Origin of the sequence: Methylobacterium oryzihabitans (genome assembly GCF_004004555.2) — a bacterium.
GTDB classification, from domain to species: Bacteria; Pseudomonadota; Alphaproteobacteria; order Rhizobiales; family Beijerinckiaceae; genus Methylobacterium; species Methylobacterium oryzihabitans.
This window is the reverse complement of the sequence record NZ_SACP01000017.1, coordinates 55,285-112,464: the sequence shown is the minus strand read 5'-3', so window position 1 is coordinate 112,464 and position 57,180 is coordinate 55,285. Positions and strand designations below refer to the sequence as shown.

The 57,180-nt window shown below is 72.2% G+C and carries 49 protein-coding genes and 2 pseudogenes (2 of these 51 cut by a window edge); 33 read left to right on the top strand and 18 right to left on the bottom strand.

Annotated features, from left to right (window positions below):
* A protein-coding gene (locus tag EOE48_RS17815; RefSeq protein WP_127731577.1) for an amidase crosses the window boundary here: on the top strand, positions 1-954 show its 3' portion. 330 nt of this gene lie to the left of the window's left edge; 954 of the gene's 1,284 nt are visible here — the last part of the coding sequence; the start codon falls outside the window, past its left edge; the stop codon is at positions 952-954.
* 41 nt (positions 955-995) lie between these two features.
* Here the strand turns inward: EOE48_RS17815 and EOE48_RS17810 are convergent, their stop codons facing one another.
* Positions 996-2,429 carry an FAD-linked oxidase C-terminal domain-containing protein gene (locus tag EOE48_RS17810; RefSeq protein WP_127731575.1) on the bottom strand — a complete coding sequence of 478 codons (1,434 nt, stop codon included), beginning with the start codon at positions 2,427-2,429 and terminating at the stop codon, positions 996-998.
* A 428-nt stretch (positions 2,430-2,857) separates the two neighbouring features.
* Positions 2,858-3,838: a methylmalonyl Co-A mutase-associated GTPase MeaB gene (meaB, locus tag EOE48_RS17805; RefSeq protein ID WP_127731573.1), complete on the bottom strand. Its 981-nt coding sequence runs from the start codon at positions 3,836-3,838 to the stop codon at positions 2,858-2,860.
* A 227-nt stretch (positions 3,839-4,065) separates the two neighbouring features.
* Here meaB and EOE48_RS17800 point away from each other — a divergent pair, with 227 nt between their 5' ends.
* Positions 4,066-5,094, top strand: a complete 1,029-nt coding sequence (locus EOE48_RS17800; RefSeq protein ID WP_127731571.1) for an alpha/beta hydrolase — start codon at positions 4,066-4,068, stop codon at positions 5,092-5,094.
* Positions 5,095-5,276: 182 nt separating this feature from the next.
* On the opposite strand, the gene EOE48_RS17795 is transcribed toward EOE48_RS17800, so the two are convergent.
* The 6 genes from EOE48_RS17795 to EOE48_RS17770 all read right to left on the bottom strand — a co-directional run bounded on the left by EOE48_RS17795 (position 5,277) and on the right by EOE48_RS17770 (position 12,814).
* Positions 5,277-6,359, bottom strand: coding sequence for an SMP-30/gluconolactonase/LRE family protein (locus tag EOE48_RS17795; RefSeq protein WP_127731569.1), 1,083 nt, complete (start codon positions 6,357-6,359; stop codon positions 5,277-5,279).
* 123 nt (positions 6,360-6,482) lie between these two features.
* Positions 6,483-8,453: an SDR family NAD(P)-dependent oxidoreductase gene (locus tag EOE48_RS17790; protein ID WP_127731567.1), complete on the bottom strand. Its 1,971-nt coding sequence runs from the start codon at positions 8,451-8,453 to the stop codon at positions 6,483-6,485.
* Between the two features lie 389 nt (positions 8,454-8,842).
* Positions 8,843-10,234, bottom strand: a complete 1,392-nt coding sequence (locus EOE48_RS17785; protein ID WP_127731565.1) for an amidase — start codon at positions 10,232-10,234, stop codon at positions 8,843-8,845.
* A 118-nt stretch (positions 10,235-10,352) separates the two neighbouring features.
* Complete coding sequence (locus EOE48_RS17780; protein ID WP_127731563.1) at positions 10,353-10,688, bottom strand: hypothetical protein; 336 nt, start codon at positions 10,686-10,688, stop codon at positions 10,353-10,355.
* A gap of 14 nt (positions 10,689-10,702) precedes the next feature.
* Entirely contained in the window at positions 10,703-11,269 is a 567-nt protein-coding gene (locus EOE48_RS17775; RefSeq protein WP_127731561.1) for a Uma2 family endonuclease, read from the bottom strand.
* A gap of 111 nt (positions 11,270-11,380) precedes the next feature.
* Entirely contained in the window at positions 11,381-12,814 is a 1,434-nt protein-coding gene (locus EOE48_RS17770; RefSeq protein ID WP_127731559.1) for a homospermidine synthase, read from the bottom strand.
* A 283-nt stretch (positions 12,815-13,097) separates the two neighbouring features.
* Here EOE48_RS17770 and EOE48_RS17765 point away from each other — a divergent pair, with 283 nt between their 5' ends.
* A complete protein-coding gene (locus EOE48_RS17765; protein ID WP_127731557.1) occupies positions 13,098-13,310 on the top strand; it encodes a hypothetical protein in 213 nt (70 codons plus the stop codon).
* Between the two features lie 109 nt (positions 13,311-13,419).
* Here the strand turns inward: EOE48_RS17765 and EOE48_RS17760 are convergent, their stop codons facing one another.
* Together EOE48_RS17760 and EOE48_RS17755 are read right to left on the bottom strand one after the other, a co-directional pair.
* On the bottom strand, positions 13,420-13,962 hold the full coding sequence (locus EOE48_RS17760) for a GNAT family N-acetyltransferase (RefSeq protein WP_127731555.1): 543 nt from the start codon (positions 13,960-13,962) through the stop codon (positions 13,420-13,422).
* 185 nt (positions 13,963-14,147) lie between these two features.
* On the bottom strand, positions 14,148-15,314 hold the full coding sequence (locus EOE48_RS17755; protein WP_127731553.1) for a type III PLP-dependent enzyme: 1,167 nt from the start codon (positions 15,312-15,314) through the stop codon (positions 14,148-14,150).
* A gap of 908 nt (positions 15,315-16,222) precedes the next feature.
* On the opposite strand from EOE48_RS17755, the gene EOE48_RS17750 reads away from it, so the two are divergent.
* The 4 genes from EOE48_RS17750 to EOE48_RS17735 all read left to right on the top strand — a co-directional run bounded on the left by EOE48_RS17750 (position 16,223) and on the right by EOE48_RS17735 (position 19,511).
* Complete coding sequence (locus tag EOE48_RS17750; protein ID WP_127731551.1) at positions 16,223-17,839, top strand: OpgD/OpgG family glucan biosynthesis protein; 1,617 nt, start codon at positions 16,223-16,225, stop codon at positions 17,837-17,839.
* Positions 17,824-18,303, top strand: a complete 480-nt coding sequence (locus tag EOE48_RS17745) for a GNAT family N-acetyltransferase (protein ID WP_127731549.1) — start codon at positions 17,824-17,826, stop codon at positions 18,301-18,303. Before EOE48_RS17750 ends, EOE48_RS17745 begins: the two co-directional genes overlap by 16 nt.
* A gap of 72 nt (positions 18,304-18,375) precedes the next feature.
* Positions 18,376-18,837, top strand: coding sequence for an Lrp/AsnC family transcriptional regulator (locus tag EOE48_RS17740; protein WP_127731609.1), 462 nt, complete (start codon positions 18,376-18,378; stop codon positions 18,835-18,837).
* Positions 18,838-18,992: 155 nt separating this feature from the next.
* Complete coding sequence (locus EOE48_RS17735) at positions 18,993-19,511, top strand: cysteine dioxygenase (protein WP_246154563.1); 519 nt, start codon at positions 18,993-18,995, stop codon at positions 19,509-19,511.
* A 4-nt stretch (positions 19,512-19,515) separates the two neighbouring features.
* Here EOE48_RS17735 and EOE48_RS17730 read toward each other — a convergent pair whose 3' ends face one another.
* On the bottom strand, positions 19,516-19,728 hold the full coding sequence (locus EOE48_RS17730; protein ID WP_127731547.1) for a hypothetical protein: 213 nt from the start codon (positions 19,726-19,728) through the stop codon (positions 19,516-19,518).
* Complete coding sequence (locus EOE48_RS17725) at positions 19,728-20,429, bottom strand: glutathione binding-like protein (RefSeq protein ID WP_127731545.1); 702 nt, start codon at positions 20,427-20,429, stop codon at positions 19,728-19,730. The genes EOE48_RS17730 and EOE48_RS17725 overlap by 1 nt, the downstream gene beginning before the upstream one ends.
* Positions 20,430-20,531: 102 nt before the next feature.
* Between EOE48_RS17725 and EOE48_RS17720 the strand changes: the two genes are divergently transcribed.
* From EOE48_RS17720 to EOE48_RS17685, 8 genes are all read left to right on the top strand, one after another.
* On the top strand, positions 20,532-21,161 hold the full coding sequence (locus EOE48_RS17720) for an alpha-ketoglutarate-dependent dioxygenase AlkB (RefSeq protein ID WP_246154572.1): 630 nt from the start codon (positions 20,532-20,534) through the stop codon (positions 21,159-21,161).
* Positions 21,162-21,245: 84 nt separating this feature from the next.
* Entirely contained in the window at positions 21,246-21,860 is a 615-nt protein-coding gene (locus EOE48_RS17715) for a ribonuclease D (RefSeq protein WP_127731543.1), read from the top strand.
* 141 nt (positions 21,861-22,001) lie between these two features.
* A complete protein-coding gene (locus EOE48_RS17710) occupies positions 22,002-23,540 on the top strand; it encodes a YifB family Mg chelatase-like AAA ATPase (protein ID WP_127731541.1) in 1,539 nt (512 codons plus the stop codon).
* Positions 23,541-23,681: 141 nt separating this feature from the next.
* Positions 23,682-24,017 carry a hypothetical protein gene (locus EOE48_RS17705; RefSeq protein WP_342791860.1) on the top strand — a complete coding sequence of 112 codons (336 nt, stop codon included), beginning with the start codon at positions 23,682-23,684 and terminating at the stop codon, positions 24,015-24,017.
* A gap of 40 nt (positions 24,018-24,057) precedes the next feature.
* Positions 24,058-26,193 (top strand): TonB-dependent receptor family protein, encoded by a 2,136-nt coding sequence (locus tag EOE48_RS17700; RefSeq protein WP_127731539.1) that lies wholly within the window; start codon positions 24,058-24,060, stop codon positions 26,191-26,193.
* A gap of 439 nt (positions 26,194-26,632) precedes the next feature.
* Entirely contained in the window at positions 26,633-28,330 is a 1,698-nt protein-coding gene (locus EOE48_RS17695) for a PTS fructose transporter subunit IIC (RefSeq protein ID WP_127731537.1), read from the top strand.
* 295 nt (positions 28,331-28,625) lie between these two features.
* Positions 28,626-29,762: an HD-GYP domain-containing protein gene (locus EOE48_RS17690; RefSeq protein WP_127731535.1), complete on the top strand. Its 1,137-nt coding sequence runs from the start codon at positions 28,626-28,628 to the stop codon at positions 29,760-29,762.
* A 145-nt stretch (positions 29,763-29,907) separates the two neighbouring features.
* Complete coding sequence (locus EOE48_RS17685; RefSeq protein ID WP_127731533.1) at positions 29,908-32,034, top strand: TonB-dependent receptor; 2,127 nt, start codon at positions 29,908-29,910, stop codon at positions 32,032-32,034.
* Positions 32,035-32,039: 5 nt separating this feature from the next.
* Here EOE48_RS17685 and EOE48_RS17680 read toward each other — a convergent pair whose 3' ends face one another.
* The 3 genes from EOE48_RS17680 to EOE48_RS17670 all read right to left on the bottom strand — a co-directional run bounded on the left by EOE48_RS17680 (position 32,040) and on the right by EOE48_RS17670 (position 36,293).
* Entirely contained in the window at positions 32,040-32,321 is a 282-nt protein-coding gene (locus tag EOE48_RS17680; protein WP_127731531.1) for a hypothetical protein, read from the bottom strand.
* A 221-nt stretch (positions 32,322-32,542) separates the two neighbouring features.
* The gene (locus EOE48_RS17675) at positions 32,543-33,556 is read right to left on the bottom strand and encodes a hypothetical protein (RefSeq protein ID WP_127731529.1); all 1,014 of its coding nucleotides are present in this window, start codon (positions 33,554-33,556) and stop codon (positions 32,543-32,545) included.
* Between the two features lie 403 nt (positions 33,557-33,959).
* Positions 33,960-36,293, bottom strand: a complete 2,334-nt coding sequence (locus EOE48_RS17670; protein WP_127731527.1) for an oxidoreductase — start codon at positions 36,291-36,293, stop codon at positions 33,960-33,962.
* 361 nt (positions 36,294-36,654) lie between these two features.
* Here EOE48_RS17670 and EOE48_RS17665 point away from each other — a divergent pair, with 361 nt between their 5' ends.
* The 15 genes and pseudogenes from EOE48_RS17665 to EOE48_RS17600 all read left to right on the top strand — a co-directional run bounded on the left by EOE48_RS17665 (position 36,655) and on the right by EOE48_RS17600 (position 50,749).
* Positions 36,655-37,839 carry an ABC transporter substrate-binding protein gene (locus tag EOE48_RS17665; protein WP_127731525.1) on the top strand — a complete coding sequence of 395 codons (1,185 nt, stop codon included), beginning with the start codon at positions 36,655-36,657 and terminating at the stop codon, positions 37,837-37,839.
* Positions 37,840-38,082: 243 nt separating this feature from the next.
* Positions 38,083-39,006, top strand: coding sequence for a branched-chain amino acid ABC transporter permease (locus tag EOE48_RS17660; RefSeq protein ID WP_127731523.1), 924 nt, complete (start codon positions 38,083-38,085; stop codon positions 39,004-39,006).
* Positions 39,003-40,001, top strand: a complete 999-nt coding sequence (locus EOE48_RS17655) for a branched-chain amino acid ABC transporter permease (protein WP_127731521.1) — start codon at positions 39,003-39,005, stop codon at positions 39,999-40,001. The genes EOE48_RS17660 and EOE48_RS17655 overlap by 4 nt, the downstream gene beginning before the upstream one ends.
* The gene (locus EOE48_RS17650) at positions 39,998-40,747 is read left to right on the top strand and encodes an ABC transporter ATP-binding protein (protein ID WP_127731519.1); all 750 of its coding nucleotides are present in this window, start codon (positions 39,998-40,000) and stop codon (positions 40,745-40,747) included. The genes EOE48_RS17655 and EOE48_RS17650 overlap by 4 nt, the downstream gene beginning before the upstream one ends.
* Entirely contained in the window at positions 40,747-41,442 is a 696-nt protein-coding gene (locus tag EOE48_RS17645; protein ID WP_127731517.1) for an ABC transporter ATP-binding protein, read from the top strand. Before EOE48_RS17650 ends, EOE48_RS17645 begins: the two co-directional genes overlap by 1 nt.
* Positions 41,443-41,669: 227 nt before the next feature.
* Complete coding sequence (locus EOE48_RS17640) at positions 41,670-42,128, top strand: cupin domain-containing protein (protein WP_127731515.1); 459 nt, start codon at positions 41,670-41,672, stop codon at positions 42,126-42,128.
* 11 nt (positions 42,129-42,139) lie between these two features.
* The gene (locus tag EOE48_RS17635; RefSeq protein ID WP_127731513.1) at positions 42,140-43,387 is read left to right on the top strand and encodes a flavin-dependent oxidoreductase; all 1,248 of its coding nucleotides are present in this window, start codon (positions 42,140-42,142) and stop codon (positions 43,385-43,387) included.
* A gap of 100 nt (positions 43,388-43,487) precedes the next feature.
* Entirely contained in the window at positions 43,488-44,252 is a 765-nt protein-coding gene (locus EOE48_RS17630; RefSeq protein ID WP_246154562.1) for an SDR family NAD(P)-dependent oxidoreductase, read from the top strand.
* A gap of 454 nt (positions 44,253-44,706) precedes the next feature.
* Positions 44,707-45,039: pseudogene (locus EOE48_RS29630) on the top strand (MarR family winged helix-turn-helix transcriptional regulator); the annotation flags it as partial.
* A 234-nt stretch (positions 45,040-45,273) separates the two neighbouring features.
* A complete protein-coding gene (locus tag EOE48_RS29625; protein ID WP_210249584.1) occupies positions 45,274-46,107 on the top strand; it encodes an enoyl-CoA hydratase family protein in 834 nt (277 codons plus the stop codon).
* 1 nt (position 46,108) lies between these two features.
* Positions 46,109-47,254, top strand: a complete 1,146-nt coding sequence (locus EOE48_RS17620; RefSeq protein WP_127731507.1) for an acyl-CoA dehydrogenase family protein — start codon at positions 46,109-46,111, stop codon at positions 47,252-47,254.
* 17 nt (positions 47,255-47,271) lie between these two features.
* Positions 47,272-48,915, top strand: a complete 1,644-nt coding sequence (locus tag EOE48_RS17615) for an AMP-binding protein (RefSeq protein ID WP_127731505.1) — start codon at positions 47,272-47,274, stop codon at positions 48,913-48,915.
* Positions 48,916-48,962: 47 nt separating this feature from the next.
* A complete protein-coding gene (locus EOE48_RS17610) occupies positions 48,963-49,346 on the top strand; it encodes a RidA family protein (RefSeq protein ID WP_127731601.1) in 384 nt (127 codons plus the stop codon).
* Between the two features lie 333 nt (positions 49,347-49,679).
* Positions 49,680-49,898 (top strand): hypothetical protein, encoded by a 219-nt coding sequence (locus EOE48_RS17605; RefSeq protein ID WP_127731503.1) that lies wholly within the window; start codon positions 49,680-49,682, stop codon positions 49,896-49,898.
* Entirely contained in the window at positions 49,895-50,749 is an 855-nt protein-coding gene (locus EOE48_RS17600) for an alpha/beta hydrolase (protein WP_246154561.1), read from the top strand. Before EOE48_RS17605 ends, EOE48_RS17600 begins: the two co-directional genes overlap by 4 nt.
* On the opposite strand, the pseudogene EOE48_RS17595 reads toward EOE48_RS17600, so the two are convergent.
* From EOE48_RS17595 to EOE48_RS17585, 3 genes and pseudogenes are all read right to left on the bottom strand, one after another.
* Positions 50,741-51,833, bottom strand: a pseudogene (locus tag EOE48_RS17595) (CaiB/BaiF CoA transferase family protein). The gene EOE48_RS17600 and the pseudogene EOE48_RS17595 sit on opposite strands and share 9 nt — an antisense overlap.
* 8 nt (positions 51,834-51,841) lie before the next feature.
* Complete coding sequence (locus tag EOE48_RS17590) at positions 51,842-52,975, bottom strand: acyl-CoA dehydrogenase family protein (RefSeq protein WP_127731501.1); 1,134 nt, start codon at positions 52,973-52,975, stop codon at positions 51,842-51,844.
* A gap of 10 nt (positions 52,976-52,985) precedes the next feature.
* Positions 52,986-53,747, bottom strand: a complete 762-nt coding sequence (locus EOE48_RS17585) for an SDR family NAD(P)-dependent oxidoreductase (protein WP_127731499.1) — start codon at positions 53,745-53,747, stop codon at positions 52,986-52,988.
* Positions 53,748-54,391: 644 nt separating this feature from the next.
* Here EOE48_RS17585 and EOE48_RS17580 point away from each other — a divergent pair.
* The 3 genes from EOE48_RS17580 to EOE48_RS17570 form a co-directional block, all read left to right on the top strand.
* Positions 54,392-55,867, top strand: a complete 1,476-nt coding sequence (locus EOE48_RS17580) for a methyl-accepting chemotaxis protein (protein ID WP_127731497.1) — start codon at positions 54,392-54,394, stop codon at positions 55,865-55,867.
* A gap of 553 nt (positions 55,868-56,420) precedes the next feature.
* Positions 56,421-56,999: a gluconokinase gene (locus EOE48_RS17575; RefSeq protein WP_127731495.1), complete on the top strand. Its 579-nt coding sequence runs from the start codon at positions 56,421-56,423 to the stop codon at positions 56,997-56,999.
* Positions 57,000-57,073: 74 nt separating this feature from the next.
* Positions 57,074-57,180 carry the beginning of a helix-turn-helix domain-containing protein gene (locus tag EOE48_RS17570; protein WP_127731493.1) on the top strand. The gene runs 469 nt beyond the window's last position, so only the first 107 of its 576 coding nucleotides appear in the window; the start codon lies at positions 57,074-57,076; its stop codon lies beyond the right edge, outside the window.

Here is a 57,180-nt window from a genome sequence, read left to right as displayed (position 1 = left end):
TTCTCGGGCCTCGGCCTCAACCCGCACTGGGGCACGCCCGGCAACGCCGCCGACCCGTCGCGGGTGCCGGGCGGCTCGTCCTCGGGCGCCGGCGTCTCGGCGGCGACGGGCACCAGCGACATCGCCATCGGCACCGATACCGGCGGCTCGGTGCGCATCCCGGCCTCGCTCAACGGCGTCGTCGGCTTCAAGCCGACCGCCCGGCGGGTGCCGCTCGACGGCGCCTTCCCGCTCTCGCCCTCCCTCGATTCGATCGGCCCGCTCGCCCGCACCGTCGCGGCCTGCGCCGCCGCCGACGCGGTGATGGCGGGCGAGGAGCCGGCGCCCCTGCGCACGGCCTCCCTCGCGGGCCTGCGGGTCGGGGTGCCGCGCGGGATCCTGTTCACCGAGACCGACCCGGCCGTCGCCGCGGCGTTCGAGGCGGCGCTCGCCCGGCTCTCGGCCGCCGGCGCCCGCGTCGTCGACACGTCGATCGAGGACCTGCTCGCCCGGATGACCGAGGCGACGGCCGCCGCGCCGATCGCCGCCGTCGAGGCCTACGAGATCCACGCCGACTGGCTCGATGCCGAGATGGCGGCCTTCGACCCGCGGGTCCATGCCCGCATCACCCGCGGCCGCTCCATGGAGGCCGGGACCTACATCCGGATGATGCGCGCCCGCGCCGGGCTGATCCGCGACTGCGACACCCGGCTCGCCGACCTCGACGTCCTGGCCCTGCCGGCGACCGCGACCCCGGCGCCGACCATCGCGTCGGTCGAGGCCGACGACGCCTTCAACCGCACCAACCTGCTGATGCTGCGCAACACCATGGTCGGCAACCTGTTCGACCTCTGCGGCCTGTCGCTGCCGATGCCGGACCTGAGCCTGCCGGCCGGGCTGATGCTGCTCGCCCGCCACGGCCAGGACCGGCGCCTGCTGGAGATCGGCGCCGGGGTCGAGGCGGTGCTGGGCTGAAGCCGCCCGGGGCCGGAGCGGCGCTCCGGCCCCGCCTGGGTTCAGGCGGCGATGCGGCCTTCGAGCGGAAACACCTTGGCCGGGTTCATCAGCCAGGCCGGGTCGAACACCGCCCGCACCCGCATCTGCTGGTGCAGGTCGGCCTGGTTGTACTGCACGGTCATCAGGTCGCGCTTCTCGATGCCGACGCCGTGCTCGCCGGTGAGGCAGCCGCCGACCTCGACGCAGAGCCTCAGCATGTCCTCGCCGGCGGCCTCGGCCTTCTCCATCTCGCCGGGCGTGTTGATGTCGAACAGGATCAGCGGGTGCAGGTTGCCGTCGCCGGCGTGGAAGACGTTGGCGCAGCGCAGGCCGTAGGACCGGGTGATCTCGCCGATGCGCTCCAGCACGTGGGCGAGCCGGCCGGTCGGGATCGTGCCGTCCATGCAGATGTAGTCGGAGATTCGGCCGGTCGCCCCGAAGGCCGACTTGCGGCCCTTCCAGATCGCCGCGCTCTCGGCCTCCGACTGCGACACCTTCAGGCTGGTCGGCGCGAACGGCGCGGCGATCTCGCAGATGCGGGCCAGCATCGCGTCGCATTCCTGGTCCGAGCCCTCGACCTCGATGATGAGCATCGCCTCGGCGTCGAGGGGGTAGCCGGCATGGGCGAAGGCCTCGCAGATCGTGATCGCCTCGCGGTCCATGTACTCGATCGCCACCGGGATGATGCCGGCGCCGATGATCGCCGCCGTGCAGGCGCCCGCCGCCTCGACCGAGCCGAAGCCCATCAGGGCCGGGCGCGCGCCCTCGGCGGCGCGCAGGATCCGCACGCTCGCCTCGGTGACGATGCCGAGCTGCCCCTCCGAGCCGCAGATCAGGCCGAGCAGGTCGTAGCCGGCGCTGTCGAGGTGGTCGCCGCCGATCTCCACCACCGTGCCGTCGACCATCACCAGGGTGACGCCCATCAGGTTGTTGGTGGTGACGCCGTATTTGAGGCAGTGGGCGCCGCCCGAATTCATCGCGATGTTGCCCGCGATGGTGCAGGCGAGCTGGCTCGACGGGTCGGGGGCGTAGAAGAAGCCCTCGTGCGCGACGGCCGCGCTGATGGCGAGGTTGGTGATCCCGGCCTGGACCCGGGCGGTGCGGTCGGCGAAGTCGACGGCGAGCACCCGGTTCATCTTGGCGACGCCGAGGATCACCGCGTCCTCCTGGGCGATGGCGCCGCCGGCGAGCGAGGTGCCGGCCCCGCGCGGCACCACCCGCACGCCCTGCTGGTGGCAGTAGCGCATCACCGCCGCGACCTCCTCGGTGGTCGAGGGCAGCACCACGGCGAGCGGCATCTGCCGGTAGGCGGTGAGCCCGTCGGTCTCGAAGGCGCGACGCTCGTCCTCGCTCGTCACCAGCGCCTCGGCGGCGACCAGCGGACGCAGCCCCGCGATGATCGCGTCGCGGCGGGCGAGGATGGCGGGATCCGGAACCGGGAAGGCGATGGTCATGGGCGTCTCCTCGCGGGCGGCGGAGCCTGCGCGGGCTCCGGCTGTCCCTGCGCCATATAGCCCGCCCGCGGTCCCGGCGCGATGCGGCCCGCCGTCGTGCTTGATGCCGCAGGGTCAAGCGTGTCACTTTGCGATGTCGGGCAACATCCTTCCCGGTCGCGAGGGTCCCGGGGCAGCGGGGCTTGCGGCGGAACCGCCGACCGCCGCCGTTCGAGCAGGCATGACCGGGGAGGAGGTGAGCATGGCATGATCGGCTGGCCGATCGTGACGATCACCGTCGCGAAAAACCCGACCGGATGGTCTCTGACCATCACGATCGGGCTTCGCTGGTAGTCGCCAGACAAGAGGGCTCGCGGTCTTGCCCACCGCGGGCTCTCACCCGTTGACTTTGGGTGACATCGCCGGTTTTTTCAAGCCGGAACCGCTCCTCACAGCCCGATCATTTCGGCGATCCGGTCGGCGCCGGCGGCCGCGGACTGCTCGCCCGCCGCGACGGCGCGCTCGGCCTCGGCGGTCTGCCGGCGCACCTCGGCGCTGCCGGTGAGGCGCTGGTGCAGCCGTTCGTGGACCATCGCCCACATCCACTTCACGTCCTGCTCCCGGCGCCGGGCCGCGATCTCGCCCGTCGCCGTGAGCTTGCGGCGGTGGTCCAGCACGTTGTCCCACAGGGCGTCGAGGCCCTGGTTGGCGAGGCCGGAGACCGTCACCACCGGCGGCGTCCAGGTGGCGCTCGCCGGTGTCAGGATGTGCAGGGCCGCCCGGTACTCCGCCGCGGCCGCGCCCGCCCGCCGCCGACCGTCCTCGCCGTCGGCCTTGTTGACCGCGATCATGTCGGCGAGTTCGAGGATGCCCTTCTTGATGCCCTGCAGCTCGTCGCCGGCCCCCGGCAGCATCAGCACGAGGAAGAAGTCGGTGAGGTCGGCCACCGCCGTCTCGGACTGGCCGACGCCGACGGTCTCGACCAGCACCACGTCGAAGCCGGCGGCCTCGCACAGCAGCATCGTCTCGCGGGTCTTGGCGGCGACGCCGCCCAGCGTGCCGGAGGACGGCGAGGGGCGGATGTAGGCGTTGGGATCGGCGGCGAGCCGCGCCATCCGGGTCTTGTCGCCGAGGATCGAGCCACCGGTGCGGGTCGAGCTCGGATCGACGGCCAGCACCGCCACCCGGTGCCCGCGCGCGGTCAGGTTGGCGCCGAGCGCGTCGATGGTGGTCGACTTGCCGACGCCGGGCACGCCGGTGATGCCGACCCGCACCGCGTTGCCGGTATGAGGCAGCGCCGCATCGAGCAGGGCGCGGGCGGTGGCGCGGTGGTCGGGCCGCTTCGATTCGACCAGCGTGATGGCGCGGGCGAGGGCCGCCCGGTTGCCCTGGAGGAGTTGGTCGAGGTCGGGAGCCGGCGAGCGCGTCATGGCTCCGTTGTGCCGGCTGGCCGCGGCGGCGTCGAGGCCCCGCCGAGGCGGCCTTTGGGGGAGGGGCCTCGGTTGTCCACGCCCGTCCCGTGTCGCCCCGGACACAGCCGGCCCGTCCGGCGCCCGGCACCGCGGCGGCGCCGTGACCCGGCCACGATGGTGCCGCATCTCTTGCCTCGAAAGCACGGGCGCCGGCACGGCCGGAGGAACGGGATGGGCGAGGGGTGATGACACAGCGTATCGGGCCGACGCGCCGCGGGATGGTCCGGCTCGCGGGCGCCTCCCTCGCCGCCCTGTCCCTCGGCGGCTGCTTCGGCGAGACCCTGATGACCGGCACCGTCGCGGTGCCGGAGAAGCAGTCGGCCCTCGACGTCAGCCCGCTCCTCCTCGTCGCCACCACCCGCCGGCCGGCCCAGGACCCGAACCGGCCGCCCTATTTCGGCGACCAGCGCGGCCGCGGCCTCTCCTTCGCCCCGGTGCGGCTCACGGCGCCCGACCGCTCGCTGATCGGCAAGGTGTCGTCGGTGGTCACCGGTGACTGGGCGATCGCCGGCGTGCCGCGGGTCGAGACGGGTCCGGCCGCCGCCACCGCCTTCGCCGAGGCGGCGCTGGGCCGCGACGTGCTGCTCTACGTCCACGGCTACCGCGAGTCGTTCGAATCCGCCGCCCTCAGCGCCGCCCAGCTCTCGGACGGCATCCGCTTCCACGGCGCCTCGGCGCTGTTCACCTGGCCGTCCGCCGCCTCGACCTTCGATTACGGCTACGACCGCGAGAGCGCGCTGTGGTCGCGCGACGCCCTCGAAGACCTGCTGCGGGCGGTCGCCGCCTCGACGAGCGGCGGGCGCGTCCACATCGTCGCGCACTCGATGGGCACGCTCCTGACGCTCGAGACCCTGCGCATGCTGCGGGCCGATGCCGGCGAGGGGGCGATGACGAAGATCGGCGCGGTGGTGCTCGCCGCCCCCGACATCGACATCGACCTGTTCACCAGCGGCGTCGAGCGCCTCGGCCCCGACGCCGCCAAGATCACCGTGATCTCGTCGACCAACGACCGGGCGCTCGGCCTGTCGAGCCGGATCGCCGGCGGCGTGATGCGGGCCGGCGCCGCCGACCGCGAGCGCCTGGAGGCCCTCGGCGTGCGGGTGGCCGACGCCTCCGAGTACGGCAGCGGCCTCATCAACCACGATCTGTTCCTGTCGAACCCGGAGGTGCTCCAGGTGGTCAAGCGCGCGGTGGCGCGCGAGCACGGCCGGTAGGGGCGCAGACGGGCGACCCGCTCGCGTGTGGTGAGGAGCGCGAGCCTTCTCCTCGCCGCGAGAGCGGGGCGAGGAGAACGCGCACGACGTGCCGTGGTCCGCCTGTGAGGCCCTGAGCCCCAAGGTTCGTTCACCGGCGCGGACAGATGGAACCGGTTGCGATTCGTCACCGCCGAGGACTGTCACACCGCCCCGTGCGCCTCGACGTAGAGCGCGTAGAGCGAGTGCGAACTCGCCATGTAGAGCCGGTTGTTCTTCGGCCCGCCGAAGGTGAGGTTCGGGCAGCGCTCCGGCAGGCGGATGAAGCCGATCGCCTTGCCCCTCGGGTCGAACACCATCACGCCGTCGAGATCCTCCGGCTGGCCCCTGAGACCGTAGACCCGGCGCCCGCCGACCTCCGCCGGCTCGGCCTGGAGGGCGCCGTTGCTGCCCCAGCCGCACCACAGGTTGCCGTCGCGGTCGACCTTGAACCCGTCGAGCGCGCCCTGGTCGGCGGCGTCGATGAGCTTCGTCTTGTTGGCCACCGTGCCGTCCGGGCGCAGGTCGAAGCTCCAGATGCTGCGGTTGGGGGTGCCCTTCCACTCGACGACGTAGAGCTTCGACTCGTCGGGCGAGAAGGCGAGCCCGTTCGGGTTGACGAGGTCGGTGACGACCGGCGTCAGGCCGCCGGCCGGGTCGATGCGGTAGACGAAGGTGCCGGCCTGCTCGGGCTGCGCCTTGAAGCCCTCCCAGTTGCCGTTGATCCCGAACAGCGGGTCGGTGAACCAGACCGAGCCGTCGGACTTCACCACCACGTCGTTGGGCGCGTTGAGCCGCTTGCCGGCGTGGCTGTCGGCCAGCACGGTGAGCGACCCGTCGCGCTCGGTGCGGGTCACCCGCCGGGTCACCGAATGCTCGCAGGTGACGAGCCGGCCCTGCCGGTCGCGGGTGTTGCCGTTGGCGTAGTTCGACGGGCTGCGGAACACCGAGAACCGGCCGCTCGCCTCGTCGTACCGCATGATCCGGTTGTTGGGGATGTCGCTGACCAGCAGGGTGCCGGTCTCGGGGAAGTAGGCCGGTCCCTCGGCCCAGCGCATCCCGCTGGCGAGCTGCTCCAGGGTGCTGCTGTAGATCCGGTACTTCGCGAAGCCCGGATCGAGGATCTCGACCGCCGGGTCGGGGTAGCGCTGGTTGGGCGTGAACGGGAATGCCTGGGCGCGGGCCCCGCGCGGCAGGGCGGCCAGGGCCGCGGCGGCTCCCAGCAGGCTGCGCCGTGTCGTGGTCATGCGGTGTCCTCCCGGGCTCGCCGGCGCGTCGCCGTGCGGTTTCCGGGAGCTTACGGAGCGGGGCGGTTCGCGCTCCAATCCAAAGACGGTATCCGGCGATGCAAAACCCGCATCGCCGGCCGCTCAGGTGAGGGCCGGGCGCAGGGCCGGTTCCGGGGCGCAGGCGGCTCCCGGCCGGCGGGCGAAGTCGGGGATCGCCTCCTCGAACACCCCCTCGGCCGCGCCGCGGTCGCCGGCCGCCACCGCGGCGTCGAGCCGGGCGAGCCAGCGTTCGAGTTGGCCTCGGTCGGCGAAGATCGGACGCGCCGCCATCACGCCGTCGATGCCGTCGAGGTTCACCATCGGCTCGTCGTGGGCGAACAGGATCTCGTTCAGCCGCTCGCCCGGCCGGGCGCCCGTGGTGACGACCTCGATGTCCACGCCGGGCTCGAAGCCGGCGAGCCGGATCATCCGCTCGGCCAGGTCCCGGATGCGCACCGGCTGGCCCATCTTGAGCACGTAGACGGCGGCGCGCTGGTCGCCGGCCGCCGCCTCCCGCGCCTCGCGGTCGGCGTGCGAGGCGGCGGTGAGCACGAGGTCGGAGGCCTCCCGCACCGTCATGAAGTAGCGCACCATGTCGGGATGGGTGACGGTGACGGGGCCGCCGCGGGCGATCTGCGCCTTGAACACCGGCACCACCGAGCCGACCGAGCCGAGGACGTTGCCGAACCGCACCGCGACGAGGCGCGGGGCGCCGTCCGCCCTGTGCCGGGCATCGAGGGCATTCTGGGCGTCGAGGGCTTGCGCGTACATCTCGGCGAAGCGCTTGGTGGCGCCGAGCTGCGACACCGGTTCGATCGCCTTGTCGGTCGAGATCATCACCAGCGCCCGGGCCCCGGCCGCGAGCGCCGCGTCGGCGACGTTGACCGAGCCGAACACGTTGGTCTTGATGCCCTCGGTCCAGTCGCGCTCGAGGTAGGGCACCTGCTTGAGCGCCGCGGCGTGGAAGACGTAGTCCGGCCGGAACGCCGCCAGGACCGAAAACAGCCGCTCGCGGTCGCGGATGTCGGCGATGGTCCCCGTCACCTCGGCCTCGCCCTGGGCCAGGGCCGGCTGGCTCAGCACCCCGTGCAGCGCCGGCTCGGAATTCTCCAGAACCAGCACCGACGCGGCGCCGAAGGCGACGGCGCGGGCGCAGATCTCCGAGCCGATCGAGCCGCCGCCGCCGGTGACCACCACCCGCCGGCCGCGCAGAAAATGCTCCAGCCGCGGCCGGTCGATGGCGACGGTCGGGCGCAGCAGCAGGTCCTCGATCTCCAGCGGCGCCAGTTCGGCGTCGCGCAGGCCCTCGCCGAGGCTGGCCACCCGGGCGAGCGGCAGGCCGAGGCGGCGGGCGCGGGCGATGAGGTCGTCGGGGCGGGCCTCCGGCGCGAGCGCGCTCGGCGTCGCGACGAGGCGGCGCACGGCGATGCCGCGGGCGGCGAAGTCGGCGACGATCCGCTCCAGGTCGGAGAACCCGCCGAACACCCGCACGCCGCGCAGGGTCTGGCCCTGCTCCTCCGGCCGCGGCGACAGGATGCCGAGCGGCGCGAGCTTGCGCACCGTGCCGGATTCGACCGCCCGCAGCACCACCTCGATATCGCCGCCGCGGCCGAGCAGCAGCGTCGGCGTCGCCGGGGAGCGGGCGAGGTTCTGGCGGGTGCGGCTGTACTTGAGGTAGCGGAACGCGAGGCGCGGCCCGCCGAGCAGGAAGATCTGCAGGACGAAATACAGCCCGATCGCGATCTTGCCGAAGAAGTAGATTCCGAACGCCACCGGCGACACCAGCAGGTAGTCGACGACGAGCAGCACGAGGCACAGCACCGACACCGCCCGCACGATGTCGGCGAGGTCGGGCAGCGAGGCGAAGCGCCACTTGGAGCGGTAGAGCCCGAAATGCCGGTAGACCAGGGCGGCGAGGGCCACGAAGGGCGGCAGCAGCAGCGGCAGGTGCCCGATCCGCTCGGCGAGCATCGGGCCGTCGAAGCGGATGACGAAGGTGAGGATCACCGCGAGGGCCGTCGCCACGAGGTCGTGGGCGATGATCGTCGCTGTCTTGAGGAGCTGTCTGGGCATCGGGGGACCGGCCGCGGTATCGGCCGCGGTCCCTGCGCTGTCAACGCGGCGTCAGCGGGGCGGGCCTCGCGGTTCGGCCGCGCGTCAGGAGGCGACCGCCTCGGCCTCGAAGTCCCCTTGGGGAACTGTCGGGGGTGCACTCCCCCTTTCCCGGACGACTGGAGCGACAGCGGAAGGAGATCCGGGAACCAGCATAATGAGTCGCGCAGCGTCCGTACTCAGCCACAGTTCTGACAAGCTGAGCCGCTTCGCGGCATTCCTTGCGCTGGATCCCGGGTCGCATTCCGCTGACGCTGCATGCGCGCAGGTCCGGAACGGACCCGGAAAGGGGGGATGATCCTGAGAGGATCCAAACAGGCACGGCCGAACCGGGTGGAGCGAGACTCCTCTCACACCACCGGCCAGGCCGGCAGCGCCGGCCGCAGCCGCTCGAACGCCGCCGCCAGCCGCAGCACGCCGTGATCGTCGAAGCGCCTGCCGACGATCTGGAGCCCGATCGGCAGGCCCTCGGGCGTCGTCCCGGCCGGAACCGAGACCGCCGGCTGCTCCGACATGTTGAACGGCACCGTATAGGCGATGTGCTCCATCGCCCGGGCCGGGTCGTCGGTCGGCCACGCCAGCTCCGCCTTGAAGGCGGCGATCGGCGCCACCGGGCCGATCAGGAAGTCGTGCGGGCGGATCGCCGCGAGGCCGGCGTCGCGCATCGCCGCCATCTGGCTCAGGCCGTGGAACACCGCAGGACCGCTGAGGCCGCGCCCGCCCTCGGCCCAGGCGACGATGCCGGGCAGCACCGCGGCCCGGCGCTCGGCGTCGAGGGCGTCGATGTCGAGGACGGCGCGCTGGCGCCAGAACAGGTCGAGGCCGTGCAGCATCGCCGGCGTCAGGATCGGGGCGACCGGCTCGACGATCGCGCCGGCCTCGGCCAGCAGGCCGGCGGCGGCCTCGATCACCCGGCGCACCGTCGGATCGACGGGCAGGCCGGCGCCGGGCTCGACCATCAGCCCGAGGCGCAGGCCCCTGAGGTCGAGCCCGTCGAGGCCGAGCCAGTCGATGTCCTGCACGGGGAGCGCGGTGGCGTCGCGCTCGTCCGGCCGGCTCAGCTCGCGCATCGCCAGCGCGGTGTCGGCGACGGTGCGGGTCATCGGGCCGGCGCAGCGGCCGTAATAGGGCGGGTCGATCGGCACCCGGCCGTGGCTCGGCTTGTGGCCGACGATGCCGCACCAGCCGGCCGGCAGGCGGATCGAGCCGCCGATGTCGGTGCCGAGATGGAGCGGCCCGTAGCCGGCCGCCGCGGCGGCGCCGGCCCCCGCCGAGGAGCCGCCCGGGCCGAAGGCCGGGTTCCACGGGTTGCGGGTGAGCGGATGGAAGCTCGAGAGCCCCGACGACAGCATGCCGTAATCCGGCATCGTGGTCTTGGCGAAGATCACCGCGCCGGCCTCGCGCAGGCGGGCGGCGGGCGGGGCGTCGACCGGGCTCGGGGCGACGTCGCGGCGCGCGGCGGTGCCGAGCGGCATCGGGACACCGCGGGTGGCGATGTTCTCCTTCACGGTCGCCGGCACGCCGTCGAGGGCCAGCGCCGCGCCGCGCATCCAGCGCGCCTCCGACTCCCGCGCCGCCGCCCGCGCCGCCTCGGGCGCGAAGGCGTAGAGGGCGTTCAGCCGCGGCTCCAGCACCTCCGCCCGGGCGATGACGGCGTCGATCACCTCGACCGGCGACAGGACGCGGCGGGCGTAGAGGCCGAGGAGGTCGGTGGCGGAGAGGTCGGCGGGGTTCTGGCTCATCGCGGTCCGCAACGGGTGGAGTGGTCGCCCGCGATCATTCACGACCCGTGCCGGCCGGTCACGCCGCGGTGCGGGAGGGACGACGCACCGCCATGCGTCCGGCGCATGCGCCCGACGCTCACTCCTTCGCGGGCTTGCCGGCGAGGGCGACGTAGAAGCCGAGGCCGTCCTGGGCCGGCAGGGTCTGGAGCCGCTCGACCCAGCCCCGGCGCTTGGCCTCCAGCAACTGGCGGCCGATCGGCTGGAACAGCGTCTCGCCGCCGCCGGGGAACGGCGCGGCGAGGCGCACCGCCACGGTCTTGCCCTTGGCGAAGCGGCTGCGCTCCAGCATGTCGGTCAGCGAGGCCTCGGCCTTGCTCCGGTCGGCCAGCCGCAGGTCGAGCACCGCTTCCGCATCGGTGACCCCGAGGGAGCCGCGCAGCTTGTTGGCGTAGAATTCGTCGAAGTGGGGCAAGGGCAGCTCTGGCGTCAGAGGGGGATGCCGGCATAGAGGGCCGCGACCGGGATCTCGCCGGCGAGGTCGGGGAGCGGGATGACGTCGCCCGGGCGGAGCACCCGCAGCGACCAGTCCGGCCCGTTGCCGCGCGACCAGACCTCCACCCGCGGCTCGTCCTGGTAGACGATGAGGAACGTCCGCAGGGTCTGAAGCCCCTGGTAGAACTCCGCCTTGCGGCCACGGTCGTTGTTCAGGGTCGAGGGCGACAGCACCTCGGCGACCACGATCGGGTCGCGGGCGTAGCCGTCGGGGAGGAGCGGGCCGCAACGCACCACGAGGTCGGGAAGCGGGGCGAAATCGTCCACGAAGTCGTTGCGAAGCCCGAGCCCGGGCAGGGCGCGGCAGCCAAGCTTTTCGGCCAGCGGCGCGATCTGCCGGATGAGATTGCTCACGATCTGCTGGTGGCGCTCGGTCGGCGGCGCCATCAGGACGGGCTCGCCGTCGAGAAGCTCCCAGCGCTCCTCGTCCGGGCGGGCACGGATCATGGCGAGGAAGTCGGCGACCCGCATCGGCGGGTTGCGTCGCAGCGCGAGCGCCATCGAAGCTCCTGTCTCGAAGCCCGATCCTAGCACTGGCGCAGCGGACGGGACAGCCCGTCCGCCGCCGGACGGAGGGGCGCGCCGACGAGGCCGCCGCGCCCCTCGCCGGTGTTACGAATGCACCAGCACGTTGCGGAACTGCCAGGGATCGCTCGTGTCGATGTCCTCCGGAAACAGCCCGGGACGGTCGGTGAGCGGCGTCCAGTCGGTATAGACCCCGACGACCGGCCCGAGATACGGCAACTGCACCTCGAGGCAGCGGCGGAAGTCGATCTCGTCGGCCTCGACGATGCCGGCCTGCGGGTTCTCCAGCGCCCAGACCATGCCGGCGAGCACCGCCGACGTCACCTGGAGCCCGGTGGCGTTCTGGTAGGGGGCGATCCGCCGCGTCTCCTCGATCGAGAGCTGCGAGCCGAACCAGTAGGCGTTCTTCGCGTGGCCGTAGAGCAGCACGCCGAGCTCGTCGATGCCGTCGACGATCTCGTTCTCGTCGAGGATGTGGTGGCGCTCCTGCACCTTGCCGGCATTGCCCCACATCTCGTGCAGCGACAGCACGGCGTCGTTGGCCGGATGGTAGGCGTAGTGACAGGTCGGGCGGTAGACCGCCTCGCCGTTCTCCCGGACCGTGTAGTAGTCCGAAATCGAGATCGCCTCGTTGTGGGTGACGAGGAAGCCGAACTGCGCGCCCGCGGTCGGGACCCAGGTCCGCACCCGGGTGTCGGCGCCGGGCTGGAGCAGGTAGATCGCGCAGCGCGAGCCCTTCGTCTGCTCCTCGGCGTTGGCCGGCTTCCAGGTCTCGTGGGTGCCCCAGCCGAGCTCGGCCGGCTGGTTGCCTTCCGACACGAAGCCCTCGACCGACCAGGTGTTGACGAACACGCCCATCGGCTTGGGGTGCTTGGCGCGCTGGGTGTCGCGCTCGGCGATGTGGACGCCCTTGACGCCGAGTTCGCGCATCAGCGCGGCCCAGTCCTCGCGGGTCTTGGGCTCCGGGGTGGTCGAGCCGGTGTCCCTGGCGACGTTCAGCAGCGCCTGCTTGACGAACCACGACACCATGCCGGGGTTGGCGCCGCAGCACGACACCGCGGTCGGGCCGCCCGGCGCGGCGCGGCGGGCCGCCAGGATGTTCTCGCGCAGCGCGTAGTTGGTGCGGTCGGCCTGGCCGAGGCCCTTGTCGAAGTAGAAGCCGGCCCACGGCTCGGCGACGGTGTCGATGTAGAGCGCGCCGAGCTCGCGGCACAGCTCCAGGATGTCGCGCGACGAGGTATCGACCGACAGGTTGACGCAGAAGCCCTGGCCGCCGCCCTCGGTCAGCAGGGGGGTGAGCACCTCGCGGTAGTTGTCCCTGGTCAGGGCCACCTGCTCGAAGCGCAGGCCGTGCTGCTCGGCGAGCGCCTTGTGGGAGTCGGACGGCTCGACGACCGTGAACCGGGCCTTGTCGTAGTCGAAGTGCCGTTCGATCAGCGGCAGGGTGCCACGGCCGATCGAGCCGAAGCCGATCATCACGATGGGGCCGGTGATGCGGCCGTGGACGGGCCAGTCGGTCATGAGAGCGGAACTCCTTGGATGATGAGAGGCCTGCTTAGCCGGCCAGGATGACGCCCGGGCGACGCGGTGCGCGATCGGGCGGCTGATGGACGGCGCGCCGGCCGGGGTCAACCCGTGGCGGGAAGCACGGGCGGGTTAACCGAAGGTAGCCCTTGCGCATGCCCTTATTGCATGCCCCGTGCGCGATCTCCGGCGGTTGCGTGCGCTGCAATAACCTCCATATTGCGATGCAACAAAAACAACCGGAAACGCCCGCGCGCAACTGTTCTCACAGGAGATCACCATGCTCGCGGTTCTCTCTCACACCGCCCCCGCCCCCGCCATCGAGCGCTCGGACGTCGAGCCCGGCTTCCTCACGCTGGTGAGCCGCATCGTCCACGCCGTCCATGCCGAGCGTCAGCGTCGCCGCGACGCGCACATCGCGGAGTTCGTCGCCCGGCGCGGCGGCCGCATGACCGACGACCTCGAGCGGCAGATCGGCCAGCACTTCTGCTGAGCCCGTGCACTGAGCCGACACGCTGAGCCAGCGACGCTCGGCTCACGCTCGAACCCGAACGGAAGCGGCGCGGGGACCCCGGTCCCGGCGCCTTTTTCGTGGGATCGGCTCAGGCCGCCAGACGACCGGCCTCGGCCACGGCCGCCATCCACGGGGCCGGGCGGCCCGTCGCCGCGACGAGGCCGGCGGCGCCGTCGAGGGCGCCGGGCACGAGGTCGAGCCCGAGGAAGCGCTCGCGCTCGAACGGCCCGGGCAGCCACAGGCCGCGCACCCGCTCGCCCGAGAAACCGAACCGCGCGTAGTACGGCGCGTCTCCGACCAGGATCACGGCACGGTGGCCGAGGGCGGCGGCGCGGGCCAGCGCCTCGCGCATCAGCCGGCCTCCGATCCCGACGCCGTGCAGGGACGGGTCGACGGCGATCGGGCCGAGCATCAGCGCCGGGCGGTCCGGGCCGGCCGCGACGTTCCACAGCCGCACGGTGGCGACGAGGCGGTCCTCGGCCTCCACCGCGAGCGCCAGCCCTTCGGCCGGCAGGCGGCCCTCGCGCAGGCGCTCGCAGGTCTTGGCGAAGCGGGCCTCGCCGAAGCAGAGGTCGAGCAGGTTCTCGCGCGCGGCGACGTCGGCGGCGCGCTCGTCACGGATCAGAAACACGGCCGTACCCTCCCGATACCAACAGGGGAAGAACAGCCCTCGCACCTGCCGTTGCGGGGCAGGCCGTCCGGGACCGGTGGGATGAGGGGTGGAAATGGCATCGGCGACGGCCTGAACGCGAAGCGGGGCCGCCGGGTTCCGATGCGTCACCGGATCCGCAGGCGCGGACCCGGTCGGTGTGATCCTCAGATCACGTAGGAGGCGAGCGGCGGGAAGCCGTTGAACGCCACCGCCGCGTAGGTGGTGGTGTAGGCGCCGGCGCCCTCGATCAGCACCTTGTCGCCGATCGCGAGCGAGACCGGCAGCGGGTAGGGCGTCTTCTCGTACAGCACGTCGGCGGAGTCGCAGGTCGGGCCGGCGAGCACGCAGGGGACCATGCGGTCCTCGTCGTGGTCGGTGCGGATCGCGTAGCGGATCGACTCGTCCATCGTCTCGGCGAGGCCGCCGAACTTGCCGATGTCGAGGTAGACCCAGCGGATCTCGTCGGCCTCGTCGGACTTCTTCGAGACCAGGATCACCTCGGCCTCGATCATGCCGGCGTTGCCGACCATGCCGCGGCCCGGCTCGATGATCGTCTCCGGCAGGCGGTTGCCGAAATGCTTGGTCAGCGCCCGGAAGATCGCGTCGCCGTAGGATTCCACGCCCGGCACCTGCTTGAGGTACTTGGTCGGGAAGCCGCCGCCGAGATTGACCATCGACAGGGCGATGCCGCGCAGGGCGCATTCGCGGAAGATCGTCGAGGCCGAGGCCAGCGCCCCGTCCCACGCCTCGGTGTTGCCCTGCTGCGAGCCGACGTGGAACGACACGCCGTAGGCGTGCAGCCCCAGGCGGTGGGCGTGCTCCAGCACGTCGACCGCCATCTCCGGCACGCAGCCGAACTTGCGCGACAGCGGCCACTCGGCGCCGGCGCCGTCGCACAGGATGCGGCAGAACACCTGCACCTCGTCGGCAGGGATGCCGGCGGCGTCGGCGGCGCGGACGATCTTCTCGACCTCCGCCTCGCAATCGACCGCGAACAGGCGCACGCCGAGGTCGAGGGCGCGGCCGATGCAGCGCTCCTTCTTGATGGTGTTGCCGAACGAGATCCGGTCGGCGGTGGCGCCGGCGGCGAGCGCCATTTGCACTTCGACGACCGAGGCGGTATCGAAGCAGGAGCCGAGCGAGGCGAGCAGACGCAGCACCTCCGGCGCCGGGTTCGCCTTCACGGCGTAGAACACGCGGGTGTCGGGCAGGGCGCGGGCGAAGGCGTCGTAGTTCTCGCGCACGACATCGAGGTCGAGGACCATCACCGGACCCTCGTCACGGCCGAGGTCACGACGGGCGCGCAGAAACTCGCGGATGCGATCGGTCATGATCATCCCCACCAAAGGTTCGCAGGGACCCTGCGCGGGGTCCCGATGTCGAAGATCGGACGGCGGAGCCGTCCGGCGTCAGGGGGCGATGCGCCGCGCCGCGGCCATGCTGTGGAGACACGGCGCGCGACGGCGGTGCAGAGCACCCGGAAGCTGCCTTGGATTGGAACGGGGATTCCCGAACCGCACGGCGGGCAAGGAGAAACAAGCCTCTTCGGTGCCGGCCTGTGGAGGGCCGACGAGACCAAAAAAGCCCGTTCGTCGTTGCTTTAAGCTGCGTCCCCCGTGGAGAGCGGGGTTCGCCGGTTTCGCCTCCGGCTGCCGGTTGTTGTCGGGGTCCGGTGTCGCCACCTGGATGCCGGCCGGAGGGATCCACCCTGTCCGACCATCGATCCTTTAAGACCCCTGGCGGCTGTCCGGCCTCTTGTCCGGATGCCCACCAACCGGCACGCGGCCACAGGCACGTGCGAAATTGGGCAAGGCGGTAGATACGCAGGCACTCCCCCGGCGGCAACCCCCGAATGCGGTTTTGCGCGCAAAAATCCGCGCGGTCCCCCCGGTGTCACCACGAAGCCGCACCGCGGGCAGGGCAATCGGGTTTCACCCGATTGCCTTGGGTTCCTTGCTTGGCCTCAGGCGCCGGCAGTCACACGCGACACGTCGTGTCGCCGTGACTTTGGCTTTCGCTTCGCTCTGCGTCCGACAGGACGTTCGTCCTCCCGGACCCGCAGCGCGGGGCGCTCTTCGGGCGCAGAGCGCACCGCGCCCGCCGGATCGACAATCGGGTTTTACCCGATGGCCCTGGTGCAACCCCCCTTCTCAAGCGGCGCCGGACGGGCCATTCAGCCCCTCCCGCAGCCTCGTCCCGGCGGCCTTCCGTTCAGGCCGGGCGGTGTAGATCCCGGTGCATGACCTCTGATCCCTCCCGCCGCGCCCTCCTCGCGGGGCTCCTCTCCGCCGTCTCGCTGCCGGCGCTCGCGCAGGTCGGGCCGACCCAGCCCGGCCCGAGCGCGCTGCCGGCGGCCCCGGGGGCGGTGCCGCCGGGTGGCCCGAACCCAAATCCGTTCCGGTTCGACGAGGTGGTCCGGCGTGCCCGCGACCTCGCCGGGGCGCCGTTCGACGCCGGCAGCCCGACCCTGCCGGCGCCGCTCGCCGGCCTCGACTACGACGCCTGGCGCGACATCCGCTTCCGCCCCGACAAGGCGCTGCTCGGCGACCGCGACGGGCCGTTCCGGCTCCAGCTCTTCCACCTCGGCTTCCTCTACACCCGGCCGGTGGTGGTGAACGTGGTGCGCGACGGCGTGCCGACCCCGGTCCCGTTCCAGACCTCGCTGTTCGATTACGGCCGCACCCGGATCACCGCGCCGCTGCCGGTCAATCTCGGCTTCGCGGGCTTCCGCCTGCACACCGCCCTCAACAGGCCCGGCGTGCTCGACGAGCTGATCTCGTTCCTCGGCGCGAGCTACTTCCGCTTCCTCGGCCGCGACCAGCTCTACGGGCTCTCGGCCCGCGGCCTCGCGGTCAACGTGGAAGGGGAGGGGGCCCCGGAGGAGTTCCCGGTCTTCCGCGAGTTCTGGATCGAGCTGCCGCCCAAGGACGCCGACCGGGCGGTGATCTACGGCCTGCTCGACGGCCCGTCCTGCGCCGGCGCGTTCCAGTTCCTCGTCTATCCGGGCGAGGAGACGGTGGTGGACGTGCGGATGTCGCTGCATCCCCGCCGCGAGCTGGCGGCCGTCGGCATCGCGCCGCTGACATCGATGTACTACATCGGCGAGAACGACCGTCACCATTCCGACGACTACCGGCCGGAGCTGCACGATTCCGACGGGCTGCTGATGCAGTCGGGCGGCGGCGAGTGGCTGTGGCGGCCGCTGCGCAACCCGCGCGAGCGCTGGATCTCGTCGTTCCAGGACCGCGACCCGAAGGGGTTCGGGCTGATGCAGCGCGACCGGGTGTTCGAGGACTACCAGGACCTCGAGGCGTTCTACCACCGTCGCCCCGGCTACTGGGTCGAGACGCAAGGGGCGTGGGGCGAGGGCGAGGTCCGCCTCGTCGAGCTGCCGACCGAGAACGAGACCCACGACAACGTCGTGGCCTACTGGCGTCCGCGCCAGCCCTACCCGCCGGGGGCCGCGGTCGAGCTGTCCTACAAGCTGCGGGCGATCGGCGACACCGAGGGCCTGCATCCCGGCGCCCGGGTGGTGAACACCTACGTCGCCCGCACGGTGGCGAGCGGCGGGGCCGAGAAGGCCGACCCGACGGTGCGCCGCTTCCTCGTCGACTTCTCCGGCGGCGACCTCGCCTACTGGCTCGACGACCCGAAGGCGGTCGAGATCGTGCCCTCGACCACGCAAGGCACCATCACCGCCACCTCCCTGGTGCCGAACCTGCACGTCAAGGGCTTCCGGGCGGCGATCGACGTCAAGCTCGACAAGCCGGGCCAGTCCACCGACCTGCGCGCCTTCCTGCGGGTCGGCAAGCGGACCCTGTCGGAGACCTGGACCTACCCGTGGACCGCCGCGTGAGCGCGGGCCACGGTCCCGTGACGATCCGGCCGGCGCATCCGGCCGACCTCGACGCCCTGCTCGCCCTGGAGGCGGCGGCCTTCGCGGGCGACCGGGCCGAGCGCCGGGCGATCCGCCACGCCATCGGGTCGCCGACGATGTCGGTGCTGGCCGCCCTCGACGGCGAGCGCCTCGTCGGCGCCGCGACCCTGGAGCGGCGCCGCAACAGCCGGCGTGCCCGCCTGTCGTCGATCGCCGTCGCCCCGAGCCGCGCCGGCACCGGCCTCGGCCGCGTCCTGCTGGAGGCCGCCGAGGCCGAGGCGCGGCGCCACGGCTGCACCCACCTGCGCCTCGAGGTCCGCGCCGACAACGGCGCCGGCATCCGTCTCTACGAGCGCGCCGGCTACGTCCGGTTCGAGACGGTCGAGGACTATTACGAGGACGGCATGACCGCGTGGCGCTACGAGCGGGCGCTGGGGGATTGAGCGAACGGTCCCGCCCCGCGACGATGGAGGCCGGAGCCCGCCGGCTCCCGGACCCGACAGGAGGCGGCGTTGATCGATGCCATGGACCGCAAGATCCTCGATCTTCTCCAGGAGGACGCCTCCCTGCCGGTGGCGACCATCGCCGAGCGCGTCGGGCTGAGCGCCGGACCGTGCTGGCGGCGGATCCGCAAGCTGGAGGAGAGCGGCGTGATCCTGCGCCGGGTGGTCCTCGTCGACCGGCGCAGGATGAACGTGCCGATGACGGTGTTCGTCGCCGTCAAGGTCCCCCGCCATGCCGCCGACTGGTCGGAGGCGTTCCGGCGGGTCATCGGCGGCTTTCCCGAAATTGTCGAGACATGGCGGCTCACCGGCGAGATCGACTACCTGCTCAAGATCGTCGTGCCGGACATCGAGACCTACGACGCGGTCTACCAGCGCCTGACCAGCCGCCTCGACTTCTCCGACCTCTCGGCGTCGATCGCCATGGAGGAGATGAAATACACGACCGCGATGCCGACGCTCTACCTCGAGTGAGGCTCGGCTCCGCCGCTCGGCCCGCAAAATTTTTCTCGAAGATCCCCGTTCCGTGAAATCCCGTTGCCCATCTCGGGGCGAACGGGCAGCAGATTGAGAAAACGCTTCGCTTTCTCCCGGCTAGGCTTCCGTCCGGATCGAGCCAGGAGGGCGACGTGGAACGGGTGGCGATCGGGAACTCGCGCGATCTGATGGCGGCGCTCGGCCGGTCGGCGCAGGCGGGCGGGCGGGACTACATCGCCACCGCCCGCACCGTGCTGCTCCGCCTCGTCGCGGACCCGGACCTCGTCGACGCCGCGCGGCTCGACCGCCGGCCGGGCGCCGTGGCGCGCAACCTGCTGTTCGGCGCCGGCGGCATCAGCGTCTGGGCGATGGTCTGGTCCCCGGGCGCCGCAACCCCGGTGCACGACCACCATTGCTCGTGCTGCTTCGGCATCCTCAGCGGCGCGCTGCGGGAGACGTGGTTCCGGGCGGTGAGCCCGACCCACGCGGTCACGACCGCCGAGGTGATCCGCCGGCCCGGCTTCGTCGCCTGCATGCTGCCCTCCGGGCCGAACCTCCACCGGATCGTCAACGACGGCCCGGAGGAGGCGATCTCGATCCACGTCTACGGCTACGACCACGAGGCGCACGCCTCGTCGGTCGACCGGACCTACGAGATCCTGCCGGGGTGATCCGTCACCGCCCCCGCACCAGCCGCCCGGCCGCGCCGAGCACGAGGCACAGCACGCCGAGGGCGAACTGCCCCTTGCGGATGTCGCCGCCGATCGAGGCCACCACCGCCTGCCCGATCAGGAACAGGCCGACGAGGGGCGGACCCACGGTGAGGACGAGGCGCAGGGGCGTGCGCCACGTTCTCGGAGCCCGCGGGGCCGTCCGGCCCGCCGCCATCAGCGCGGGGCGTTCGTGGCCGTCTGGCCGAACATCACCTTCTTGGCCTCCTCCGACATCGTCGGCTGCTGGTTGATCTCCGCCGCCTTGGCGTAGGCGGCCTTCGTCGCCGGGCGCTCGGCGATGGCCGAGAACCAGCGCTTCAGGTGCGGGTGGTCGTCGAGGTTCTGGCGCTGGCGCTCGTGCGGCACGATCCACGGATAGATCGCCATGTCGGCGATGCTGTAGGTCTCGCCCGCCACGAAGGCCCGGTCGGCGAGGCGCCGGTCGAGCACGCCGTAGAGCCGGTTGGTCTCCTTGACGTAGCGGTCGATGGCGTAGGGGATCTGCTCGGGCGCGTACTGCACGAAGTGGTGGTTCTGGCCGGCCATCGGGCCGAGCCCGCCCATCTGCCAGAACAGCCATTGCAGCACCTCGGCCCGGCCGTGCGGGTCGGTGGCGATGAAGCGGCCGGTCTTCTCGGCGAGGTAGAGCAGGATCGCGCCCGACTCGAACAGCGACACCGGGGCGCCGCCGCCGGCCGGGGCGCGGTCGACGATCGCCGGGATGCGGTTGTTGGGCGCGATCTTCAGGAACTCGGGCTGAAACTGCTCGCCCTTGCCGATGTTGATCGGGTGGATCGCGTAGGGCAGGCCGGCCTCTTCGAGGAACAGCGTGACCTTGTGGCCGTTCGGGGTCGTCCAGTAGTACAGGTCGATCATGGATCGCTCCGGATGCGGATGCGCCGCGGTCCGCAGGTGGCGCGGCCTCCCGCCGCGGTCAAGGCGCGCCCGGCACGGGTCTGGGGCGCGCCCGGAGACACGATCCTGAACGAACTCGCCCCCGGCCTCTTCCACCATCCCGGCTATCTCGATGCCGGGGCCCAGGCGGCGCTGGCCGCCGACCTCGCGGCGCTGCTGCGCGAGGCGCCCCCCTTCGTCCCGCGGATGCCGCGGACCGGCGCGCCGTTCTCGGTGCGGATGAGCAATGCCGGCCCCCTCGGCTGGGTCTCCGACCGCGACGGCTACCGCTACCAGCCGGCCCATCCCGAGACCGGTCGGCCGTGGCCGGCGATGCCCGCGGCGGTGCGGCGGGCCTGGGACGACCTCTCCGGGTATCCCCATCCGCCGGAGGCCTGCCTCGTCAACCTCTACGCGCCGGGCACCCGGATGGGCCTGCACCAGGACCGCGACGAGCGGGATCTCGCCGCCCCGGTGGTCTCGCTGTCGCTCGGCGCCACGGCGTTGTTCCGCTACGGCGCCACCACCCGCGGCGGGCCGACCCGCTCGGTGCGGCTGGAGAGCGGCGACGCCCTGGTGATCGGCGGCCCGTCGCGGCTGATCTTCCACGGCGTCGACCGCATCGTGCCGGCCGGCCTGTTCGCCCCGGACCTGGAGGCGGTGCCGCCGGGCGGGCGGCTGAACCTGACCCTGCGACGGGTGACGCCGCCGTGAGCGCGTCGCTTGCCGGCCCACGGGCCGGATGCTACGCGCGCCGGACGCCCCGCGCGACCCCGTACCGGCCGGATCCTTCTCGACATGCCCCACCGCCTCCACCGCGGCGACCTGCCCGACGACTACGTGCCGGGGCCGGCGATCGCGGTCGACACCGAGACCCTCGGCCTGGAGCCACACCGCGACCGGCTCTGCGTGGTGCAGATCTCCCGCGGCGACGGCGAGGCCGACCTCGTGCAGATCCCGAAGATCGGCCCCGAGCCGGTGGTGCTCAAGCGCGTGCTCGCCGACCCGGCCGTGACCAAGATCTTCCACTACGCCCGCTTCGACCTCGCGGTGCTGGTCCATCGCCTCGGCGTGATGCCCGGCCCAATCTACTGCACCAAGGTCGCCTCGCGGCTGAGCCGGACCTATACCGACCGGCACGGGCTGAAGGACCTCGTGCGCGAGCTGCTCGGGGTCGACCTGTCGAAGCAGCAGCAATCCTCCGACTGGGGCGCCGACACCCTGACCCCGGCGCAGATCGACTACGCCGCCTCCGACGTGCTGCACCTGCACGCCCTGCGCGACAGGCTCGACCGCATGCTGGCGCGCGAGGAGCGCACCGGGCTCGCCCAGGCCTGCTTCGACTTCCTGCCGACCCGCGCCCGCCTCGACCTGCTCGGCTGGGCCGAAACCGACCTGCTCGCCCATAGCTGATCCGCTCCGGACGATCCGTTCCGGCCGCCCGTCGCGGCGGATCGAGGACCGCCCCGCGGCCGGTGCGGCGGCGTCCGACCCGGTTGTGCCCCCGCCCTCCCCGACCTACCCTAGCGGCAGGTCAGGAGCCGGGGAGCCCCGATGGTCACGCGCGTCGCCACCGTCGCGTTCGAGGGAATCGAGGCGCGCGCCGTCGACGTGCAGGTGCAGATCTCGCCCGGCACCGTCGCGTTCACGGTGGTCGGGCTGCCCGACAAGGCGGTGGCGGAATCCCGCGAGCGGGTGCGCGCGGCGCTGATCGCCTCCGGCCTCGCCCTGCCGGCCAAGCGCATCACCGTCAACCTCGCGCCGGCCGACCTGCCCAAGGAGGGCTCGCATTACGACCTGCCGATCGCGCTCGGCGTGATGGCGGCGATCGGGGCGCTGCCGGCCGACGCGCTGGCCGGCTACTGCGTGCTCGGCGAACTCGCCCTCGACGGCGGCATCACGGCGGTGGCCGGGGTGCTGCCGGCCGCGATGGCGGCGCAGGGCCGCGGCCTCGGCCTGATCTGCCCGGCGGCGAGCGGCCCGGAGGCGGCCTGGGCCGGCGGCGACATGGACGTGCTGGCGCCCCGTTCCCTGATCCAGCTCGCCAACCATGTCCGGGGCGCGCAGGTGATGGCCCGGCCGGTCCCGGCGGTGGCCGCCCCGGCCGGGGACCTCGCCGACCTGCGCGAGATCAAGGGCCAGGAGGGCGCCAAGCGCGCCCTCGAGATCGCCGCCGCCGGCGGCCACAACCTGCTGATGAGCGGCCCCCCGGGGTCGGGCAAGTCGATGCTGGCGGCGCGCCTGCCCTCGATCCTGCCGCCGCTCTCCCCGCGCGAACTGCTCGAGGTCTCGATGATCCAGTCGGTCGCCGGGGCGATCAAGGACGGTGCCCTGTCGAACCGCCGCCCGTTCCGGGCACCGCACCATTCGGCCTCGATGCCGGCCCTCGTCGGCGGCGGCTCGGGCGCCCGGCCGGGCGAGGCGTCGCTCGCCCATGGCGGCGTGCTGTTCCTCGACGAGCTGCCCGAGTTCAACCCGCAGGTGCTCGATTCCCTGCGCCAGCCGCTCGAGACCGGCACCGTGATGATCGCCCGGGCCAACCACCGCGTCACCTACCCGGCCCGGTTCCAGCTCGTCGCGGCGATGAACCCGTGCCGCTGCGGCCAGGCGACCGAGCCGGGCTTCGCCTGCCGTCGCGGTCCCAACGCCCGCTGCATGGCGCAGTACCAGGCGCGGATCTCCGGCCCGCTCCTCGACCGGATCGACCTGCGCATCGAGGTGCCGGCGGTCACCGCCGCCGACCTGATCCTGCCGCCGCCCGACGAGGGCTCGGCCGAGGCGGCGGCCCGGGTCGCCGCCGCCCGCGCCCGGCAGGAGCGCCGCTACGCCGAAGCCGGAAGCCCGGGCGCCACCAACGCGACCTGTCCGCCGACCCTGATCGAGGCGGCGGCGCGGCCCGATGCCGACGGTCTCGCGCTGATCCGCGGCGCCGCCGAGGCGATGCGGCTCTCGGCCCGCGGCTTCCACCGGGTGCTGCGGGTCGCCCGCACCCTCGCCGACCTCGACGGCGAGGCGCGGGTGCGCCGGCTCCACCTCGCCGAGGCGCTGTCCTACCGCAGCCGCGGCGGCGAGCCCGGGGCGGCCCCGGCCTGAGCGGGGCCGGAGGCGCGCAACGCCGACACAAGGCGGCAAAATCCGCGTGCGGGCGGATGAGCCGGCTTGACCCGTTCAGAAGCGCGGCCGTACGCGGGATCCATGCGGAGAGGCTCGTCAAGCCGGATGGTCTGTCGTGCGGTGATCGCCGTCGCCGCATTGTATGCGCTCGCCCTGCAGGCCGTTCTCGCGGGCGCCCTGGTCACGATCCAGCCCGAGCTTGCTCACGTCATCTGCGCTCCGGATGCCGGGTCATCGCCCGATGGCTCCGACAAGGCGCCGCCGGTCCACAGCCATCTCACCTGTTGTACGGCGGCGCACAGCCCGCAAGCCCTGACACCTCCCGTCCTGGCCTGCGTGACGCTCGCCTGGCCACGGCGCGACGGGGTTCGCGTCTCGTGGCGTCCGGACATCGTCGCCCGTCCCCGTGCACCGCCCGGGGTCGTCGCCAGCGCCAGAGCACCGCCCGTCGCCTGACCGATCACCGTTCAGATCAGTCAGACGATGGATGTCAGCCATGTACGACGTTCCGCGGGTCGCGCTGTGTGCCGCCCTGCTCTCGACCCTGCTCGCCAGCACCTCCGTGTTCGCGCAGCCAGCCGGCTCGGGTACGATTCCCCTCGATGAGATCACGGTGGCGGGGGCCGCCTCGCCCGGTGCGGGTTCCGGGGACACCGCCGGATCGGTCACGGTCCCGAGCGTGGCCCGGCAGCGCGCCGCCGTGAACGCGACGGTCGGCTCGGTCGCGTTCATCGACGCCGGCGAGTTCCAGAACCGCTACGCCAACACCCTGCGCGACGTGCTCAAGGACACGCCCGGCGTGTTCGTGCAGGAGCGCTACGGCCAGGAGATGCGGCTGTCGATCCGCGGCTCGGGCATCGCGCGCGGCTTCCACCTGCGCGGCATCGAGCTGCTGCAGGACGGCATCCCGCTCAACCTCGCCGATGGCAGCGGCGACTTCTACCAGATCGACCCGCTCGCCCTGCGCTCGGTCGAAGTCTACAAGGGCGGCAACGCCCTCACGTTCGGGGCGACGACGCTCGGCGGTGCGGTCAACTTCGTCACGCCGACCGCCCATACCGCCTTCGCTCCCAACATCCTGCGCATCGATGGCGGCAGCTTCGACACCATCCGGGAGAACTTCCAGTTCTCGCGGATCTCGGGTCCCGCCGACTTCCTGATCAACGGGACCTTCACCAACTCGGACGGCTATCGCGCGCACGAGACCCAGCGCACGCAGAACCTCAACGCCAATATCGGCTACCGGCTCGTACCGGGCGTCGAAACGCGATTCTTCATCGGCTCCTACGTCACCGACCAGAAGCTGCCGGGCACCCTGACCCTCTTCAACGCGCTGAACAATCCTCGTCTGGCGAACCCGACGGCGATCGGCGGCAACCAGTCCCGGCAGGTCGAGACCCAGCGGATCGCCAACCGGACCTCGTTCCTGCTCGACGTCGGCAAGCTCGACATCGACACATGGGCGATCCACAAGTCGCTCTATCACCCGATCTTCCAGGTCATCGACCAGGACGGCTGGACCTACGGCATCGCGCCCCGCTGGGCCGGAACCTTCGATGTCGGCGGCCATCGCAACGACACGATCCTCGGTCTGCGCGCCTTCGCCGGGCAGAACGCGGCGCGGCAGTTCGTCAACGTGGCCGGGCAGCGGGGAGCCCAGACGCTCGACGCCCTCCAGAGCGCCTCGAACTACGAGGCCTATGGCGAGAACCGCTTCTGGTTCCTGCCCGACCTCGCGCTGATGACCGGCGCCAAGCTGTTCTCCTCGAACCGCACCTACAGCAACAAGGGCGGCTTTCCGGCGAACCCCACCGTGCAGTTCGGCAACGTCACCTACGAGGGGATCAACCCGAAGCTCGGCCTGCTGTGGCAGCCGCTCCCGGACATCCAGGTGTTCGGCGACGTCACCCGCTCGCGGGACGTGCCGGACTTCAGCGATCTCGCGCAGTCGAACCTGCTGCGGACCACCTTCGTGCCGCTGGAAGCCCAGCGCGCCTGGACCTACGAGGCAGGCACCCGGGGGCGCATCGACCGGTTGTCGTGGGACGTCACCGTCTACCGCTCGGAGGTGCGCGACGAGCTGATCAACTTCTCGATCAATCCCGGCCTCAACATCCCGGCCGCGACCTTCAACGCCCCGCACACCCTCCATCAGGGCATCGAGGCGGCCGTCTCCCTCGAGGTGGCGCGGGATCTGACCGGTGTCGGCGACACGCTCGGACTGACGCAGATCTGGACCCACAACGACTTCCGCTTCGTGTGCGATCCGGTGTTCGGCAACAACCGGATCGCCGGCATTCCGGACGACGTGCTGCGCACGGTGCTGACCTACGCCCATCCGAGCGGATTCTACGTCTCGCCCTCGGTGGATTGGGTCCCGCGTGGCGCCTTCGCCGACCATGCCAGCACGCTGCGGGTGCCGGGCTACGCGCTGCTCAACGTCCAGACCGGCATCGATTTCAGGAACGGTGTCTCGCTCTTCGTCGATGCCCGCAACCTGACCGACGAGCGCTACGTCTCCGACGTTTCGGTGGTGACCAACGCCGCGACGGCCGGCGGGCCGGCCGCCCTCGCGGCGTTCTACCCGGGCAACGGCCGCAGCGTCTTTGCCGGAGTGCGCGCCTCGTTCTAAATAGAAACTGGCTCCAAGTATCTGATTTCAAATTGGATATTTGGAGCGCGGGATCCCCTCTCCCGAGTGGGAGAGGGGTAGGGGTGAGGGTGGCTCGGGTTCCGAGATGAACTCCCAGCGTCGAGCTGCGCAGCTCAGCCGCTCAGGGTCATTGCGGCAACCGAGCCACCCTCACCCCCGACCCCTCCCCCACTCGGGAGAGGGGAGGCGTGCCAAAGCGAAAGCCGCCTTCGACCGGGGCAACGGATACAGACGACCACCGCCCGGTTTCATCCGCAAGGGACGGCAAAGCCGGTGAGCAACTGATACGAAATCCGGAAGATTGCTTCCGGGTTTCGTATCACCAGCCCGCGCGGCGTTTGAGCGAAGCCGATTTCCGCATCGCGAAGCGATCAATCGGAAATCGTATGAATCATCAAGAATAGCCGAGGAGGACACCATGGCCCCGTTGCTCGCCGTGGTCGGAGGGGGAGAGCTTCCGACCCACGCCGTTCTCGCCGTCGAGGCCCTGCGCAAGGCGGCGAGCCGGCGCAACCAGCCGATCGCCCTCGAACTGCGCGGCCCCGGCGCCGGCACGGCGCTCCCCGAGGACGCGATCCGCGGCGCGCGGGCGGTGCTGCTGGTCGGCTCCGGCGACCTCGGCGAGGGCCGGTTCGAGGCCCTGCACCGGGCGCGGGCGGCGCTCGCCGACGTGCTCGCCGATGCCGGCGCGGTGCTCGACCGGGCGCTCGGCGGGGCGCCCCCGGCGGCCGCGGCGACCCCGAAGAGAATCGTCGCGATCACCTCGTGCCCGACCGGCATCGCCCACACCTTCATGGCGGCGGAGGGCATCCAGGCCGCCGCCGCCGCGCTCGGCCACGCGGTCCGAGTCGAGACGCAAGGCTCGGTCGGCGCCCGCGACGCCCTCACGCCCGACGAGATCGCGGCGGCCGACCTCGTGCTGATCGCCGCCGATACCAGGGTCGACCGCAGCCGGTTCGCCGGCAAGCGGCTCTACGCCACCACCACCAAGGCGGCGATCCGCGACGGCAAGGGGCTGATCGCCACCGCCCTCGCCGAGGCGCAGGTGCAGGCGGCGGCCGGCGCATCCGACGAGCCGGCCCGCCCGGCCGCCGCCGAGGGCAAGGCCGGCGCCTACAAGCACCTGATGACCGGCGTGTCGTTCATGCTGCCCTTCGTGGTGGCGGGGGGCCTGCTCATCGCCCTCGCCTTCGCGGTCGGCGGCATCGACGCGATGGCGCCCGGACAGGCCGGCAGCCTCGGCTACGCGCTCGGCGAGATCGGCGCCAAGGGCGCCTTCGCGCTCATCGTCCCGGCGCTCGCCGGCTACATCGCCTATTCGATCGCCGACCGGCCCGGCATCGCGCCGGGCATGATCGGCGGGATGCTGGCCGCCAATCTCGGGGCCGGGTTCCTCGGCGGCATCGCGGCGGGCTTCATCGCCGGATACACCGCGGCCTTCCTCAGCCGGTCGATCCGCCTGCCGAAGAACCTGGAGGGCCTGAAGCCGGTCCTGATCCTGCCCCTGCTCGCCACCCTCGCGACCGGCCTGATGATGGTCTACGTCGTCGGCGTGCCGGTGGCGGCGCTGCTCTCGGCCCTCACCGGCTGGCTCAAGGGCATGCAGGGCACGAGCGCGCTGGTGCTCGGGCTGGTGCTCGGCGGCATGATGGCGATCGACATGGGCGGGCCGATCAACAAGGCCGCCTACGCCTCCGCCGCCGCCCTGATCGCGTCCGGCGTCACCGCCCCGATGGCGGCGGTGATGATCGGCGGCATGACCCCGCCGCTCGGCATCGCGCTGGCCACCCGGTTGTTTCCGGCCCGCTTCACCGCGCCGGAGCGCGAGGCGGGCGCGGCCGCCGCGGTGCTCGGCGCCGCCTTCATCACCGAGGGGGCGATCCCCTTCGCGGCCGCCGACCCGCTGCGGGTGATCCCCGCGATGGTGGCGGGGTCGAGCCTCGCCGGCGCCGTGGCGCTCGGGCTCGGGGTCGAGCTGAAGGTGCCCCATGGCGGCCTGTTCGTGCTGCCGATCCCCAACGCGGTCACCAACCTGCCGGGCGCCGTGCTGGCCCTGGCGGTCGGCACCGTCGTCACCGCGCTCGCGGTCGGCCTGCTGAAGCGCCGCGCCGCCTGACCGGCCGCCGCGCTCCGGACCGGCGCTGACGCTGTGGAAGCCGGCTCATCATCCCGGCCGGCGGAGGCTGCTCCGCCCCCGGGCGACGATTAACGCCATCGTCACGTCTGACATGCGAAGAAATCCCCAGGGCGACGGCGTACGAGTATTTGGGGCATGACAGCACAGGCATCCATCACCACGAACGATCGCAGCGCCGGTACGTCGGACCCGTCTTCCGGGGCCGGGTCGCCGAACCTCGCACGATCCGGCTGACCCGAGCGCGGCGCCGCCCTCCCCCGAGAAGGCCACCCCGATGGACGTGCTGCTCGTCGACGACAGTTCCACCATGCTGCTGCGGTTCCGCCGGCTGCTGGAGGCCGAGACCGGGGTCACGGTCGCGGCCTTCCGCGACCCCGCGGCGGCGCTGCTGGAAGCCCGCACCCGGGCCTTCGACCTGATGCTGGTCGATTACGAGATGCCCGGGATGGACGGCGTTACGTTCATCCGCCACAGCCGGGCGATCCCGCACTACGCCCGCGTTCCGGTCGTGATGATCACGAGCAGCGTCGGCGATGCGGTCCGCCTCGAGGCGCTGGAGGCCGGGGCGACCGACTTCCTCGACAAGCGCACCGACGGCGTCGAGCTGAGCGTGCGGCTGCGCAACGTCGTGCGCCTCGCCGCCGCCGTGCGGCACCTCGACGATCAGGCGGTCTGGCTCGCCGGCGAGGTCGAGACGGCGGTGCGCACCCTGCGCGAGCGCGAGGAGGAGATCATCTTCCGGCTCTCCCTCGCCGTCGAGTACCGCGACAACGACACCGGCGACCACACCTGGCGGGTCGCTCGCTACAGCCAGATCATGGCCGAGGGCCTGGACCTGCCGCCGGACCTGTGCCGGCGCCTCTACCTCGCGGCGCCGCTGCACGACGTCGGCAAGGTCGCGATCCCGGACGGCATCCTGCTCAAGAAGGACCGCCTCACCCGGGCCGAGTTCGACACCATCCGCAGCCATGCGCAGATCGGCGGGCGGATCCTCGGCGGCAGCTCGTGCGAGCTGATCCGCCTCGCGGCCGAGATCGCCGAGACCCACCACGAGAAGTGGGACGGCAGCGGCTATCCCGACGGCCGGGCCGGGGAGGCGATCCCGCTCGCCGCCCGGATCGTGGCAGTGGCCGACGTGTTCGACGCCCTCACCACCGCCCGCCCCTACAAGGAGGCGATGCCGTTCGAGGAGGCCCTCGACTGCCTGCGCCAGGAGAGCGGACGGCACTTCGATCCCGCCTGCGTCGAGGCCTTCGCCCGGCGCTGGCCGGAGGTGCTCGCGGTCGGCCGGGCCGCGAACGGCGCCCGTCCGCGTGCCTTCGGCGGCGCGACCGAGCCGTGGAAGCGCAGCCCGCAATTGCTGCGGGAGATCGATCCGTCCCGGGCCGCCGTGCCCGAGGCCGCGGAATAGCCCGTCCTTCGCCGGGCGCGGTGCCGCGGCCGGTGTTGCAACACTGTTACAATCCCAGCCGAACGCGAGCCTCCGGCACGGACGCGCTTGCCGACGAGGACCGCATCGCGCATTCGTAATGTTATATCATCATTACGGTCGTCCCATGCCGCTCCGCCCGCACCGCGTCCTCCTGACCGGCACCGTACTCGCGCTCCTGTACCCGCCTCCGGCCGTCCGGGCGGAGGACGTGCGCCTCGACGAGATCGTCGTGTCCTCGCCGAGCCCGATCGTGGCGGCGCCCACCGGCGGGCGGGCCGCGAACCCGTTCCCGGCCGGAGTGCTGCCGGTCGTCACCAACACGTTCTCGCCGGTCACGGTAGTGACCGGGGCCGACATCGCCAGCGCGCAGCCGCGGACGCTGGGCGACGCGCTGTTCGACCGGCCGGGCCTGTCGGCGACGACCTACGCGCCGGGCGCGGCGTCGCGGCCGATCATCCGCGGCCTCGACACCACCCGGGTGCGGATCCAGGAGAACGGCATCGGCTCGCAGGACGTGTCGGACCTCGGCGAGGACCACGCCGTGCCGATCAACCCCCTCGTCAACAGGCGCATCGAGGTGATCCGCGGGCCGGCGGCGCTCCGCTACGGCTCCCAGGCGATCGGCGGCGTCGTCTCGGCCGAGAACGACCGCATCCCGACCTTCGTTCCGCCGAACGGCCTCGCCGCGCAGGTGCTCGGCGGGTACTCGTCGGTCGACAACGGCCGCAACGGCGCCGCGAGCCTGGAGGCCGGCGGCGAGAACGTCGTGCTGCACCTCGACGGTTTCCGCACCGCCGCCGACAGCTACGCCACGCCGCTCGGCGTCCAGCGCAACTCCGCCAACGAATCCCAGGGCGGCACGGTCGGGATGTCCTACGTGTTCGACCGGGGCTTCGTCGGGTTGTCGTTCAGCCACTACGACGCGCTCTATCAGATCCCCGGCGGCGGGGCCGCCGAGAGCCGCACCCGCCTCGACCCGACCCAGGACAAGCTCCAGGCCAAGGGCGAATACCGGCCCCTCGACGGCCCGTTCGCGGCGATCCGGTTCTGGCTCGGCGGGTCGACCTACCGGCACAACGAGATCGGCATCGGCGAGGACGGGATCGACGGCATCCAGGCGACGTTCAAGAACCGGCAGGCGGAGGGGCGGCTCGAACTCCAGCACGTCCCGGTCGCCCTGCCCTTCGGGGTCCTGACCGGGGCGCTGGGCGTCCAGAGCGACCGGCGGGTGATCGGCACCCAGGGCGAGGGCTTCCTGCCGCCGACCGATTCGCGCAGCACCGCCGGCTACGTGTTCGAGGAACTGGCGCTGCCGACCGGCACCCGGTTCCAGGCGGCCGGCCGGATCGAGGGCGCCCGCGCGACCGGGCTGGCGACGCAGTTCCCGGCCGACTACCTGCCGGTCGACGGCGCCGACCCGGTGGAGGCCGGCCGGCGCCGGCACTTCGCGCCGAGGAGCGCGAGCTTCGGCATCCTGCAGGACCTGCCGAACGACGTCGTGGCGAGCCTCACCGGCCAGTACGTCGAGCGGGCGCCCTCGGCCTTCGAGCTGTATTCCCGCGGGCCGCACGACGCGACCGGGACCTTCGAGATCGGCGACGCCAACCTCAAGCGCGAGCGCGCCCGCACGATCGAGGCGAGCCTGCGCCGGGCGGTCGGCCCGTTCCGGTTCGACGCCACCGGCTACGTCACCCGTTACACCGGCTTCATCTACAAGCGCCTGACCGGCAACCGCTGCGACGACGACTTCGCGAGCTGCGGCACCGGCGACGAGCTCGACCAGATCGTCTACTCGCAGCAGAACGCCACCTTCACCGGCGCCGAGATCGCCGCCCAGCTCGACGTGGTGCCGGTCGGCGACGGCTTCGCGGGGGTCGAGGGCCAGTTCGACACCGTGCGGGCGACCTTCGACGACGGCACCAACGTGCCGCGCATCCCGCCCTACCGGGTCGGCGGCGGCGTGTTCGTGCGCGCCGACGGCTGGTACGCCCGGCTGAACCTGCTGCACGCCTTCGCCCATACCGAGACGGCGCCGTTCGAGACCGTGACGCCCGGCTACAACAACCTGCGGGCCGAGGTGAGCTACACCCGGCCCCTCGATCCGGCGGTCTACGGCGCCAGCGAGGTGACGCTCGGCCTCCAGGGCAGCAACCTGCTCGACGACGTGATCCGCAACTCGGCCTCGTTCAAGAAGGACGAGATCGTGCTGCCGGGCCGCAACGTGCGGCTGTTCCTGACCGCGCGGTTCTGAGCCGCTCAGGCGGCGGCCGGGCGGCGCGGGCGTCCACCGTCCTGGGCCAGCCGGGTCTGGCGCCGGTCGATCATCGTCGTCAGGACGCAGCCGAAGGTCCCGGCATCCGGTGCCGGCCGCTCGCGGGCGGCGTGCAGCACGGCCTCCAGGGCCACGATGCGGGCGCCCGGCCGATCGAAGGCGGCCTCCAGCTCGTCGAGCGCCGCGTTGACGAGGGCGACGGCGGGCGCATCGCGGCGGATCGACGCCTGATCGAAGCGTTGCAGGCAGCGGGCGACGGGCGTCATGGCTGGCCTCGGGATCGTGTCGTCGGGTGAGGCATAGACCGCCGGCCCCCACGCAACAACCCGGGTTAAAGTCGGGGCGTTCCCGCGCCCGGCGCATCGGCGGGCCCGACCCGCGTCGCGGAGAGCATCGGTCCGCAAGGTGGGAACCGGCTATCGGGACGAAGCCGATGCGGCACAGGAACCGAGAGGATCGCCCTGGATCCGGGATCCGGGACGATTCTCTAGAACTCCGCGCCGAAGCGGATCCGCACGGCGTGGCGCGGGAACTGGGTCAGGTTGAACGCCTGACGGGCGTAGCTCGGGTCGCGGTCGTGCCCGTAGACCTGGGTCGTCGCCGCGACCGTGAGGAAGAACTTTTTCTCGACCTGCATGTGCAGCACCGGGCCGAGGAAGACCGCGTCGCCGTCGAAGCGGTTGAGCGCCGCGCCGTCATAGGCCCGGGCGTAGCGGACCTCCGGCCCGAGGAAGACGTGCTCGCTCACGCGACCCATCAGGCTGCCCGAGACCGCCAGGGTCGAGCTGCGCTCGACCTCGCCGGAGCCCTTCCGGGCGGCGACCTGGGGATCGTAGATCAGGTTGACGGCGGCCCACAATTTATCCGGGATCAGGCGCGCATCGGCGATGAGCCGGGTGTCGGCGCTGAACACGTCGCCGCCGATGCCCTCGATCGGATCGATCCGGGCCCATTGCGGCTCCGACTGGATCGCGAGGCCGAAGGGGCTGTCGTCGGTGCGCTTGTGGAACTGGTACTTCAGCTCCAGCGAACCGCCGTTGAAGCCGCCGGACGCGGTGTCGGGCAGGTCGGCGATGTTGCGCTGGCGGCGGGTGTCGAGCCAGATGCCCGGCTCGATGCTGAACTGGTCGGTGAGATCGTATTGGTAGCTCAGCTCCGGCTGCGCCGCGGCGTAGCCCGAGGGTCCGGGCCCGGCCCGGCGCTTGCTGAGCCGGACGATCGTGTCGAGGATCACCTCCTGCTCGCCCTTCCGGCCGACATCGGTGCCCTCGGTGAAGCCGAACAGGTTCTCGCTGTCGACCTTGTCCTCCCCGTCGTCGTCCGGCTTGCCGGCGTCCGGCTTGGCAGCGTCCGACTTGCCGGGCTCCGTCTTGCCGGCGGACGTCCTGGCGGCGTCCTTCCTGCCGCCCTGCGCCGAGGCGGGCAGGGCCAGGGCGGCGAGCATCACGGCGATGCCCGCCACTCGTCCCGGCGATCGGCGGTCCTGGCGCTTCAGGGTCATCACGCACACTCTCGCCTCGGATGGGACAGGCCTGCCCGAGGAACAATCGTTTCACCATCAAGCGCGGGATCCCCTCTCCCGAGTGGGAGAGGGGTAGGGGTGAGGGTGGCTCGGCGATAAAATAAAACGCCAACTGTCGAGCTGCGCAGCTCAACCCTTGGTGCTCTATTCTGAACCCGAGCCACCCTCACCCCCGGCCCCTCTCCCACTCGGGAGAGGGGAGACGCGCCCTATTCTCGACCAGATCGGCCCTGCGGCCATGGGCGGCCCGTTGCCGAATGTTCCCTGATAGGTTCGCGTCGTCGCGAAGGACAATCCTAATCCCGGCCCGATGGGCGACGACCCGCGTTTTCGGCGGAGTGAGCCCGCGCGACCACAACCTGACCGCGCGGCGCCCGGCGCATCACCCCTGCGGCCGCGGCCGGGCCTTGCGGCGCAGGGTGATCTCCTGCTCGCGGCGCTTGGGGAGTTCGCGATGGGCCTGGTCGCGGCCCGGGAGATAGGGCTTGGGCCAGTGCTGGTTGCGGGCGTCGTACCAGCCGGCGGCCTCGCGGGTGAAGGCGGGGTTCCACAGGTGCGGCCGGCCGAGCGCCACGAGGTCGGCCCGGCGGGTGTGCAGGATCGTGTTGACCTGCGCCGCCTCGGTGATGGCGCCGACCGCCATCGTGGCCAGCCGCGGCACGTTCCGGATCACCTCGGCGAACTGGACCTGGAACATCCGGCCGTAGACCGGCTGCTGGTCGGCCACCGTCTGCCCGGCCGAGACGTCGATGAGGTCGCAGCCGGCCTGCGAGAACCCCTCGGCGATCGCCACGGTGTCGGCCTCGCCGATGCCGCCCTCGCTCCAGTCGGTCGCCGAGATCCGCACCGACATCGGCCGCTCCGCCGGCCAGACCTCGCGCATGGCGGAGAAGACCTCGAGCGGGTAGCGCAGGCGGTTCTCGATCGACCCGCCGTACGCGTCGTCGCGCCGGTTGGTCAGCGGCGACAGGAACGAGGCGAACAGATAGCCGTGGGCGCAGTGCAGTTCCAGCATGTCGAACCCGGCCCGCGCGGCGCGCCGCGCCGCCCCCACGAACTCGTCGCGGATGCGGTCCATGCCGGCGCGGTCGAGGGCGGCCGGCACCTGGCTGACGCCGTCGAGATAGGGGATGGCCGAGGCCGAGACGAGCGGCCAGTTGCCCTCCGGCAGCGGGTGGTCCATCCGCTCCCAGCCGAGCTGGGTCGAGCCCTTGCGGCCGGCATGGCCGAGCTGCATGGCGATCCGGCTTCCGCTGTGGGCGTGGACGAAATCGACGATGCGGGTCCAGGCCGCCTCCTGCGCGTCGCTCCACAGCCCGGTGCAGGCGGGGGTGATGCGGGCGTCCGGCGACGGGCAGGTCATCTCGGTGAAGACGAGGCCGGCGCCGCCGAGCGCGTGCGAGGTGTAGTGCACGAAGTGCCAGTCGGTCGGCACGCCGTCCGGCCCGGCGGAATACTGCGCCATCGGCGCCATCGCGACGCGGTTCTGCACTTCCATGCCGCGCAGACGGAACGGCGTGAACATCGGGGTCGGGCGGGTGCGGCTGTGATCCTGCCCGGTCTCGCGCTTCACCCGGGCGTAGAAGGCGTCGTCGACCCTGGCCACGAAGGCGGGGTCGCGCACCGCGAGGTTGTCGTAGGTGATCGCCTTGGCGCGGCACATCACCACCATGGCGAACTGCTCCGGCTCCATGTCCCAGGACCGTCCCATGTGCTCGAACCACGCCAGCGACACGTCGGCATTGTGCTGGGTGATCTCGCACGGGCCGCGCCGGGCCTTGTCGTAGGCCGCGAAGGCCGCCGCTACGTCCGTCTCGCCGTGGGCCACGACCGCGTCGGACAGGGCGATGGCGCATTCCATCGCGAGCTTGGTGCCCGAGCCGATCGAGAAATGCGCCGACGCCTTGGCGTCGCCGAGCAGCACGACGTTGCCGTGCGACCAGTGCCGGCAGGCGATGCGCGGGAAGCGGCGCCAGTGCGAGCGGTTGAGCAGCAGCGGGTGGCCCTGCAGCTCCTCGGCGTAGAGCGCCTCCAGCACCCGCCGCGAGCCCTCCTCGTCGGTCTCCGTGAAGCCGTGGCCGCGCCAGCAGGCCTCGTCCATCTCGAAGATCCAGGTCGAGCGGCCGGGCTCGTACTGGTAGGTATGGGCGCAGATCACCCCGTGCGGGGTCTCGCGGAAGAAGTAGTTGAACTCGTCCATCGGGCGGGTCGAGCCCATCCAGCAGAAGCGGTTCGACGCCATCCGGATCTCGGGCCCGAACGCCTCCGAAAAATGCTCGCGGATGCGCGAATTGACTCCGTCGGCCGCCACCACGATGTCGGAATCGGGAAACCGCGCCGCGATCTCGCCCGGCGGCACCGTCTCGCCGAAATGCAGGTCCACGCCCTCCTCGCGGCAGCGCTCCTGCAGGATGGCGAGCAGCCGCACCCGCGACATCCCGGCGAAGCCGTTGCCGCCACAGCGCATCTCGACGCCGTGCTTGTGGATCGCGACGTCGTCCCAATAGGCGAACTCGCCCCGGATCCGCTCGAAGGACGGCCGGTCGCGCGACAGGAACTCGTGCAGGGTCTCGTCGGAGAACACCACGCCGAAGCCGAACGTGTCGCCCTCGCGGTTCTGCTCGACGACCTCGACGGTCCAGTCCGGCCGCCGCTTCCTGGTCAGGAGCGCGAAGTAGAGCCCGCCGGGGCCGCCGCCGATCACCGTGATGCGCATGGGCTGTCTCCCGCGGCGGTGCTCCGGCCGCGACGATAGTTTAGGCTTGAAATGATTTCCCGCAAGACGGCGCGAAGGGCCTCGACCGGAGGCGAGCCACGCGACCTTGCGCACCGGTCCGTCCGCCCTGCGGCACAGGCTATCGCATCGCTAATCGTCGCCAAAGGCGAGATTTTCATCCCGCACTGCACAAGACTTCGGCACGGCAAAAACATCCGCGGGGGCTGTTGCCAAGAGATATTTCATACGTAAACTAATTCCCGACGCCACGGCCGGGCGCCGTGGGATCGGGCCTCGATTCATCTTGCGCCGCGCCCGCCGACATCGGATCACCGGCCGCCTCACGGGAGATCGCACCTCTATGACGTCGCTGCGCAACACCGCCTTCGGGCTCCTCGCCGCAACCCTGCTGGCGACCCCCGCCCTGGCGCAGCAGCCCGCCGGCGACGGCAAGCTGCGGATCGGCGTCATCCTGACGCTGAGCGGCTCGGCGGCGGTGCTGGGCGAGCAGGCCCGCGACGGATTCCTGCTCGCCGCCGACGCCATGGGGCGCAAGCTCGGCGGCCTCGACACCGAGATCATCGTCGTCGACGACGAGCAGAAGCCGGACGTCGCGACCAACAAGGTCCGGGAACTGGTCCGCCGCGACAAGGTCGACTTCGTGGTCGGGCCGATCTTCTCCAACATCCTGCGCGCCATCGCGCGGCCGGCGACCGATTCCGGCACCTTCCTCATCAGCCCGAACGCCGGCACCTCGAACTACGCCGGAGCCGAGTGCAACCCGAACCTGTTCGTCAGCTCCTACCAGAACGATCAGGTCCACGAGGTGCTCGGCAAGGTCGCGCAGGACAAGGGCTACAAGCGGGTCGTGCTGCTGGCCCCGAACTACCAGGCCGGCAAGGATTCGCTCGCCGGGTTCAAGCACTCCTACAAGGGCGAGGTCGTCAACGAGATCTACACCCCGCTCGGCCAGCTCGACTTCTCGGCCGAACTGGCGCAGATCGCCGCCGCCTCGCCCGACGCGGTGTTCGCCTTCATGCCCGGCGGGATGGGCGTCAACCTTGTGCGCCAGTACCGGCAGGCCGGGCTGAGCACCACCCCGTTCCTCTCCGCCTTCACGGTCGACGAATCGACCCTGCCGGCCCAGAAGGACGCCGCGGTCGGCTATTTCGGCGGCGCCAACTGGGCGCCGAACCTCGACAACCCGCAATCAAAGGCGTTCGTGGCGGCCTACGAGAAGCGCTTCAACAGCGTGCCGGGCACCTACGCCATGCAGGCCTACGACGCCGCGCTGATGATCGACTCGGCGGTGCGCGCCGCCAAGGGCAACCTCGCGAACAAGGACGCGATCCGCGCCGGCCTGCGCGCCGCCGACTTCACCTCCCTGCGCGGGAGCTTCAAGATCGGCCCCAACCACTACCCGATCCAGGACTTCTACCTCGTCAAGGCCGCCAAGCGCCCGGACGGCAAGTACGAGACCCAGGTCGTCGAGAAGGTATTTGCGAACTACCAGGACAACTACGCCAAGGATTGCAAGATGCCGTGAGGCGTGGGCCGGCTGACCCATACTTTACAGGGCATGACGCGGGATCCCCTCTCCCGGGTGGGAGAGGGGTAGGGGTGAGGGTGGCTCGGGTTCAGGATTGAACTCACAACGTCGCGCTGTGCCGCTCGACAGTTCAGGGTCATTACGGAGGCCGAGCCACCCTCACCCCCGGCCCCTCTCCCACTCGGGAGAGGGGAGGTTCTGCGCCCTCTCACGACGTCGAAGCGAGCCCCCAAGGTCGCGATGCTCAACCTCTTCCTCCTCCAGGCGCTGAACGGCCTCCAGCTCGGCATCCTGCTGTTCCTGGTGGCGGCCGGCCTGACGCTGATCTTCGGGGTGATGGACCTCATCAACCTCGCCCACGGCGCGCTCTACATGGTCGGCGCCTACCTCGCCGCGACCTTCACGGCGCTGACCGACAGCTTCCTCCTCGGCCTCGCCCTCGCGCTGCCGGCCACCCTGGCGGTCGGGCTGGTGCTCGAACTCCTGGTCTTCCGCCACCTCTACGGCCGCGACCACCTCGAACAGGTGCTGGCGACCTTCGGGCTGATCCTGATCCTCAACGAGGGCGTGCGCATCGTCTGGGGTTCGGCGCCGATGAGCGTGCCGGTGCCGGACTTCCTGTCGGGCTCGATCCCGGTCGTCGGCACGCTGATGTATCCGGCCTACCGCCTCGCGATCATCGCGGCCGGGCTCGTCACCGCGCTCGGCCTGCACCTCCTCGTCAACCACACCCGCCTCGGCATGCTGCTGCGGGCCGGGGCCAGCAACGGCCCGATGGTCTCGGCGCTCGGCGTCGACATCCGCCGGCTGTTCCTCGCCGTGTTCGGCCTCGGCGCGATGCTGGCGGGGTTCGCCGGCGCGATGGTGGCGCCGATCCTCTCGGTCGATCCCGGCATGGGCGATTCGGTGCTGATCCTCACCTTCGTGGTCATCGTCATCGGCGGCGTCGGCTCGGTGCGTGGCGCCTTCGTGGCCGCCCTGCTGGTCGGCCTCGCCGACACGCTCGGGCGCAGCTTCGGCCCGATCCTGCTGCGCAGCCTGATGGAGCCGGCCGCCGCGTCGCAGACCGGCCGGACGCTCGCCCCGATGCTGATCTACATCCTGATGGCCGCAGTGCTGTTCTTCCGCCCCGCCGGCCTGTTTCCGGCCAGGGGGTCGCGATGAGCGCCGGCGCCTCCCTCCCCGTGGCCCGGATCGAGGCGGCCCCGCCCCGCCGCCCCGGCGCGCGCATCGCTCTCCTTCTCGCCCTCGTCGCCCTGGCGCTGGTGCCGGTCCTCGCCTCGGGCATCGGGGCGCCGTTCCTGATCGTCACCGCGACCCGGATCCTGATCTTCGCCATCGCGGCCCTGTCCCTCGACCTCGTGCTCGGCTACGGCGCGATGGTGTCGTTCGGGCACGCCGCCTATGTCGGGCTCGGCGCCTACGCGGTGGCGATCCTGTCGGCCCACGGCATCCACGACCTGCTGGTCCAGTCGGCGGCGGCGCTCGTCGTCTGCGCCCTGTTCGCCCTCGTCACCGGCGCGATCTCGCTGCGCACCCGCGGCGTCTACTTCATCATGATCACCCTCGCCTTCGGCCAGATGGCGTTCTTCTTCATGGTGTCGCTCTCGGCCTATGGCGGCGACGATGGGGTGAGCCTCGACCACCGCTCGCGGGTGCTCGGCGCCCGGCTGATCGAGGGCGACGTCGCGCTGTTCTACCTCGCGCTCGGCGTGCTGGCGGTGGTGTTCGTGGCCCTGCGCCTCCTCGTCGCCTCGCGCTTCGGGCGGGTGCTGCGCGGCATCCGCGAGAACGCGGTCCGCATGGAGGCGATCGGCTTCCCGGCCTTCCCCTACCAGCTCACCGCCTACGTCGTCGCCGGCGCCATCGCGGGGCTCGCCGGGGTGCTGCTCGCCAACCAGGCCGAGTTCGTCTCGCCGGCCTACATGAGCTGGCAGCGCTCGGGCGAGCTGATCGTGATGGTGGTGCTCGGCGGCATGGGCACCCTCGTCGGCGCGGTGGCCGGCGCCGCGGCGCTGATCGCGGTCGAGGAGGGGCTGGCCCACTTCTCGGAGCATTGGCGCCTCGGCCTCGGGCTGATGCTGGTGCTGCTGGTGCTCCTCGCCCGCGGCGGCATCGCCGGGCTGACCGCCCGCCTGCGCGGAGGGCGCGCCGCGTGACCCCGCTCCTCTCCGTCCGCCACCTGCGCAAGAGCTACGGCGCGCTTGCCGTCACCGACGACGTGTCCCTCGACGTGGCGCCGGGCGAATTGCACGCCATCATTGGCCCCAACGGCGCCGGCAAGACCACGCTGATCCACCAGCTCTCCGGCGCCGCCCGCAGCGACGGCGGCGAGATCCGGCTCGCCGGCGAAAATATCACCCGGCTCGGCATGGTGGCGCGGGTGCGCCGCGGCCTCGCGCGCTCGTTCCAGATCACCTCGCTCCTCGACGGGTTCTCGGTCCTCGACAACGTCGCCCTCGCGGTCCAGGCGCGGTCGGGATCGAGCTTCCGCTTCCTGCGCCCGGTGGCCGGCGACCGGCGCCTGAACGGCGAGGCGATGGCGGCGCTCGATCGGGTCGGCCTCGCCGACCGGGCCGGGCGGCGGGCCGGCAGCCTGTCGCACGGCGAGAAGCGCCAGCTCGAACTGGCGGTGGCGCTGGCGACCGGCGCCCGGCTGCTGCTCCTCGACGAGCCGCTCGCCGGCACCGGGCCGGAGGAATCGGCGCGTCTCGTCGGGCTCCTGCGCGACCTCAAGGCGACCCACACCCTCGTGCTGATCGAGCACGACATGGCGGCGGTGTTCGCGCTCGCCGACCGGATGAGCGTGCTGGTCTACGGGCGGGTGATCGCGTCCGGCCCGCCGGATGCGGTGCGGGCCGACCCGGCGGTGCGCGCCGCCTATCTCGGCGAGGAGGCCGCCTGATGCTGCGGGTCGAGAACCTCCAGAGCGCCTACGGCGATTCCCGCGTGCTGTTCGGCATCGACCTCGCGGTGGAGCGCGGCGAGGTCGTGACCCTGCTCGGCCGCAACGGCATGGGCAAGACCACGACGATCCGCTCGGTGTTCGGCCTGCTCAAGCCCCGCGGCGGCCGGGTGACGATCGACGGCGAGGACGTGACCGGGCGCCCGCCCCACCTCGTCGCCCGGCGCGGCCTCGGGCTGGTGCCGGAGGGCCGCCAGATCTTCCCGAACCTCTCGGTCGAGGAGAACCTCATCGCGACGCATCGCGGCGGCCGGGGGGCGAAATGGACGCTGGAGGCGGTCTACCGGCTGTTTCCGCGCCTGAAGGAGCGCCGGCGCAACGGCGGCAACCAGCTCTCCGGCGGCGAGCAGCAGATGCTGGCGATCGGCCGCGCCCTGATGACCAACCCGCGCCTCGTCGTCCTCGACGAGGCGACCGAGGGTCTGGCGCCGCTGATCCGGGACGAGATCTGGGCCTGCCTGCGGGCGATCAAGGACGAGGGCGAGGCGATCCTCGTCATCGACAAGAACGTCGACGCGCTCGCCCGCTTCGCCGACCGCCACGTCGTGATCGAGAAGGGCCGGGTGGTGTGGACCGGCACCACCGAGGCCCTGCGCACCGCGCCCGAGGTGAAGGAGCGGTTCCTTCATGTGTGAGCACCACCCAAACCCTCCCCCCTCTGCGGGAGAGGGTGCCCGGCGGATGCCGGGCGGGAGAGGGGAACGCGACGCTGTTCCAGGTGGCGACTGTCAGGTCAGCCGCGACCTCTCCGGAAGCGGCGTCCCCTCTCCCGGCTCGCTCCGCTCGCCACCCTCCCCCGCAGAGGGGGGGGAGGGTCGGGTCCGCGCGGCGGAAGCGTCGCAATCCACCACAGGAGTTCCCCATGACGATCATGACGCCCGGCGTCACCCGGGCCGGCGAGGGCATCGAGGGCATCCGCTGGGGCATCCTCGGCCAGACCTACGTGCCCAAGCAGCACAGCGAGGATTCGCTGTCCTGGCACGCGACGCTGCCGCCCGGCACCTTCGTGCCGCCGCACATCCACCCGACCCAGGACGAGTTCGTCTACATGCTTCAGGGCCGCATGACCCTGGTGCTCGACGGCGCCGAGAGCACGGCCGAGCCGGGCGACCTGATCCGGCTGCCGCGGGGCATCCCGCACGGCCTGTTCAACCGCGGCGAGTCCGACGTGACCTGCCTGTTCTGGGTCGCCCCGGCGCGGCGCCTCTACGACCTGTTCTGGGCCCTGCACAATCTCGGGCCCAACGCCGACCCGGCCGAGGTGGTGGCGGTCTCGGCCCGGCACGAGGTCGACTTCCTGCCCCCGCCCGACGCCGCCTGACGGAGAGGCCTATGAGAGCGATCGTCGTCGGGGCCGGGATCGGCGGGCTCGCCACCGCGCTGATGCTGCACGCCCGCGGGATCAGGGCGGTGGTGGTCGAGCAGTCGCCCGAGGTGCGCGAGGTCGGGGTCGGCATCAACACCCTGCCGCACGCGATCCGGGAACTCGCCGAGCTCGGCCTGCTGCCGGCCCTCGACGCCGTCGGCATCCGCACCCGCGAGCTGGTCTACTACAACCGCCAGGGCCAGGAGGTGTGGCGCGAGCTGCGCGGGACCGAGGCCGGCCACGCGGTGCCGCAATTCTCGATCCATCGCGGCCGGCTCCAGAAGGTGATCCACGACGCGGTGATCGCGCGGCTCGGGCCCGATGCCGTGCGCACCGGGCTGGCGCTCGCCGGCTTCCTGCAGGACGAGGGCGGCGTCACCGCCCACTTCACCGACGCGGTGAAGGGCGATGCCGGCCTGACCCTGCGCGGCGACGTGCTGATCTGCGCCGACGGCATCCACTCCGCCGCCCGGCGCCGGTTCTACCCGGACGAGGGAGCGCCGTGCTGGAACGGGGTGCTGATGTGGCGCGGCGCCGCCCCGTGGCCGGCCTGGGGCGACGGGCGCACCATGGCGATCGGCGGCGGCATGGGCGCGAAGTTCGTGCTCTACCCGATCGCCCCGATCGACGAGCGCCACCAGCTCGTGAACTGGGTCGTCAACATCAAGACCGCCGACGCCCGGGTCTCGCCGCCGCCGAAGGAGAGCTGGTCGCGCCCGGCCCAGCGCGCCCTGGTGCTGCCCCATGCCCGGCGCTTCGCCGTGCCGGGCTTCGACATCATGGGTCTGGTCGAGGCGACGACCCAGATCTTCGAGTACCCGATGTGCGACCGCGATCCGCTGCCGCGCTGGACCTTCGGCCGCGTCACCCTGCTCGGCGACGCCGCCCACCCGATGTATCCGGTCGGCTCGAACGGCGCCTCGCAGGCGATCCTCGACGCCCGCGCGCTGGCCGACGCGCTCAAGCGGGCCGAGCACCCGGCCCAGGGGCTGTGGGAGTACGAGCGCGAGCGACTGCCGAAGACCGCCGAGGTGGTGCGGCTCAACCGCGTCGGCGGCCCCGAGCGGGTGATCGACGAGGCCGAGAAGCGGGCGCCGGGGGGATTTGCCCGGATCGAGGACGTGCTCAGCCTCGCCGAGCGGCAGGCGATCGTCGGCGGCTATGCCGGCACCGCGGGCTTCGCCCCGCGGGCACTGCGGGCGGTCGCCGGCTGACGAAGCCGCCCCCGTGCGCGGGGGCGGAGGATCACGGTCGCGGCGCGGCTCCGCGCCGGGATGTTTTAAGGTTGAAATAGTTCTCGATCAGGGGCGCGCCGTGAGCAGCGACACCTCATCCCGTCACGTCCTCGTCACCGGCGCCGCCCGCGGCATCGGCCGGGCGGTCGCGGCGGCCTTCGTGGCGGCGGGCGACCGCGTGACGGTGCTCGGCCGCACGCCCGACAGCGCGGCGGCGGCCCGCGACGCTCTCGGCGCCGCCCACGCGGTCGCGGCCGACGTCAGCGACGCGGCGGCGCTCGCGGACGCGCTCGCCGCGGCCGCCGCGGCGCTGGGGCCGGTCGCCGTGCTGGTGAACAATGCCGGCGGTGCCGAGACCGCGCCTTTGCCGCGCCTCGACGTGGCGCAACTGCGCCGGATGATGGCGCTCAACGTCGAGCCGGTGCTGGTGGCGGCGCAGGCGGTCGCCCCGGCGATGCGGGCGGCCGGGGGCGGGCGGATCGTGACCGTGGCCTCGACCGCGGGGCTGAAGGGCTACCCCTATGTCGGCGCCTATTGCGCCGCCAAGCACGCGGTGGTGGGGCTGACCCGGGCGCTCGCCCTCGAACTCGCCGGGTCGGGCATCACCGTCAACGCGGTCTGCCCCGGCTACACCGACACCGACCTCGTCACCGGCGCCGTCGACGCCCTGGAGGCCCGCACCGGCCGCGACCGCGCGGCGCTGATGGCCGAGTTCACGCGGCACAACCCCCTCGGCCGGCTGATCCGGCCCGAGGAGGTGGCGGACGCGGTGCTGTGGCTCGCCGGGCCGGGGGCGGCGGGCGTCACCGGGCAGGCGATCGCGGTAGCGGGGGGCGAGGTATGAGCGGGGGAGAGAGGCGGCGCCTGAACCCTCCCCCCTCTGCGGGGGAGGGTGCCCGGCGGATGCCGGGCGGGCCGGGACGAGGTCCCGCAAGAGGGGAACCCCGCATCCGGATTTGGCTCGGCAGCGTTGCAGGGCGCCCCCTGGAACAGCGTCGCGCTTCCATCTCCCGCGGGAGGCACGGCTGTCAGGGAAAAAGAAGAGGCGCGCCTCCCCTCTGCCGAGCGGGAGAGGGGCCGGGGGTGAGGGTGGAGACGACTCAGAATAGAACGCCAACCGTCGAGCTGCGCAGCTCAGCCGTTGGTGCCTTTTTCTGCGCCCGAGCCACCCTCACCCCTACCCCTCTCCCACTCGGGAGAGGGGATCCCGCGCCTGATCCTGAAAGGAATTTTCCGGGGACAGCCCTGCGCGGAGGGGGGAGGGCCGCCGCCCGGCCCGCCCACCGGGAGCCCTCGGCATGACCGCCCCCTCGGACGACGCCGACGCCCTGCCCTCGGGCGGGCGCCACCGCGACGAGCTGCGGCTGTGGCTGCGGCTGCTCACCTGCGCCAACACCATCGAGGCGGAGATCCGCCGGCGCCTGCGCGACCGCTTCGCCACCACCCTGCCGCGCTTCGACATGCTGGCCCAGCTCGAACGCTCGCCGGACGGGATCCTGCTCGGCGAGCTGTCGCGGCGGATGATGGTGTCGAACGGCAACGTCACCGGCCTCGTCGAGCGGCTGGCCCAGGAGGGGCTGATCGAGCGGCAGGTCTCGGAGACCGACCGGCGGGCGGTGCGGGTGCGCCTCACCCGCCGCGGCCGGCAGGACTTCGCCGCCATGGCGGCGGCCCATGCCGAGTGGATCGCCGAACTCGTCGGCGCCCTCGATGCCGGCGAGCGCGAGGCGCTGTCCGACCGGCTCGGGGCGCTCAAGGCGTCGGTGCGTACCGGCGCCGCTCCCAAACCCGGAACCGCGCCGCCCGTCGGCGACGGACCGGACGAAACCCCCAGACCGGCAGAAACCCCCGCAGAGGGAGGACCCATGAAACGCCAGAACGCCATCGCGGCGCCGCTCGCCGGCTTCGCGCCCGAGCACTTCCTGCTCGCCATCGAGGACGGGATCGCGACGGTCACGCTCAACCGGCCCGAGCGGAAGAACCCGCTGACCTTCGAGAGCTACGCCGAATTGCGCGACACCTTCCGGGCGCTGCGCTTCGACGATGCGGTCAAGGCCGTCATCGTCACCGGGGCCGGCGGCAATTTTTCCAGCGGCGGCGACGTGTTCGAGATCATCGAGCCGCTGACCCGGATGGGCGCGCACGAGCTGCACGCCTTCACCACCATGACCGGCGACCTCGTGAAGGAGATGCGGGCCTGCCCGCAGCCGGTGATCGCCGCGGTCGAGGGCATCTGCGCCGGGGCCGGCGCGATCATGGCGATGGCCTCCGACCTGCGCATGGCGGGGGCCGGCGCCAGGGTGGCGTTCCTGTTCAACCGCGTCGGCCTCGCCGGCTGCGACATGGGGGCCTGCGCGATCCTGCCCCGGATCATCGGCCAGGGCCGGGCCTCGGAGCTGCTCTACACCGGCCGGTTCATGAGTGCCGAGGAAGGCGAGCGCTGGGGCTTCTTCAACCGGCTCACCGCCGCCGGCGGGGCGCTCGACGCCGCCCGCGAGATGGCCGGCAACCTCGCCGCCGGGCCGACCTACGCCAACGGCGTCACCAAGCGCATGCTCCAGATGGAATGGGCGATGGGCATCGACGAGGCGATCGACGCCGAGGCGATGGCCCAGGCCCTGTGCATGAAGACCCAGGATTTCCGCCGCGCCTTCGAGGCCTTCGCCGAGAAGCGCCAGCCGGTCTTCGGGGGCGACTGACATGCCCGACACGAGCTTTCTCGACTGGCCGTTCCTCGAACCGCGCCACCGTCGCCTTGCCGAGGAGGCCGAGGCCTGGGCCGCCGCCCACGTCCCGGCGCTCGCCGACCACCACGACGTCGACGGCACCTGCCGGCGCCTCGCCGCAGGGATGGGCGAGGCCGGCTTCCTCGCCCACGCGGCGCCGCCGGACGGGCGCTTCGACCTGCGGGCCCTGTGCCTGCTGCGCGAGATCTTCGCCCGCCACCACGGGCTCGCCGACTTCGCCTTCGCGATGCAGGGCCTCGGCACCGGGGCGCTGACCCTGTTCGGCAGCCCTACGCTCAAGGAGCGGGTGCTGCCCGGCGTGCGCGCCGGCCGCTCGCTCGCCGCCTTCGCGCTGACCGAGCCCGAGGCCGGCTCCGACGTGGCGCAGCTCGCCCTCACCGCCCGGCCGGACGGCGACGGAACGGTGCGGCTCGACGGCGAGAAGACCTGGATCTCGAACGGCGGCATCGCCGACCACTACGTCGTCTTCGCCCGCACCGGCGAGGCGCCGGGCGCGAGGGGCCTGTCGGCCTACTACGTCCCGGCCGACGCGCCGGGCCTGACGGTCGCCGAGCGCCTCGACACCATCGCGCCCCATCCGCTGGCGCGGCTGCGGTTCGAGAACTGCCGGGTGCCGGGGGAGAACCGCATCGGCGAGGCCGGGGCCGGGTTCAAGGTCGCGATGGCGGTGCTCGACGTGTTCCGCGCCAGCGTCGGCGCCGCCGCCCTCGGCTTCGCCCGCCGGGCGCTGGACGCGAGCCTGGAGCGGGCGCGCAGCCGCCACTTGTTCGGCGCGCCCCTCGCCGCGATGCAACTGACCCAGACGAGCCTCGCCGAGATGGCGACCGCGATCGACACCGCGGCGCTCCACGTCTACCGCGCCGCCTGGACCCGCGATGCCGGCGCGCCCCGCATCACCCGCGAGGCGGCGATGGCCAAGATGGTGGCGACCGAGGCCGCCCAGGAGGTCATCGACCGCGCGGTGCAGCTCCACGGCGGCGAGGGCGTTCGCTCGGGCTCGATCCCCGAGACGCTCTACCGCGAGATCCGGGCGCTGCGGATCTACGAGGGCGCCACCGAGGTCCAGAAGCTCGTCATCGCCCGTCAGATCATCGCGTGAAGCGGGAGGCGTCCGTCATGTCGCAGAGCTGCCACGTCGACACCTACGTTCTCGACAACCTGCCGCCGCCCGAGCGGATGCCGGACGTCATCAACCTCGACCGCTTCGGCTACCCCGAGCACCTCAACGCCACCGTCGAGCTGGTCGACCGCCACGTGGCGGAAGGGCGCGGCGGCCGCACGGCGCTGATCGGCGAGGACGCGACCTGGACCTACGCCGAGCTGGCCCGGACGATCGACCGGATGGCGGCCCTGCTCACCACCCGCCTCGGCCTCGTGCCCGGCGGGCGCGTGCTGCTGCGCTCGGCCAACAACCCGACCAAGGTCGCGCTGTACCTCGCGGTCATCAAGGCCGGCGGCATCGTGGTGGCGACGATGCCGCTGCTGCGCGCCCGCGAGCTGGTGCCGATCCTCGACAAGGCCCGAATCGCGCTCTGCCTGTGCGATCAGAAACTCGCCGAGGCGCTGGTCGAGGCGGCGGGCGCGGCCGCGGCTCCGCCCCGGATCGTCACCTGGACCGGCACCGCCGGCGGCGAACTCGGCGCGCTCCTCGCCGGTGCGCCCGAGGACTTCGTGCCGCCGCCGACCCGGGCCGACGATCCGTGCCTGCTCGGCTTCACCTCCGGCACCACCGGCGTGCCGAAGGCGACGATCCACTACCAGCGCGACCTGCTGGTGATCTGCGACGCCTATGCCCGCGAGGTGCTGCGGGCCGGGCCCGACGACGTGTTCATCGGCTCGCCGCCGCTCGCCTTCACGTTCGGCCTCGGCGGGCTGGTGCTGTTTCCGTTCCGCATCGGCGCCTCGGCGGTGCTGCTGGAGAAGGCCGGCCCGTTCGAGCTCGCGGCGGCGGTGCAGCGCCACCGGGCGACGATCCTGTTCACCGCGCCGACCGCCTACCGGGCGATGCTCGGGCGCGTCCGCGAATTCGACCTGTCGTCCCTGCGCAAGTGCGTCTCGGCCGGCGAGACCCTGCCGGTGCCGACCTTCGAGGCGTGGCGGCGGGCGACCGGGCTGACGCTGATGGACGGCATCGGCGCCACCGAGATGCTGCACATCTTCATCGCCGCCCGCGAGGACGAGATCCGCCCCGGTGCCACCGGCAAGCCGGTGCCGGGCTACGAGGCCCGGGTGATCGACGACGCGGGCCGGCCGTGCCCGCCGGGCGTGCCCGGCCGCCTCGCGGTGCGCGGCCCGATCGGCTGCCGCTACCTCGCGGACGAGCGCCAGACCCACTACGTCATCGACGGCTGGAACGTCACCGGCGACACCTATTGCCGGGACGAGGACGGCTATTTCTGGTTCCAGGCCCGCAGCGACGACATGATCGTCTCGGCCGGCTACAACATCGCCGGGCCGGAGGTGGAGGCGAGCCTGCTCGCCCACCCGGCGGTGGCCGAGTGCGGCGTAGTGGCGGCGCCCGACGGCGAGCGCGGCCGCATCGTCAAGGCCTACGTGGTGCTCGCCGACGGCTGCACCGGCGACGCCGCCCTGGTCGAGGCGCTGCAGGAGCACGTGAAGCGCGACCTCGCGCCCTACAAGTATCCCCGCGCCGTCGCCTTCGTGCCGGCGCTCCAGAAGACCGAATCCGGAAAGCTGCAACGCTTCGCCCTGCGCCAGCAGGCGGAGCGCGAAGCCGCGAACCAGGGAGCCACGCCGTGACCGCCACCCAGACCCGCCCGCGGGACGAGGACGCCGAGACCCTGGAAATGCTCCAGCCCGCCGGATGGCGCAAGCCGCGGGGCTATTCCAACGGCGTCAAGGCGCGCGGCGCCCTGGTGCTCACCGGCGGGCTCGTCGGCTGGGACGAGAACGAGGTTTTCGCGGAGGGCTTCGTCGCCCAGGTCGAGCGGACGCTCACCAACATCCTGGCCATCGTGGCCGAGGCCGGCGGCGGCCCCGAGCACGTCGCGCGGCTGACGTGGTACGTGCGCAGCATCGACACCTACCGCGCCTCGCTCGCCGACCTCGCCCCGGTCTACCGCCGGGTGATGGGCCGGCACTACCCGGCGATGGCGCTCGTGCAGGTCGCGGGCCTCGTCGAGCCGGAGGCGCTGGTGGAGATCGAGGCGACGGCGGTAGTGCCGGAGTGAGATCAGGGCGTCTGCGCCGACCGCCGAAGCGAGGATGGGCCGCCTCTGACGCCCTCCCATTTCCCGGGCGCATGCAGCGAGAGCGGAATGCGACCCGGGATCCAGCATAGGAAGTGCCGCGAAGCGGCTCGGCGTGTCGGCACTGTCGCTGCATTCGGACGCTTCGCGACTCCTTATGCTGGATCCCAGGTCTCCTTCCACTTCGTTTCAGTCGCCCGGGAAAAGGGAGGCGCGATGCCGAAACAAGACGGCTTCAACGATCCTCTTGCCGATCCGCGAGAGTCCGGCAGGATCGTACTGACATGATCGTAGCGCCAAGCGTGTGCCCGCCCCATGGATGACGCCCTGTTCGCCGACCTGACGCGAAGCCTGGAGCAGGCCGCGGCGCACGCGCGCGGCGAGAGCGTGCCCGGCCTGCGCGTCCGCGTTCCACGCGAGGTGGGCGAGGCCGTTCCCGGCATGGGATCGTCCGGTCCTGCCCGCGGCGATCCGGCCTCCGGTCGAGAAGACGCCGAGCGTCCCGACCTGAGTACAACCGAGCCCCCGCGATGACCCTCGACCTCTGGCACTCCGACGAAGCTCCGCTGGGCCCCCTCGACCCGGCCTACGACAATGCCGGCGCGATTCCGGGCGCCCGGGAGTATCCGCCGCGCTGGACCGCCCGGGCGGCGGCGTTCCGGAGTGAGCTGGCCGCCGCCGGCCGGGCCGACCTCGACCGGCGCTACGGCGCGGGCGAGCGGCAGGTCTACGACCTGTTTCGGCCGGACGGCGCCCCCGCCGGCCTCGCGGTGTTCGTGCATGGCGGCTACTGGAAGGCGTTCGACCAGTCGGTGTGGTCGCACCTCGCCGCGGGCGCACTGGCGCGGGGGTTCTGCGTGGCGCTGCCGCGCTACACCCTGTGCCCGCAGGCCCGCATCGCCGACATCACGGCGGAGATCGGCGCCTTCCTCGACCGCCTCGCCGGTGCGGTGGCGGGACCGATCCGGCTGTCGGGCCACTCGGCCGGCGGGCATCTCGTGACCCGGATGCTGTGCGCCGACGCGCCGCTCGCCCCCGCCACCGTCGACCGCATCGACCGGGCGGTGTCGATCAGCGGCGTCCACGACCTGCGCCCGCTCCTCGGCACGGCGATGAACGCGGTCCTGCGCCTCGACCCCGACGAGGCCCGCCGCGAGAGTCCGGCGCTGCTCGAACCGCGCCCCGGCGCGACGCTGGTCGCCGTCGCGGGCGGCGACGAGCTGCCGGAGTTCCGCCGCCAGACCGCGCTGATGGCCAATGTCTGGCACGGGCTCGGCGCGACGACCCGCGCGGTCGCGGTGCCGGGCCGGCACCATTTCGACGTCATCGACGAGTTGGAGAACCCGGACAGCGCGATGGTGGCGGCCCTGGCCGGCTCAGGCTGACCGCCACGCCGCCGCGACCGCCTCGATCGTCGCCGCGCGGGGCGCCCGGACGGCACCGGGCGTCGCCGAGAAGCGCGGCGCCGGGGCGGGCTGCCAGCCGCCCTCCCCTGCCGCGACGTAGGTCCCGCGCGCCTTGAGATGCGGGTGGTGCGGCGCCTCGGACAGCGACAGCACCGGCGCGAAGCAGGCGTCGCTGCCCTCGAACAACCGGCACCAATCCTCGCGATCGCGGGTCGCGAACAGCGCCTCCAGCCGGACGTGCAGGCGCGGCTGGATTTCCGGGTCGTCGCGGCGGGCGAAGTCGGGGTCGTCGGCGAGCCCGGTCAGGTGCAGGAACTCGGCGTAGAATTGCGGCTCCAGCGGCCCGATGGCCACGTGCTCGCCGTCCCGGCAGGCATAGGTGCGGTAATAGGGCCTGCCGCCGTCGAGGAGGTTGCTGCCGCGGCCGTCCCGCCACGACCCGCGCGAGGCCATGTCGCAGAACATCGCCATCAGCGAGGCGGTACCGTCGCAGATCGCGGCGTCGACCACCTGCCCGCGCCCGGTGGTCCGCGCGGACAGGATCCCGGCGAGCAGCCCGGCGACGAGGTAGAGCGAGCCGCCACCGTAATCGCCGACGAGGTTGAGCGGCGGCACCGGCCGGGCCGGCTCGCCGATCGCCGATCGCCGCGAGCGCCCCGGTCACCGCGATGTAGGAGATGTCGTGCCCGGCGGTGGTGGCGAGCGGCCCGTCCTGGCCCCAGCCGGTCATGCGGCCGTAGACGAGGCGCGGGTTGCGGGCGAGGACGGCGTCGGGCCCGAGGCCGAGGCGCTCCATCACGCCGGGGCGGAACCCCTCGATGAGGGCGTCGGCACCATCCAGCAGGGCGAGGACGCGCTCCCGGGCCGCCGGATCCTTGAGGTCGGCCTCGACCACGATGCGCCCCCGGGTGGCGAGACCCGGCGCGTAGGGGTCGGCGCCGCCGGGGCGCTGGATGCGCACCACCTCGGCGCCCATGTCGGCGAGCAGCATCCCGGCGAAGGGGCCGGGGCCGATGCCGGCGAACTCGGCGATGCGCAGGCCGGCGAGGGGTCCGGTGGTCATGGTCGCGGTCAGGCCGCCGTCAGCGCCCGGCTGATGACCAGCCGCTGCACGTCGCTGGTGCCCTCGTAGATCTGGCAGACGCGCACATCGCGGTAGATCTGCTCGACCGGGTAGTCGGCGAGGTAGCCGTAGCCGCCGTGGATCTGGATCGCGTCGGAGCAGACCTGCTCGGCGATCTCGGAGGCGAAGAGCTTGGCCATCGCCGCCTCCTTCAGGCAGGGCTGGCCGGCATCGCGCAGGCGGGCGGCGTTGAGCACCATGAGACGCGCCGCCTCGATCCGGGTCGCCATGTCGGCGAGGCGGAACGCCACCGCCTGATGCCCGGTGAGCTTGGTGCCGAAGGTCTCGCGCTCGCCGGCATAGGCCAGCGCGGCCTCGAAGGCGGCCCGGGCCATCCCGACCGCCTGGGCGGCGATGCCGATGCGCCCGCCTTCCAGGTTGGCGAGGGCGATCTTCAGCCCCTCGCCCTCCTGGCCGAGCATCAGGTCGGGGGTGAGTTCGAGATCCTCGAACACGATCTGGGCGGTATCGGAGGCCCGCTGGCCGAGCTTGTGCTCGACGCGGGCGACCGTGTAGCCCGGGGTCGCGGTCGGCACCAGGAAGGCCGAGATGCCGCGCTTGCCCGCCGCCGGGTCGGTCACCGCGAACACGATCGCGAGGTCGGCGGTCGAGCCCGAGGTGATGAACTGCTTGGTGCCCGACAGCACCCACTTGTTGCCGTCGCGCCGCGCCCGGGTCTTGACCGCGGCGGCATCCGAGCCCGCCCCCGGCTCGGTGAGGCAGAAGGCGGCGAGCTGCTCGCCGCGGGCGAGCGGCCCGAGGAAGCGCCGCTTCTGGTCCTCGCTGCCGAACTTCAGGATCGGCATGCAGCCGACCGAGTTGTGCACGCTCATGATCGTCGAGACGGCGCCGTCGCCGGCCGCCACCTCCTCGATCGCCAGCGCGTAGGCGACGTGGTCCACCGCCGCGCCGCCATGCTCCTCCGGCACCAGCATGCCCATGAAGCCGAGCGCGCCCATCTCGGAGAGCGCCTCGCGGGGGAAGCGCGACTCGCGGTCCCACTGGGCCGAGAACGGCTTGAGCCGCTCGCTCGCGAAGGCGCGGGCGGTGTCGCGGATCAGGATCTGGTCGTCGGTGAGCATCCTCGACCCTCTATTTCGGCTGCATGCGCAGGGCGCCGTCGAGGCGGACGACCTCGCCGTTGAGCATCGGGTTGTCGATGATCGCCAGCACGAGGCGGGCGTATTCCTCCGGCCGGCCGAGGCGCGAGGGGAACGGCACCGAGCGGCCGAGGCTGTCCTGCACCTCGGGCGGCAAGCCGCGCATCATCGGGGTCTCGAACAGGCCCGGCGCGATGGCGCAGACCCGGATGCCGACCGGGGCGAACTCCCGCGCCGCCGGCAGGGTCAGACCGACCACGCCGGCCTTGGACGAGGCGTAGGCGGCCTGGCCGACCTGACCCTCGTAGGCGGCGACCGAGGCGGTCGAGATCACCACCGCCCGCTCGCCCTCGTCGAGCGGATCGAGCCCCTGGGCCCGGGCCGCGACGAGGCGCAGCATGTTGAAGCTGCCGATCAGGTTGATCTGGATCACCCGGGCATAGGCCGCGAGGTCGAGCGGGCCGTTGCGCCCGACGATGCGCCCGGCGGTGGCGACGCCGGCGCAGTTGACGAGGATGCGGGCCGGCCCGTGCGCCGCCTCGGCGCGGGCCACCGCCGCCTCGCCGCTCGCCGCGTCCGACACGTCGCAGCCGACCGCGAGGCCGCCGGTCTCCTCGGCGACCGCACGGGCGGCGTCCTCGTTGAGGTCGACCACCGCCACCTTCGCGCCCGCCGCCGCCAGCGCCCGCGCCGTCGCGGCGCCGAGGCCCGAGCCGCCGCCGGTGACGACCGCCGCCATGCCGCCGACCTTCATGCCGATCCTCCCGATGCTTCGTCCGGGGGGCAGCGCGTTCGCTCGCTCTCCGGCAGGGTCGCTACTGACGAGTAACCTGCCGAAGGGGTATCGGGCGGGCACGGGAGCGTCAAGCGAGGGACGCATCCGCGGCCGGCGGCTCCCCGTCGCTGCAACCACCGGGTTTGGTCGACCCGCCGACGTCCGGGTTCCCACCGACATCCCGTCCGGCACGGGGTTTCACCCGATGCGGTTATCGAATGTTAAATCACGCCATCAGGCGACCGCACCGGGATGATGAGGCAGGATCATCCCCCCGTCCCCGGCGGGGGCACCGCATCGTGCCTCGCCCGCCGATAGACGATCGGCGCCCGTCCGGACGCCTTTGACGCGTCGTCAGAGAGGAACGATGACTGACGGTCGCGTCCGGATCCTTCCAGAAACCAGGTGCGACCTTGGGAGACGCGGGGGGATATCCGATGCGTCCGGACATCGGAAGTCGACGTCCCGGGCGGTCCGCAGAGCGGCCGCGGCAGCGGGTGCGCGAACGGCCTCACTCATCTTTAACTCCAGATTGTACAACTCGGTCGTCAGCGACGGGCCCGGCCCGCCGCGAAGAGCACACCCCGACAGACCCGAGCGTTCAGCCGCGGAGCGGATGATCCATGTTCGCCTTCCAGACCTCCTCCGCCCTCCGCGCCAAGCTCGCCGCCCTCGACCGGGTCCAGGCGGTGATCGAGTTCGACCTGTCGGGCCGGATCCTCACCGCCAACGAGACCTTCCTGCGCACCCTCGGCTACGCCCTGCCGGAGATCGTCGGCCAGCATCACCGGATGTTCGTCGATCCGGCCGAGCGGGACACGCCGGATTACGACGCCTTCTGGGCACGCCTGCGCGCCGGGCAGTTCGAGGCGGCGCAGTACCGGCGCCTCGCCAAGGGCGGGCGCGAGGTGTGGATCGAGGCGTCGTACAATCCGGTCCTCGACCGCTCCGGCCGGCCGGTCCGGGTGGTCAAGTTCGCCACCGACATCACGGCGCGCAAGGCCGAGGAGGCGGACCGGGCCGGACAGGTCGCGGCGATCCGCCGGACGCAAGGGGTGATCGCCTTCAACCTCGACGGCACGATCCTCGAGGCCAACGACGTCTTCCTCGGGCTCGTCGGCTACCGCTCCGACGAAGTGGCGGGGCGCCACCACAGCCTGTTCGTCGAGGCGGAGTACGCGGCGGGCGCCGAGTATGCGGCGTTCTGGGACGCCCTGCGCCAGGGCCGCCACCAGACTGGGCAGTACCGCCGCCTCGGCAAGGGCGGCCGGCCGGTCTGGATCCAGGCCGCCTACACGCCGATCCTCGACGCCGCCGGGCGGCCGACCAAGGTGGTCAAGTTCGCCACCGACGTCGGCGACCAGGTGCGGCTCCTGGCCGACCTCAGGACGCTGATCGACCGCAACTTCCAGGAGATCGACGGAGCGGTCGCCTCGACGGCGGCGGAATCCGCCTCGGCCGGCGTCGCGGCGCGCACCACCGCCACCAACGTCCAGACGATGGCGGCGGCCTCCGAGGAGCTGGCGGTGTCGGTGGCCGAGATCTCGGCCAGCATGGCCCAGTCCCGCGCCGCCACCGACAACGCCACCGACCGGGTCCAGGAGGCCGACGCCCGCACCCGCCGCCTAGCCGAGGCCGCCGGCGGCATGACCGGGATCGCCGGCCTCATCAGCGCGGTGGCGGCGCAGATCAACCTTCTGGCGCTCAACGCCACCATCGAGGCGGCCCGGGCCGGCGAGGCGGGCCGCGGCTTCGCCGTGGTGGCCCAGGAGGTGAAGACCCTCGCCCGGCAGGCCGCCGACGCCACCGGCCAGATCAACGCCGAGATCGGCGGCATCCAGACGATCTCGGCGGAGGTCGTGGCGGCACTCGACTCGATCCGCGGCTCGGTCGCGACGCTCAGCGACCACGTCGTCGCCACCGCGGCGGCGGTGGAGGAGCAGAGCGCGGTCACCCGCAGCATGTCGGAGAACATGCAGGAGGCCGCCCACGCGGTGAGCGCGATCTCGGAGAACATCGTCGCCATCTCGGGCGCGGTCGGGCAGGTCTCCGGCGCCGTGGCCGGCACCCGGCGCGCCGCCCAGGTGCTCGCCCGCTAAATGGAAATCGGCTTCAAAGCATTGATTTTAAATCTTAATTTGTGAGCGTGGGATCCCCTCTCCCGGGTGGGAGAGGGGTAGGGGTGAGGGTGGAGACGGCTCAGGATCCATCACAAACGGTCGAGCTGCCCAGCTCGACGCTTGGTGCTTGATTCTGAACCCGAGCCACCCTCACCCCTGTCCCCTCTCCCACTCGGGAGAGGGGGACCCGCGCGGGGACGAAAACTCTCTTCGATGGCTGCAACGGGTGCAGAAAAACCTCGACCCCACTTCATCCGCAAGGGACCGCGAAGCCGGCGTGCAACTGATAGCAACGGTCGTTGAAAACGACCTTTGGTTCCGTTCTCGAGTTTTTGCCAAGCGTTTGGTTGGCAAAAACTCGAGTTGGGTCAACGGCCCCGTCGATCTCGGACCTGTCCGGGATCGCGTCGATGCGTCAGCATCTTGGGCCGTTGGTATGAGGTGCCTGCTACCCCGGGCGGGCGCGGTGGGATAGGAGCGTCCGGTCCCGCCCGGCCAGCGAGCCGCGGCGGACCGGGGAGGAGCGACGGCGATGCACGAGAGCGGCACGGATGCGCAGCGGCGCGGGACGCCCCCGAGGGTCGTCGTGGTGATGGGCGTGTCGGGCTCGGGCAAGACCACGGTGGCGAGCCTGCTCGCCGGCCGCCTCGACTGGGAATTCGCCGACGGCGACGACTTCCACCCGGCGGCCAACGTCGCGAAGATGCAGGCCGGCACTCCCCTCACCGACGAGGACCGCTGGCCCTGGCTCGGCGCGATCGCCACCTGGATCGACGCGACGCGGGCGGCGAGCGCCGGGGGCCGGGGCCCGGGCGGAGTCGTGGCGTGCTCGTCGCTCCGGCGCGCCTACCGCTCCGTGCTGATCGGCGACCGGCCCGACGTGCGCCTCGTCTACCTCAAGGGCGAGCGCGAGGTGATCGGCCGGCGCATGACCGCGCGGCACGGCCACTTCATGCCGACGACCCTGCTCGACAGCCAGTTCCGCACCCTGGAGGAGCCGGGCGCCGACGAGAACCCGCTCGTGGTCTCGGTCGGCGGGACGCCGCGGGAGATCGTGGCCGAGATCGCCGAACGGCTCGGCGTGCCGGCGTTGCCCGGGCAGTCCGGCTGACGGAAGGGACCCGCGGCCCGGCCGCGCTCGAACCCGCCGCTTGATTCCAAGATATTGGACGATATGCTGCGGATATGAGCGATCCCGGCCTCGACGGGCGCCTCGGCGCCCGCATCCGCGCCCTGCGCGCCGAACGCAACCTGTCCCTCGACGGGCTCGCCCAGCGGGCGGAGGTGAGCCG

Coding starts and splice junctions, on each gene's coding strand:
- EOE48_RS17795 (WP_127731569.1), bottom strand. CDS start 6,359: ATGACCACGACACGGCGCAGCCTGCTGGGAGCCGCCGCGGCCCTGGCC.
- meaB (WP_127731573.1), bottom strand. CDS start 3,838: ATGACGCGCTCGCCGGCTCCCGACCTCGACCAACTCCTCCAGGGCAAC.
- EOE48_RS17785 (WP_127731565.1), bottom strand. CDS start 10,234: ATGAGCCAGAACCCCGCCGACCTCTCCGCCACCGACCTCCTCGGCCTC.
- EOE48_RS17730 (WP_127731547.1), bottom strand. CDS start 19,728: ATGGCGGCGGGCCGGACGGCCCCGCGGGCTCCGAGAACGTGGCGCACG.
- EOE48_RS17590 (WP_127731501.1), bottom strand. CDS start 52,975: ATGCTCACCGACGACCAGATCCTGATCCGCGACACCGCCCGCGCCTTC.
- EOE48_RS17665 (WP_127731525.1), top strand. CDS start 36,655: ATGACGTCGCTGCGCAACACCGCCTTCGGGCTCCTCGCCGCAACCCTG.
- EOE48_RS17680 (WP_127731531.1), bottom strand. CDS start 32,321: ATGACGCCCGTCGCCCGCTGCCTGCAACGCTTCGATCAGGCGTCGATC.
- EOE48_RS17605 (WP_127731503.1), top strand. CDS start 49,680: ATGGATGACGCCCTGTTCGCCGACCTGACGCGAAGCCTGGAGCAGGCC.
- EOE48_RS17580 (WP_127731497.1), top strand. CDS start 54,392: ATGTTCGCCTTCCAGACCTCCTCCGCCCTCCGCGCCAAGCTCGCCGCC.
- EOE48_RS17750 (WP_127731551.1), top strand. CDS start 16,223: ATGACCTCTGATCCCTCCCGCCGCGCCCTCCTCGCGGGGCTCCTCTCC.
- EOE48_RS17715 (WP_127731543.1), top strand. CDS start 21,246: ATGCCCCACCGCCTCCACCGCGGCGACCTGCCCGACGACTACGTGCCG.
- EOE48_RS17690 (WP_127731535.1), top strand. CDS start 28,626: ATGGACGTGCTGCTCGTCGACGACAGTTCCACCATGCTGCTGCGGTTC.
- EOE48_RS29625 (WP_210249584.1), top strand. CDS start 45,274: ATGAAACGCCAGAACGCCATCGCGGCGCCGCTCGCCGGCTTCGCGCCC.
- EOE48_RS17575 (WP_127731495.1), top strand. CDS start 56,421: ATGCACGAGAGCGGCACGGATGCGCAGCGGCGCGGGACGCCCCCGAGG.
- EOE48_RS17765 (WP_127731557.1), top strand. CDS start 13,098: ATGCTCGCGGTTCTCTCTCACACCGCCCCCGCCCCCGCCATCGAGCGC.
- EOE48_RS17620 (WP_127731507.1), top strand. CDS start 46,109: ATGCCCGACACGAGCTTTCTCGACTGGCCGTTCCTCGAACCGCGCCAC.
- EOE48_RS17710 (WP_127731541.1), top strand. CDS start 22,002: ATGGTCACGCGCGTCGCCACCGTCGCGTTCGAGGGAATCGAGGCGCGC.
- EOE48_RS17610 (WP_127731601.1), top strand. CDS start 48,963: ATGCTCCAGCCCGCCGGATGGCGCAAGCCGCGGGGCTATTCCAACGGC.
- EOE48_RS17675 (WP_127731529.1), bottom strand. CDS start 33,556: ATGACCCTGAAGCGCCAGGACCGCCGATCGCCGGGACGAGTGGCGGGC.
- EOE48_RS17790 (WP_127731567.1), bottom strand. CDS start 8,453: ATGCCCAGACAGCTCCTCAAGACAGCGACGATCATCGCCCACGACCTC.
- EOE48_RS17695 (WP_127731537.1), top strand. CDS start 26,633: ATGGCCCCGTTGCTCGCCGTGGTCGGAGGGGGAGAGCTTCCGACCCAC.
- EOE48_RS17645 (WP_127731517.1), top strand. CDS start 40,747: ATGCTGCGGGTCGAGAACCTCCAGAGCGCCTACGGCGATTCCCGCGTG.
- EOE48_RS17660 (WP_127731523.1), top strand. CDS start 38,083: ATGCTCAACCTCTTCCTCCTCCAGGCGCTGAACGGCCTCCAGCTCGGC.
- EOE48_RS17755 (WP_127731553.1), bottom strand. CDS start 15,314: ATGACCGATCGCATCCGCGAGTTTCTGCGCGCCCGTCGTGACCTCGGC.
- EOE48_RS17640 (WP_127731515.1), top strand. CDS start 41,670: ATGACGATCATGACGCCCGGCGTCACCCGGGCCGGCGAGGGCATCGAG.
- EOE48_RS17775 (WP_127731561.1), bottom strand. CDS start 11,269: ATGGCGCTCGCGCTGCGACGCAACCCGCCGATGCGGGTCGCCGACTTC.
- EOE48_RS17800 (WP_127731571.1), top strand. CDS start 4,066: ATGACACAGCGTATCGGGCCGACGCGCCGCGGGATGGTCCGGCTCGCG.
- EOE48_RS17585 (WP_127731499.1), bottom strand. CDS start 53,747: ATGAAGGTCGGCGGCATGGCGGCGGTCGTCACCGGCGGCGGCTCGGGC.
- EOE48_RS17670 (WP_127731527.1), bottom strand. CDS start 36,293: ATGCGCATCACGGTGATCGGCGGCGGCCCCGGCGGGCTCTACTTCGCG.
- EOE48_RS17600 (WP_246154561.1), top strand. CDS start 49,895: ATGACCCTCGACCTCTGGCACTCCGACGAAGCTCCGCTGGGCCCCCTC.
- EOE48_RS17810 (WP_127731575.1), bottom strand. CDS start 2,429: ATGACCATCGCCTTCCCGGTTCCGGATCCCGCCATCCTCGCCCGCCGC.
- EOE48_RS17655 (WP_127731521.1), top strand. CDS start 39,003: ATGAGCGCCGGCGCCTCCCTCCCCGTGGCCCGGATCGAGGCGGCCCCG.
- EOE48_RS17725 (WP_127731545.1), bottom strand. CDS start 20,429: ATGATCGACCTGTACTACTGGACGACCCCGAACGGCCACAAGGTCACG.
- EOE48_RS17615 (WP_127731505.1), top strand. CDS start 47,272: ATGTCGCAGAGCTGCCACGTCGACACCTACGTTCTCGACAACCTGCCG.
- EOE48_RS17770 (WP_127731559.1), bottom strand. CDS start 12,814: ATGACCGACTGGCCCGTCCACGGCCGCATCACCGGCCCCATCGTGATG.
- EOE48_RS17635 (WP_127731513.1), top strand. CDS start 42,140: ATGAGAGCGATCGTCGTCGGGGCCGGGATCGGCGGGCTCGCCACCGCG.
- EOE48_RS17700 (WP_127731539.1), top strand. CDS start 24,058: ATGTACGACGTTCCGCGGGTCGCGCTGTGTGCCGCCCTGCTCTCGACC.
- EOE48_RS17685 (WP_127731533.1), top strand. CDS start 29,908: ATGCCGCTCCGCCCGCACCGCGTCCTCCTGACCGGCACCGTACTCGCG.